This window comes from Massilia alkalitolerans DSM 17462 (assembly GCF_000427785.1).
Classification (GTDB): Bacteria; Pseudomonadota; Gammaproteobacteria; order Burkholderiales; family Burkholderiaceae_D; genus Telluria; species Telluria alkalitolerans.
In genome coordinates this window covers 1-57,671 of record NZ_ATYR01000007.1, presented here as the reverse complement: position 1 = coordinate 57,671, position 57,671 = coordinate 1, and the positions used below count along the sequence as shown (strand labels likewise).

The following is a 57,671-nucleotide window of genomic DNA, read 5'->3' as shown; positions in this document are numbered from 1 at the left end:
TCAGGCCCTGAAGCTGGCATCGACCCTGGCGCGCGAGCAAGGCGACCAGGCCCGGGCGGAGCGCTACGCCAAGTGGGCCGCCGCGCTGACCCGCGCCATCAACACCCGGCTCTGGCTGGACGATGCCGGCATGTACAGCAGCCTGACGGCCGGCCACCTCGACGGTGCGCCGCTGCACAAGTTCGACTGGCTCGGCCAGTCGCTCGCCATCATCAGCGGCGTCGCCAGCGAGGAGCGCGCGCGCTCGATCCTGGCGCGCTACCCGCACGGACCGATGGGCGCGCCGGTACTCTACCCGCAGCAGCCGGACATGCCGGTCTACCACAACCGCGCGCTGTGGCCCTTCGTCACGGGCTACGGGCTGCGGGCGGCCAGCCACGCGAAGAACGTGGCCGTGGCCGATGCGGCCTACGACTCGCTGATGCGCGGCGCGGCGCTCAACATGTCGAACATGGAGAACCTCGAATGGCTGTCCGGCCAGCCGCTGCTGCTCGACGAACGCAAGCCGAACCTGATCGGGCCGGTAATCAACTCGCGGCGCCAGCTGTGGTCCGTGGGAGCCTATCTGGGCATGGTGGTGGGCGAAGTGTTCGGGGTATCGCTCCAGGACGATGCCCTGGCCTTGCGCCCCTTCGTCACCGCCAAGCTGCGCCGCGAGACGTTCGCGGCATCGAACGAGATCGCCCTGCACGATCTGCGCCTGCACGGCAAGCGCGTCGACGTACGCCTGCGGCTGCCGGCGGCGAGCCGGGAAGACGGCTACTACCTGGTCGAACAGGTCCTGCTGAATGGCCAGGCAAGCGGCGACCGCATTCCCCTTGCGCGGCTCCAGGAGCGGAACCAGGTCGAAATCGTGCTCGGCCGGCTGGCGCCCGGACAGCAGGACATCCGCCGCGTGAAGGACGATCCGTATGCGGACGGCGGCGCCACCTTCGGCCCGCGCGAGCCGGCGATCACGGCATTGAAGCGCGACGCCAAGGGCGTGACGCTGCAGATCGCGGGCGCTCCGGGGGAACAGGACGTGAGCTACAGCGTGTACCGCGACGGCAAGCGCGTGGCCGAGGGCCTGCCCGCGGGCAGCTGGCTGGATCGATCCGCGGGCGCCTTCGGCTGCTATGCGGTGGAGGCACGCGCCACCGCCAGCGGCAACCGCAGCCACCACAGCGCCCCGCGCTGCGTCGATGCGGGCATCGAGGTCGGCGTCACCGACCCGCGCACCGTCTCCAACGTCAAGCTTGCCGCGCCGAACACGCGCTTCCCGGCTTCCCGCCTGGAAGCCTGGGGCCAGCCCGGGGACCGCTTCGCCGTCGAACGCATCGCCATTCCGGCCGCCGGCAACTACCAGGTACAAGTGCGTTACCACAACGCCGCCAACCAGGTGAACCTGGGGATCAGCGGCGGCGTGAAGTGGCTGGCCGTGAAGGACGGACGCGGCCGGATCGTGGCCCAGGGCGTGGTGCAGCTGCCGCATGCGCCGCTGGCGAAGGCGGATACGCCGACGGTGTATTCGACGCCGCTGGCTGCGCGCTTGGGACGCGGCAGCTACCGCGTCGAGATGAGCGACTTCTACAATATGAGCTATCTCGACAGCAACAGCAGCTTCAGCGCGGCGGGTGGCCTCACGGGACCGTCGAACCGCTTCGACATCTATGGGGTCCGCCTGCTCCGGACGAATTAGCGTAGGGTGCACGGCTCTGCCGTGCGCGCGTTCAGCTCCGCTATGCGCTGCGACGAAGCTTCCGGCGGTTGAACGCGCGGTCGGCAAAGCCGACCACCCTACGTGTCAAGCGGCTTCGGCCTCACCTGGAACCGGCCGCGCCTCCTTGCGCGACGGTCCCTGCGTCATCAGGAGCAGCCGCCCTTCCAGCACGCGGAACTCGAGCGGCATCGCCATTGTCTCCACTTCGCCGTCGGCCGCGACCTTCATGCGCTTGCGGCCGTAGACCGAGGGCGTGCGCACCAGCAGGCGCTTGAAGGCGAAGGCTTCGACCTCGTTGTCGTCGCCCAGGCGCCCCAGCATGCCGCGGACCAGCAGGCGCAGCAGGCCCAGCTTGCCCATGGGCCTGGGGGCGATGCCGACCAGCTGCCCGTCTTCCACCGCCTCGATCAGGCCGTCGCGCATCCCGACCTGCTCCAGCTGCAGGCGATTGTTCCCTACAAACAAGGTCGTGGTGCGCAGGCGCCGTTCCTTGCCGTCGAGCTCGAGAGTGATGCGCAGGTGGCGGTGCGGGCGCAGCGCGATCTTGATGGCCGAGAAGAAGGCGACGACACGGCTGCGCCCGTAATGGCGCTTGTCGTGCTCGCGCTCCTCGAGCAGTTTCGGGTACAGGCCGACGCTGGCATTGACGAGGAAAATCTTGTTGTTGAGCAGGCCTACCTGCACCGGCTGCAGCTTCGCCCGCAGCAGCGCGTACACGGCTTCGGCCAGGTCTTCGGGAATGCCGTGGGTGCGGCCGAAATAGTTGAATGTTCCTTGAGGCAAGACGCCGAAGGGGCAGCCTGCCAGCACCGCTTCGTGCGCCACCGTGTTGATGGTGCCGTCGCCGCCCGCCGCCACCAGGATGCCGCCTTCGGCCGTGGCGCGCGCCGCCATGCTGTGCGCCTTCGCGGTCAGCTCGGCCGGATCGTCGACCAGTTCCAGGGTGCAGCTGCGCCCGGCGGAGGCCAGCACGCTTTCGATGGTCGAGCGCCGCAGCTCGGTCTCGGAATGGCCGGATCCGGCGTTGAGGACGATGAAAAACGGCGCATCGGGACGTGGCTCGGTGATCGGCATCGGTGCTTCGCTTGATCGGTTGGTGGACGGATGTGCAGCGCAATCCTACCACCACCGCCCTGCCGCACAAGGTGCGCCAGCGCGCCTACAGGAGGTCCATGCCGTACAGGTTCAGTTCAGGCTCGCCCGCCACCACAACCCGCGTTCCCTGGAAGCACATTCCCAGTCTGAGCAGCAGCGCGATCGAGGCCGCATTGCCCGGTGTGGTGATGGCCACCAGCCGCGGGATGCCGAGCGCGCGCGCGTGCGCGACCACGGCCCGGGCGGCTTCGAAGGCATAGCCCTGGCCGCGGTAGCGCGGCAGGAAGGCGTAGCCGAGGTCGACGTCTTCCAGCGCGTCGCGCTTGATCAGGCCGGACAGGCCGACCGGCACGGCCGCGCCGTCCTCCCCGAACGCTTCGACCATGTACATGGAATGGCCTCGCGCGCGCTGCATCGCCACCGGCCCCTCCTCGATCGATTTCACCGCGGCCTCGAGGGTGCGCACGCCGCGGTCGCCGATATGCTCGATGAAGGCGGGGTCGTTGAACAGTTCCAGGAACACGGCGGCATCGCCCGGCGCCACCAGGCGCAGGCGCAGGCGTTCGGTGCGCAGGACCTCCAGAGGATGGCGGGTCACGCGTCCACCGTCGGCCAGTGGTCCGGGTCCTGCAGCAGCTGATACATGACGTAGGCGTCCACGTAGCCGAGGCGCTTGTGGCGGTAGGCCTTGGGCAGGGTGCCGACGATCGAGAAACCGAGCTTCTTCCACAGCCGGATGGCGGCGGTATTGGTGCTCACGACGTAGTTGAACTGCATGGCGAGGTAGCCCATGCGGCGCGCCTCCGCGAGGCTGTGCTCGCCGAGCAGGCGTCCGACGCCGGCCCCTTGCGCCGAGGGACTGACCATGTAGGACGCATTGGCCACGTGGTGGCCGCGCCCGGCCTGGTTCGGCACCAGGCGGTACATGCCGAGCACGCGCGCGCCGCTGGTCGCAACAAACGACGTCACCTCGGGGTCGAGCCAGTAGGCGTGGCCCGCCTCGCGCGAGATGGCGGTGGTGAAGGGATAGGTTTCGCCGGCCGCGACGTGGGCGCAGAAGATGCTCCACATCGCATCGAAATCTTGCTCGCCGGCGGGGCGGATCTGGATGTCTATCACGGCTGTCGGGAACAGGGTACCGAACTCGAAAGCGTTCTATTCTAGCCGCAAATTGTCATGGATTACACGAATCGTGCGCGGCTTTTTCTGGCTTATTTCGGGGCCTGCTGGGGCATCCTGAAATCCGTGGCGGCAGGCCGTCCGGGCAAGTGCAGGCTCACCCGGGCGGACGGCGCCTCCGCGACCACGGCGCCGCGCCGCACCACCAGCTTGCGCGCGGCGCGCAGGCGGATCGCCTCGATCGTGGAGCCGGCGTCCAGCAGCACCAGGTCGGCCCAGCAGCCCGGCGCCAGCCCGTAGCCCTCCAGGCCGAGGATGCGCGCCGGGGTCTCGGTCACCGCCAGGAAGCACTGGTGCATCGCCTCCACCCCGGTCATCTGCGCCACGTGCAGTCCCATGTGCGCGACTTCCAGCATGTCGCCGGAACCCATGCCGTACCAGGGGTCGAGCACGCAGTCGTGGCCGAAGGCGACGTCGACGCCGGCCGCCAGCAGTTCCGGCACCCGGGTCATGCCGCGCCGCTTCGGATAAGTGTCGTGGCGCCCCTGCAGGGTGATGTTGATGAGCGGGTTGGCGATCGCCGCGACGCCGCTTTCCGCGATCAGGGGCAGCAGCTTGCTCACGTAATAGTTGTCCATCGAGTGCATCGAGGTCAGGTGCGATCCAGCCACCAGGCCCTGCATGCCGAGGCGCCGGGTCTCGGCCGCCAGGGTTTCGATGTGACGCGACATCGGGTCGTCGGTCTCGTCGCAGTGCATGTCCACGCGCCGGTCCTGCTGCGCCGCGAACTCGCACAGCAGGCGGATCGATTCGGCCCCGTCGGCCATGGTGCGCTCGAAGTGCGGGATGCCGCCGACCACGTCGACGCCCATCGCGATCGCGCGTTTCAGGTTGTCGAAGGCGCCGGGGCTGCGCAGCAGGCCGTCCTGGGGGAAGGCCACCAGTTGCAGGTCGAGGTAGGGCGCCACCTGCTTTTTCACCTCCAACAGCGCCTCGACAGCCAGCAGGCGGTCGTCGCAGACGTCGACGTGGGTGCGGATCGCCAGCAGGCCGCGCGCCACTGCCCAGTCGCAGTAGCGCAAGGCACGCTCGACGATCGCATCCTGCGCCAGCTGGGGTTTCAGCTCTCCCCACAGGCGGATCCCTTCCAGCAGGGTGCCGCTGCGGTTCACCCGCGGCATGCCGTAACTGAGGGTCGAATCCATGTGGAAGTGCGCATCCACGAAGGGCGGGCTGACCAGGTCGCCGCCGGCGTCGATCTCGCGCGCGCCCTGCGCTCCCAGGCGCTTTTCCACTGCCACGATGCGTTCGCCGTTGATGCCGATGTCGATGCCGCGGCTGCCGTCCGGCAGGGTGGCGTTGCGAATCACGAGATCCATGCGCTCCTCCTTTTGTCCCTCCGATTGTAACGATTTCCTGGAAGACTGGACGGTCAAGCAAAATCCACAAGACCTGATAATGCTGCAGCGCAAGATTTCTATAACTAAAGAATAAAATAAGTGGTTTGCAACACCGGCCATTCATGGCTACACTAGTTATATTGCAGTGCGCCATAAAATGACTGACAAGGAAATCTCATGACTTCAATCAGCGACCAGTTTTCCGCAGTACGCAAGGCCCAGTTCGACGCGCAGTTCGATTTTTTCAATGCCATCGCCAGCCAGACCCTCGAGAGCGCCAGCCGCGTGGCCGCCCTCAATATGGCGGTCTCGCGTGACGCCGTCCAGCGTTCGCTCGGCGCCTCTTTCGCACTGCTGGCCTCGCGCGATCCGCGCGACGTGCTCAGCCTTGGCGGCCAGGCCGAGGAAGGTTTCCGCAGCCTGTTCTCCTATGGCCGCGAGCTGCTCGGCATCGCCGCCGGGGTACGCCCGTATGCCGTGCGTCCGCAGGGTTTGTCGGCGCCACAGGCCATCGAGACCGTGGAAGTGATTGAGCGCGGCGTCGCCGACGCCGAGGCCGCATCGGTCGCCGCCGTCGAATCCGTCGTCGAGGCTGCCGTAGAAGCTGCCCCTGCCGTGGAAGCTGCGCATCCGGTGGCGGCCTTCGCTCCCGTGAGCGAACCGGTCGTGGTGGCCGAGCCGGCAGCCGCGCCCGAGGCAGCCACGGAAGCGCTGGCCGCCGAGCCGGTCCCGGCGGCCGAACCGAAAGCCATCGCCAAGGCGGTCGGCAAAGGGGCCGCGCGCGCGGTCGCCGTTCCCCATCCTGCCGCGGCATCGATGGCCGAGCTCGCCAACAGCGAGGGCAGTGAAGCACCGAAGCTCGTCCCCGCGCCGGCGGTGTCCAAGCGCAAGAAATAAACTTGCAGCACGGACGCGGCTGCGCCAGATTGGCAAAGCGACTACACTAGCGGGCTTCGGCCCGCTAGTCGTTTTTACGCGCCTGGATAGCGCGGGCTGCACCAATCTCAAGGAACAACATGAGTCTCGCAAGGCTGATCGGCGGTTTCGTCCGCCGTCATTGGCATGCCTATGTCTCGTCGGCCTTCATGCTGGCCGGCGTCGCCATCTGCACGGTCTTGATTCCGCGCAAGGTCGGCGCCCTGGTCGACGGCCTGGCGGCGCAAAGCCTCGACCAGGACGCGCTGCTGCTCGGGCTGGCCCAGCTGCTCGGCCTGGGCGTGGCCATCTATGTGCTGCGGGTCGGCTGGCGCATCCGCCTGTATTCGGCCGCCTACAACCTGGGCGTCGAGCTGCGCACGCGCCTGTACGCGCGCCTGGCTGCGCAGGGCCCCGGCTTCTACCAGCGCCAGCGCACCGGCGACCTGATGGCGCTCGCCACCAACGACATCGACGCCATCGAGATGGCGGCCGGCGAGGCGATGCTGGCCGGCTTCGACGGCACCCTGACCCTGGTCATGGTGCTGGGCATCATGACGCTCGGCGTCGATGCGCGCCTGGCCGCCGTCGCCCTGCTGCCCTTCCCGCTGATGGCCTTCGCGTTCTGGCGCATCTCGCGCCAGGTGCACACGGCAGAAGCCGATGCGCTCAAGCGCTTCTCGGCGCTCAACGACCACGTGCAGGAATCGTTGTCGGGCGTGCGCACCCTGCGCGCCCTCGGCCTGGAAGCGCGCAGCGCCGACCAGTTCAGCGACCTGGCGGGCAAGGCTGCCGACGCCAGCCTGAATGCCCAGCGCTGGGAGGCGGCCTACGAACCGGCGGTCGGCCTGACCCTGACCGCGGCCACCGGCCTGACCCTGGGCCTGGGCGGCTACCTGGTCTGGAACGGCCAGCTCACCGTGGGCGCGCTCACCAGCTTCTCGATGTACCTGGGCCAGCTGATCTGGCCGATGTTCGCGGCCGGCTGGGTGCTGTCGCTGATCGAGCGCGGGCGCGCCGGCCTGGCGCGCCTGCAGCCGCTGCTGGACGCGCCGCTCACGGTGCAGGACAGCGGCACCTTCGAACAGGTGGGCCGGGGCCCCTTGGTACTCGAGGGTGTCGGCTTCGCCTACGGGGAGGCCGGGCGCCCTGCCCTCGACGACGTATCGGTGCGGGTGGAGCCGGGCCAGACCCTGGGCCTGGTGGGTCCGACCGGCGCCGGCAAGTCGACCCTGCTGCGGGTGCTGCTGCGCCAGGCCACGCCGCAGCGCGGCACGGTCACCTGGGCCGGCCACGCGCTGGAGGACTACCGGCTGGACGCCCTGCGCGCAGCCATGAGCTGGGTGCCGCAGGAATCCTTCCTGTTCTCGGCCACCATCGCCGAGAACATCGCGCTGGCCCGCCCCGGCGCCGCGCGCGCCGAGATCGAGGAAGCGGCCAAGATGGCCTCGATCCACGACGACATCCTGCGCTTCCCGTACGGCTACGACACGCCGGTGGGCGAGAAAGGCATCACCCTGTCCGGCGGCCAGCGCCAGCGCGTGGCGATTGCGCGCGCCCTGCTGGCCGACAGTGCCCTGCTGCTGCTCGACGACGCCCTGTCGGCGGTGGACACCGGCACCGAGACCCGCATCCTCGAGCATCTGGAAGAATTGCGCGCGGCCCGCCCGGAACGTGCGGCGATCATCGCCAGCCACCGCCTGTCGAGCGTGGCCGGGGCCGACCACATCATCGTGCTGCGCGAGGGCCGCGTCACGGAATCGGGCACCCACGACGAACTGCTGCTGCTCGACGGCTGGTATGCCAGCCAGTGGCGCTATCAACAACTGGAGGCCAGCATCGATGCAGAGTGATACCAACCAGGTCCCGATGCGCGCGCAGACCGCGCAGGCGGCCAGCCTGTTGCGCCGCGCCGCCGACCCCGACCGCCGCCACCTTTACTGGGCCACGTTCTGGCTGGTCATCGCCGCCGCCCTCGAAGTGCTCGGCCCCCTGCTCGGCAAGGCGCTGATCGACGACCACCTCCTGACCCGCAACCTGGACTGGACCCGCATGTCGCTGCTGCTCGGCGGCCTGGTGGTCACCGGCTGGGTCTCGTCCTGGATCCGCTACCTGCAGCTGATCCGCCTGTCGGGCCTGGCGATGCGCTCGGTGCGGCGCCTGCGCGAATGGGTCTACGGCCACGTGCTGCGCCTGCCGATGGCCTTCTTCGACCGCGCCATCACCGGCCAGCTGGTGAGCCGCGTGACCAACGACACCGAGGCGGTCAAGACCCTGTACATCCAGGTGCTGTTCGTGATGCTCGATTCGAGCATCGTGCTGGTCGGCACCTTGATCGCCATGGCCTGGCTCGACTGGCGCCTGATGCTGGTGGTACTGGCCCTGGTGCCGGCGGTGGTCGGCATCGTCTGGCTCTACCAGCGCCTGTCGGCGCCGGCCGTCACGCGCGCCCGCGCCCTGCGCAGCGACATCAACGGCCAGATGGCGGAATCGATCGGCGGCATGAGCGTCCTGCAGGCCAGCAATGCTCAGGGGCGCTTCGGCGAGCGCTTCCTGCACACCAACCGCTCGCACCGCAAGGCGCGCCTGGCCGAACTGAAGGCCAACGCCTTCCTGCTGCGCCCGGCCCTCGACCTGCTCAACGTGGTGCTGCTGACCATCGTGATCTACGGCTTCGGCCAGCGCCAGATGAACGCGGTGGAAGTGGGCGTGCTGTACGCCTTCATCAGCTACATCGCGCGGGTGGTCGAGCCGCTGATCCAGATCACCATGCAATTCAGCGGCCTGCAGCAGGCGGTGGTCGCCACCGCGCGCGTCTCCACCCTGCTCGACGAGGCCGGGGCGGCCGAACATGCGCAGGGGCGCGTCGGCAACGAGGCGGCGTTCGACGCGAAGGCGCCGGCGGTGCGGGTGCGCGACGTCAACTTCGCGTACGTGGAAGGCCAGCGCGTGCTGCACGAGCTCTCGCTCGACATCCCGCAGGGCGCCTTCTTCGGCATCGTCGGCCACACCGGCAGCGGCAAGTCGACCCTGCTCTCGCTGCTGCTGCGCTACTACACCGCGGACGAAGGCAGCATCGAGATCGGCGGCCTGCCGCTGGCCTCGATCGGCAACGAGCGCTTCCGCAACGAGGTGGGCCTGGTGCCGCAGGATCCCTTCATCCTGGCCGCCACCGCGCGCGAGAACATCGACATGGGACGCGGCCTGCCGCTCGCGCGCATCGAGCAAGCGGCGCGCGCCGCCCACGCGCACGGCTTCATCGCGGCGCTGGAACAGGGCTTTGATACCCAGCTGGGCGAAGGCGGCTCGCGCCTGTCCTCGGGGCAGAAGCAGCTGCTGGCGATCGCGCGCGCACTGGCGGGCGAGCCGCGCATCCTGCTGCTGGACGAGGCGACCTCGCGCATCGACAGCGCCACCGAGCAGATCGTGCAGGAAGCGCTGGAGGAACTGCGCGGCAAGGTGACCATCATCGCGATCGCGCACCGGCTGTCGACCATCCGCTCGGCCGACCGCATCATCGTGCTGAACCACGGCCGCATCACCGAAGCCGGCTCGCACGAGGACCTGATGCGGATCGAAGGCGGCCTGTATCAGCGCCTGTATTTGCTGCAACAGATCGCGATTTAATCCCTCGGCGCCGGCACCAGGCGCCGGGCGTCGCGGCGCCGGATCTCGTCCGCCACCTGGCTCGCCAGCCGGTCGAGCGCCGCGAAATGGGCGCCCAGTCCCTGCTGCAGGGCCGCGGGGACGCTGTCGGCGCACCAGCCGAGCATCATGCACAGTTCCAGGGTGCGCGGCGCCCCCGGCCCGCAATCGGCGCCCAGGCGGCAGGCGAGCAGCGCGCCCCCGAAGGGGACGCCGCGCGCGGTCGAATCCTGTTCGTCGCTGCTTGGTGTCCGCTCATGGAAGACCGGGGACACCAGCGAGGCGATCACGTCCGGGTTGCCCTGCTCGAAGGCCGCCAGCAGCATCCGCGCCCGCCCCTCCGGCCCATCCGCGGCCAGGTAGTCGAACATGCTGCCCAGGAGCGGATCGGTGTCCAGCCCGAGGTTGCGGGCGGCGCCCAGCTCGCGCTCGGCGTCTTCCATGCCCTCCGGGGTGAAGTCGCAGCGCCGCAGCAGTTCCTCGGCGGCGGCGCGGCGCGGCGCCGGCAACGCCGGCAGGGTCTGTTCGAGGGCGCGGCGGCAGGTTTCCAGCACGTTCGACGCATAGAAATAGGCGCCGCTGCCGGGTTTGCGCATGGCTTCGTAGAAGAACACGCGCAGGTTGGGGGCCTGCACGAACCTGGCGTGCAGCTCGCGCCACGAGGCCGGCGGCTGCTGCGCCGGCGCAGCCGGCGTCATGGGGGCGGTCACCGCAGGGGGCGCCGGCCTGGCGGCAGGCGCCGGCATGGCGTGTGGGCGAGGGACGGCGACGCTGACTGGTTGCGGCGAAGGAAGGGTCAGCATCACCACGCCGGCCAGCAGGCCAGCCAGGCCGGCGCCGATGGCTAGTTCACGGATGCGCATAGCGCTGGCAAGGCATTCTTCATTGCCGGCATGGTAGCAGCATGGAGGCCGGCTAGACGCGGCTCCAGTTGAAGCAGCCCGCCGGCACGCCTGCCCCGCTCACCAGCAGCGCGCCGTGCCGGTAGAAACCCCAGCGCCGCTCCTCGGGCACCGCGACCACCACCACGCCCATCGCCCGGTCGCTCCACACCAGGCGCGCATCGAGCGCGTCGAGCGCCGCGAACACCTCGCGCGGCCCGGCGCCGGGATGGAACACCACGGTGGCGAACCCGGTCTGCGCCGGCGGCACCAGGGCCCAGGCGCCGGCGCCCGAGGTCAGGGCCAGCAGCGCCAGCATCGCGGCCGTGCCTTGCAGGCCGGGGCCGCCGTGACGCCGCAGGCGCAGGCCGAGTGCGAGCGGCGCCAGGCCGAACAGCGCCAGCCACAGCAGGTCCCACAACAGCGGATCGTCGCTGTCGACGCGGATGCGGTGGATCTGCAGCAGCCAGTGGGACAGCAAGGTGTCGACCACGTGCCAGAGGCCGAAGCCGACCAGCACCGCTCCCACCAGCGGCCAGCCCCACTGCCCCGCGCCGCGGCGGTGCAGGCGCCACAGGCCGGCCAGACCAACGAGCGCGATCACATACATCAGCGCATGGAACCAGCCGTCCCACAGCACCTGCATGCGCAGGTCGTCGATGCCCGGCACCAGGCTGAGCAAATGGTGCCACTGCAGGATCTGGTGCAGCAGGATGCCGTCGAAGAAGCCGCCGAGCGCAAAGCCGAGCACGGCGCCCCAGCGGAACCACGGTGTTTTCCACATCGCATCACCTCGCGTCGAAACGGGACGGCCAAGTATAGCCCGTCCGTTTTCAGGCGCCTGCACCCTTCGCGAGGTCTAGCCGCGCCGGCTCCAGGCGACGCCTGCCGCCACCGCCGCCAGCCCGGCCGCGAGGAAACCGCCGGCCGACTGCAGGCTGGCGTCGCCATGGAATCCCACGGCATCCATCATGGCCATGCCCTTGGTCTGGATCATCACGTAGAAGCCGAACAGGAACAGGCCGAGGAACAGGCGCGGCGCGCGGCTCAGCTGCCCGAACAGGGCGGCGCAGCCGGACAGCGCCACCAGGCCGCCCAGCAGGGCGAAGGCGCGCACCGGCTCCACGGGGCTCCAGCGCAGCGCGATCAGCCCCATGAACAGGAGGCCGAGCAGCAGCGCGGCGGCCCACTGGCGCAGGAAGCGGCGGCGGATCCCGCCCGGCACGGCGGCGCTCAGGCTGTCGCAGCCGGCACTGGTGTCGCGCGTAGTGCTCTCGCTGCACAGGATGCCCCAGAACACCACGGCACCGGCCAGCAGGCCGGGCAGGACCACGCTTGGGAGCACCAGGCCGCCGATGAAGCAGACGGCGAGCGCCAGGATCGCGCTGGGCGCCGACACCAGCACCAGGGCGGCATCGGCCAGCACCTGCCCGCCCGGGCCAGGGGTGCGCGCGGCCAGGCGCATCAAGGGCGTCACCAGCCGCGCCAGCGGACGCAGCCAGCCGTCGAGCAGGGCCAGGGGCGAACGGCGCCGGCGCGCCCTGCCGGCCTTGACGCGGTCCGGCGAGAAGCGGTGGAACAGCAGGACCGCCGGCAGCAGCGGCAGCAGCGCCAGCGCAGCCGACAGGAAGCGGTCGCGCACCATGGCCGTGGTCCACATCCATTGCGGCAGGGTGTGCGGCGGCAGCGCCGCATCGAAATTCATCATGCCGATGCCCAGGAACTGCGTGTCGACCTGGCTGCGCAGGCCGGCCATGGCGTGCGCCAGGCCGGTGAAATCGAGCCAGGCCAGCGTGGACGCCGCGCTGCCCTCTTCCACCGCGGCGCCGAGCGACAGCATCGACATCCACACCACGAAATACAGCAGGTCGCCGGCCTTGCCCATGAGCGGGCTCCAGCTGTCGCACAGGACGGCGCAGCTGGCGCAGAAGAAGACCATGGGCAGCAGCAGCAAGCCATAGGTCTGCAGGTAGACCAGGAGGTGTATCGGGCCTTCGCCGCGCAGCAGGTGGCAGGCCAGGGTGGTGAGCATGAAGGCGCCGAGCAGCAGCACCAGCGAGCCGACCGCGCCCAGCCAGCGGCTGGCCACCAGCAGCGCGTCGCCGGCCGGGGTGGCGCCGATGACGCCGCCGATGCCGCTCCTCAGGTCTTCGCCGGTGCGCCCGCGCGCCAGGTAGAAGCCGGCAAGGCTGAACAGCAGGGCGCCCATGACGGCGCTGCCCAGCGCCAGCGCCGAGCTGGTGTACAGCACGCGCGCACCGTCCACCACCAGCAGGCTGCTGCCGGTGCGGACATCGCTGATCATGGCCCAGGTGACCGCCACCACCCCCAGCACCGCCGCCAGGGTGGACAGGCGGCGCAGGCGCAGGCGCACCTCGTTCGCCGCCAGCAGGAACAAAGGGTGCGAGCTCATGCCGCCTCCGCCTGCAGCGCATAGCGCTGCGCCATCAGGGCTTCTTCCAGGCTCGGTTCGGCATTGACCGCTCCCAGGCAGGGCAACACGGGGTGGGCGATACGCAGCAGCATGCGCCCTTCCTGGCGCTGGGCCTGCAGCACGTGCACGCGCTCGCGCAGCGCGGCATAGTCGGCGTCAGGCACGCTGGCGCTCCAGATCCGGCCGCGCGCATGCCGCAGGACCGCATCCGGCGTCTCGTGCGCCACCAGCCGCCCCGCGCGCATGATCGCCAGTTCGGTCGCGATGCTCTCCACGTCCGACACGATGTGGGTCGACAGGATCACCAGCTTGCCGAAGCCCAGCTCGGCGAGCAGGTTGCGAAAGCGTAGCCGCTCCTCGGGGTCGAGCCCGGCCGTGGGCTCGTCGACCACCAGGATGTCCGGGTCGTTCAGCAGGGCCTGGGCGATGCCCAGGCGGCGCTTCATGCCGCCGGAGAACGAGGCCGCGGGCCGGTGCGCCTGGTCGTGCAGGTTGACCAGTTCGAGCAGCCGGCGGATGCGCGCAGCGTCGCGCACGCCCTTGAGGGCGGCGAAGTACTGCATGAACTCGAGCGCGCTCAGGTTCGGATAGACGCCGAAATCCTGCGGCAGGTAGCCGAGGCGGCGCCGGATCGCGTCCGGCTTTTTCACGATGTCGCTGCCGTCGAACAGGATCTGGCCGCTGCTCGGGCGCGTCAATGTGGCGATCATCCCCATCAGGGTCGACTTGCCGGCGCCGTTATGGCCGATCAGGCCGACCACGCCCTGGCCCAGGGACAGCGAGACGCCGTCCACCGCTTTCACGTCCTTGCCGAATTGTTTGCTTACCGCGCGCAGTTCCAGCATGTCTCCCCCTTCGCATTGTTGTTGGGTCGACTATAGGAAAAGCCCGGTGCCGGCTCCAGCCATTTGCGACAGGCGGTCGAAAACAGAGGGTGAATGCCAGATGATCATACTTCTCGCTGGTGACAATTGTGTCGTTTTGGTGACAATTGAAGAGAAGTTGAATTACCCGTTTGCAACAGGAATATAATGATGTAACACAAACGCATGTACTGCCGGTGTTCCAAAACCTTCCCATGCTCTCCTTCTTCCCCCGCTCACTGACGCATTCGCGCAGCCTCGTGCTGGCGGCAGCGCTGTGCATTGCGTCCGGCGCGGCCGCCGGCACCGGCCTGGACAACTCCGCTCCCCTGGGGCAGCGCCTGGCGGAACTCCGTGAACTCAACAAGTACGTTCCCGAACGCGCCCTGCCGCTCCTGATCGCGATCGAGCGGGAAGGCCGTGCGGCGCCGCTGGAGGAGCGCGCCGAATTCCTGAACCAGCTGGCCAATGGCTACGACAGCCTCGGCAAGCTCGGCGAAGCCACCCCCATTGCCGACGAGCTGGTGGCGCTCGGCCGCCAGCACGGCAACAAGGTGGTGCTGGCCAAGGGCCTGCTGCGCAAGGGCTACATGGCTTACCGCCGCTCAGAACTGGCGGAATCGCACCGCCTCATCTGGGAAGCCGAGCGGCTGGCCCTGGCCACCGACGACATCGACCTGAAGGTGCGGGCGACCATCTCCTCGGGCGAGTCCTTCGCCGAGGAAGGCAACTTCCCGAAGGCGCTGGAGCGCCTGCAGGTAGCGGTGGCGCTGGCACGCAAGCATGGCGATCCGACCCAGATCGTCATGTCGCTCAATGCCCTGATCCGCCTGTACACGCAGATGCGCGCGTACGACAAGGGCTTCGAAGCGCTGGCCGAAGCCCTCGACGCGGCGGCGAAGACGAAGTCGCCGGGCCGCATGGCGACCGTGAGGCATGCCGAATACTTCCTCGCGGCCGCCACCGGCCAGTACGGGCGCGGCCTGAAGGCGCTGCTGGAGAGCCTGGCCATCGAGCGCAGCATCGGGGCCGATTCGATGGCCGCCTATTCGCTGGTGAACCTGTCGGACTGCTACCTGAAGCTGCGCGACTACCGCAATGCGGCGCTGTATGCCGAGCAGACCGTCAGCGCGGCGCGCGCGCTGAACGACGCCGGACTGGAGGCGACCGCGCGCCTGAACCTGGGCCAGGCCTACCTGGCCACCGGCCGCCTGGAGGAAGGCAAGCGCCACATCGAAGCCGGCATGACGGCCTACGAGAACCTGGGCGACCAGCCGCAGCTGCAGGCCGTGCTGGTGGAATACGGCCAGGCGCTGGAACGCGCCGGCGACCTGGCCGGCGCGCTGCGGGCCTACCATCGCGAACGCAGGATTTCGAACGAGCTGTTCGAGAAGCGCCGCCAGCGCGCCGTGCTCGACCTGCAGGAGAAATACGAGACCGAGAAGAAGCAGCGCGAGATCGAGCTGCTGCGCAGCGAGAACGAGGTCAGCCACCTGCAGCAGCGCGTCTGGTGGCTGCTGGCGGCGGTGTTCGCCCTGGCCTCGATCGTGGTCGGCCTGCTGTACCGCAAGGTGCGCCAGGCCAACGCCAAGCTCTACGAAAAGAACAAGGAGCTCAAGCAGCAGAGCGTGCGCGACCCGCTGACCGGGCTGTACAACCGCCGCCACTTCCTCGACTACATGCGCACGATGCCGCAGCCGGAGACGCCGGTGAAGGCCGCGGAGCCCGAACAGTGCGGTGCATTATTCCTGCTGGACGCCGACCACTTCAAGCACATCAACGACACCTGGGGCCATGCGGCCGGCGACGCGGTGCTGACGGCGATTTCCGCCAGCCTGCGCGAAATCCTGCGCGAGACCGACATGATCGTGCGCTGGGGCGGCGAGGAATTCCTGGCCTTCCTGCCGTCGATCCCGCGTGCGGGCCTGGACGAGGTGGCGCAGCGCATCCTGGCCGGCATATCGGCGGTGAGGATCGCGCACGGCGGCCAGACCCTGAGCGTGAACGTGTCGATCGGCTTCGCGCCCTTCCCGCTGAGCTGCGGCGGGGCGGTGCTGCCGTGGGAACGCGCGGTCAATCTGGTGGACATGGCGCTCTACCTGGCCAAGGCGCACGGACGTAACCGCGCCTATGGCCTGCAGGGCTTCAGCGATGCGTCGCAGGTATGCGTGGAAGAGGTCGAGCAGAACCTGGAACAGGCCTGGCGCAAGGGGCAGGTCAGGATGTCGACCGTGCTGGGGAGCCAGCAGGATTGTCGCGCCAGCGCGTGATCAAATCAAATATGCACGGACGCAACGCTTTTGAAGGCTGCAAGGTCTAGATATGCATTGCCGCAATACATCCGTTAGCTGAACGCGCGGCCGGCGGAGCCGGCCACCCTACGGTGTAGATGACACCGAGTCGGTCTAATCGACCACGTCCTGGATTTTCTCGCCCGCGTTCTCGACCTTCTTGCCGACTTCCTCGGTAGCCCGCTTCAGGCCGCCCTTGGCGTCGCGGGTGGCATCCGCGACCTTCTCGCGCGCCTCTTCGGTCGCGCGGTCGACCTTGGCGAGTTCCTGGTCCACCTGGCGCGACACCTTCGCACCGGCCGCGTCCAGCGCCTTGCCGGCGCGCTGGGCCGGCCCCATCGCTTCTTCGTCACGGCTGCAGCCTGCCAGCGCGGCAAGCAGCAGCAGCGTGCCCAACATGCTCGTCTTCATGGTTGACTCCAGCTGTCTGCTTGCCGGCCAGCATACACCGGCGCCGAAAAACGTGGCTGACGCTTGGCTCGGGTAGCCGCTCACTCGTTGCGCGAGGGATCGGCCAGCGGGTGTTCGCGCTCGTCGACGATCTCCAGCCGCAGGGCGCGAGTCTGGTCGTCCTCGCCCCAGCGCTTGGTGAACACGGCCAGCCTGGCCAGCGCCTTGTCGTAGGCGCGGGCGCGCCGCAGTTTCTTGATCGCGCCGGTGGCATCGATCCAGGCCCTGGCGCGCTGCTCGGCGCGCGTGCAGTCCGCGGCCGCCTTGTTGAGCGACTGCTGCACCTGGCGCAGCTGTTCGGGCGTGGCGCGGGTGCTGCGCAGGGCGATCAGTTCGTCCTGCGCGTCCCTTGCCTTGCACTCGACGGCCAGCGCCACCGCACGGTCCATGCGCCGCTCGATGCGGCTGCCCTCCGGGCGCACCATCACCCAGATCAGCCACAGCGCCGCCAACGCGGCGATCCACCAGCGCAGCCGGATCGGCGCGCGCCGCGGTGGCTGGGCCGGCGACGGGCTCGCTGCCGCACGGCCGACGCCGGGTGGCGGCGGAATGCCGCGTCCGGGCTGCGGCTGCGGTAGCGGCCGGGCCGGCCCTTGGGCCTGGGACTGTTGCGTCCCTGCTCCCATTGCCGCACCAAGGGCCGGGCCTGCGGCCGGGACCGGAGGCGGCGGCGTGGTCGGCGCCGGCGTCGGGGCGACCGTCGGCGCGGGCGTCGGTGCGGCAGTCGGCGCCGCCGCCGGCGCTTTCGTCAGCACCGGCGTCACCGGCTGGACGGCCTGTTGCGCCGTGCCGCACCATGGACAGAAATTCACCCGCCTCGGCATCAGGCGCCCGCAATGCGGGCCGATGCAGCGGTAGACCGCGTCGTCTTGCACCATGCCGTCCTTCATTCGGGATCCGGAATGCCGTCACCGGCGCCGCGCGGGACGTCGTCCGGGTCGGGGATCGCATCGCCCAGCACCGCCGCCAGTTCAGGCAGCGCAGCGACCGTGCTCCACTTGTCCAGCTTCGGGTTCCAGGCCATGTTCCAGGCGCGCGTCGCGCCGTCGATCTCGCCCCGCTCCGCCTGGCGCGCGATCTCGTCGATCGTGAAGGGGCCGCGCTGCGCGCCCTGCACGAACAGCTTGTAGCGCGGCCCGTCCGCCTGCCCCACGGCGCTCACGACCGGAGGGAGCTTGGCCAGCTCCACCGCCGCCGCGGCGCGTCCCTGCAGCACCGCCGCCGCATGCGCGTCGCTGTGCAGGTACTGCGGCAGGATCACGCGTTTGTCCACCGGCCGCTCGACTTCCCAGCTGTAGGCGTCGCTGGCGGAATCCGGCACCGCCTCGGTCCACCCCTGGATGCTGCTGAGCGCGGTCTCGATCTGGCTCGGCGACAGCGTCGGGTCGAGCGCGGCGGCACGCCGGATCCACCCGTCGTACAGGCGCCGCGCGGTGATGTTCGGCAGCGAAGGGGACGGCAGCTGGGCGCCGGTCTCGTCCACCTCCAGGCGCGGCTCGTAGACGCGCAGCTGGTAGTAGCGCATCAGGGCCGCCAGCAGCACCAGCTGGTGCGGCCCCACGTTGGCCAGGCGGTGGCGCACGGCGCCGATCACGCCGTCGCGGTAATACGGCGGCAGCCCGTTGGAGCGGATCGCAAATTCGTTGCCGATCTGGAGCCACTCGCCCGAACCCGGCTCGACCTCGAACAGGTACTGGCCGCGCGGCTGGAAGCTGGCCTCGCGGTCGCCCAGGTCGGCCTTGCGGCGGATGACGCCGAGGGCGATCGCCTGCAGGAACCATTCGTAGTCGTCGGCCAGGCGGTTGAGTTCATCCATCGAGGGCGACAGCGGATGGCGGAAGCGCGTGGCGTCGAAATGCAGGTGGGTCGGGATCTTCGGGTTCTCGATCTGGTACGAGGCGCGCCAGGTCGGCAGGCCGCGCAGCACGGTCATCGGGTAGCCCGACAGCTCGATGTAGCACACCGCCTTGCCGGAAATACCCGTGTTGACGACCGACAGCAGGTCGCCGTGGAAGTAGCCGGTGGGCACGGCGGCGCGCAGCTCGCCCTCCATCTTGCGCCAGGCGCTGACGTCGCCGACGCCGATGAAGCACTTGAACTGGTCGGCATTCGGCGTGAACTCGGCCGAGAAGCGCGCGTTCACCCAGGGCATGGCGCTGCGGATCCATTCGGCGAACACGCGCTGGCGTTCCTGGGGCGTCATGCTGTTCAGGCGCTCCAGCAGCGGGTCGACCGGCTCCGGCTGCTCCAGCTCCTGGGTCGACAGCTGCAGCTGGGCGCGGCGGAACAGCTTGAGCAGCAGGTCGGCGCGCAGGCGCTCGTCGCCCAGCTGCGGGAACAGGCGCGCCGAGCCGCCGAATTCCAGCAGCACTTCCTCGCTCCAGCTGCTCACGTCGCTGCTCAAGCGTACCGGCGGCGGCAGCGTGTCGCTGGCCAGCTTGATGTAGGTGGCGTGTTCCTGGCGCGCATCGGCGCGAAGCTGGCTGATGCGCTGATCGGCGGCCACCAGCATGGCCGCCACCATCCGCCGGCCTTCCTGGAATTCGCCGGCGACGCCGGTCCACTGGGCATTCCCGTGTTCGTCGGGCGCCTGCGGCTCGCCCAGCCAGGCCGACATATTGCGCATCACCTCGATCGACTGGTTGGCGGCGACCGCCAGCAGGTGGAAGCGCAGGTAGTCGGCGATGTCGCGCTTGAGGTGGTTCATGACTTCGCGCGCCTGCGGCTCCTTGCCGAACATGCGGCCGGCGGCCTGCGACAGGTTGTTCAGCGATTCCTCCACCTGGCGCGTGCGCAGCGCGTCGCGGATGTCGCGGTAGCGGCGCCCGTTGCGCTCGGCATTGGCGATGTCGCGCTGCGACAGGCGCGCCTTGACCTGTTCCAGCAGCGACAGCACGAATTCCAGGCCGCCCTGCTTGCGGTCGTCCAGCAGCGCGTACAGGCGCTCGCGCACGCGGGTCTTCTGGCGCGCCGTGACCTCGCTCGTATGGCGCTTGATGCGGTCTTCGCTGGTCTCGGCGGTGGCGCCGGCTTCGCGGATGGCGTCGCGTTCCAGCTGCGGCAGCAATTCCGCCACCTTCTCGCGCCACTGGCGGATGTCGTAGGAGGCCATGATGCGGTCGACCTCGAGCTGCACCTTGCTCTCGACGCGTTCGAGCAGCAGGCGCCCGTCCTTGTCGAGCAGCAGCGTGCCGGTGAGCGCATATTCCGGGAAGGGCGTCACGTCCACGGTGCCCTTGCGGAAATCGGGGAAGATGTCGAAGGGCCGCTCGGCCATGTCCATCTGCTCGCGCATGAAGCTGTCGCGTTCCTGGTCGCCGGCGCGGCGCGCATTGCCGTCGCTGCCGGCCAGGCCGAAGAAGGCCTTCACCATCAGCCCGGCCAGCTCGTAGGCGCGGATGTCGTCGCGCAGGCTCTGCTGGGTGTCGAGCACGGCCTGGCCGAAGGCCGAATACACCTTCGAATACGACAGGCGCATGTCGCCGAAGCGCTGCTCGGGCACGCGCGGGTTGTAGGGGCCGAGCTTGTGCTGCTGCTGGTTGACCGCCACCGAACGCTTGCGGTTGGCGAAATCGGCCGACGCGAAATCTTCGAACAGGGTGTCGGCCACCATCTGGTACACGTCCTTCACATCCAGGGTGGCCTTGTTGGCGAGGTTGGCGGTGTCGACGAAATACACGTCGTCGTAGGGCGCGCCGCGCCCGGTGATGCTGTCCGGGTCCATCCAGTGTACCTGCGCGTTCATGTCGCGCATGGCCGTCTCCAGCTCCATCAGGGTGGCGTAGGCATTGGCCTCGGTGCGTTCCTTGTTGGCCTTGGCGAAGCCGCCCGGCATCAGGAGCACCAGGTCGACCTGGCTGTCGGACACTTCCTGGCGCGCGATGGCTTTCGAGAGCCAGCCCAGGTCCAGCACGCTGCCGGCGCCGGTGCCGCCCGCGCAGGAGGCAATGACGACGATGCGGAACTTCGAGGTATCGACCTGCAGGCCGAGGCGCTGGTAGTTCTCCTTGCGTTCGATGCCGGCATTGCTGCCCAGGGAATTCAGGGCGCCCTTGATGCGTCCCCTCAGCTTGGGGTACTTGTCGAACAAATAGAGCCGCGCCAGGGCGCGGATCTGGCCCGCCCCTTTCGAGGGATCGATGCCGAGCGAACGCAGCTTTTTCGGACGCAGCGGCATCCAGCTTTCGATCAGCGGGAAGCGCGCCAGGCTGTCGTCGGACTCGTGGTACTGGGGCAGGTCGAGCGGCTCGACCAGGCGCTCCTCGTCGGTCAGCTTCACCAGTTCGTACCAGGGATCGGTGCGCTGCGACTTGCCCTCGTCGATGACGGCATTGTTGTCCAGGTCGAAGTGCAGGAAGCGCGCCACCGGGAAGTCGGCGATCGACTCCACGCGCGTGGGGTTGTGCCGGTTCCAGACCGCCGACAGGATGCGGCGGCGGATGCGCATCATGACTTCCATGCCGGTGCCGCCGGCGCCGATGAACAGCGTCGGGCGCAGGTCGACCTTTAACTCTGCCTTGGCGTTCAGGGCTGCTGGGTTGGGAAAATCTGCCATGTCGTTCTCTTTAAAGGATTACCGGCGGCCGATGAACAGGGCCGCGACCAGCGCCACCAGGCCCACCGCCACCAGGGGGCCGGTGACGGCGAAGGTCAGGAATTTGCTGGCGTTGATGATGGCCAGGACCGCGGCGGCCGACAGGAAGCCCAGGCCGACGAACAGCAGCCAGCCGGCGCTGCCCGCCGAGGAAGGCGCGACGCGCCGCACCACCAGGTGGTGCACGTAGGCGTTGCGCACGAAGAAGTACACCACCAGCAGGATCACGAATACCACCGCGCCGATCGCCAGGTCGCGCGTCGAGGTGTCGGTGGCCGGCACCGGCGCCGTGGTGGCTCCGGGCACCACTTCGACCGGGCGGCCGGCGGTGTCCGGCTGGGTCTGGGGCAGCGAGTCCTGGGGCGAAGCCGATTCTTCCGGCAGCTTGAAGCCGGGATCGGCGGGCGACGGGGCGCTGGGTGCTTGGGTGCCTTGCATGGTGGATCCTTTCTTCTTGTTTATTGTTAACAACGAGGGTTTCAGCGGCCGAGCCGGACCTGCGCTCCCTCACGCAGGTCGAGCAGCTGGTGGCCGAACAGGGTGGTCTTGAGCATCGCCACCTGGGCGCCGGCCTTGTCGTAGATCGGTTGCGTGGTGCCGGGACGGGCGCGCATGGTGCGCAGCTCGTCCTCGACGGTGACCTGGGCCACGCGCGGCCGGCCGTAGGCCCAGGCGGCTGCCCTGGCCGCGGCCAATAGCGCCGCTGCCAGGCCGCCCAGGGCCACCAGCGGCCCCATGCCGTAGTGGACTCGCACTTCGAGCGGCAGCACCGCGGTCGAGGCCTGCACGGTCGCCGGCGGCGTGAAGATGTCGGGCAGCGGGTCGCCCGGGAACAGGGCCGCCATGCGCTGGCGGAAGTCCTGCGACAAGGCGAGGCGCTGGTTCGCCAGGTGCAGCTCGATGCGGCCCGGCAGCACATAGGCCGAGCCGGCCGACTTGAGGGCCTCCATCGACCATTTGTCGGGCAGCTGCGCCACCGGCAGCTGCATCGTCGAGCCGAGCGGCAGCGGCTTGCCCGGCGCCAGGTTCTCCACCCGGCTGCTGGCCAGCTTGATCGGACGGTCCTCGCCGGCCAGCATCGAGCGCGCGCCGAGGGTGGCCGAGACGATGGTGTACGGGTACATCGCATTCTCCAGGTTCCAACGCACGCTGGCCCTGGGAGTGCGCGCATCCGGGTCGACGTCGGCGCGTAGCGCGCCTCCGGGCGCCTGCGAGAAGGACACGCCCGGCGCATCCTCCACCTGGGCTGGACTGAGTCTCACGGTGTCGCGGTCGAGCGGTTTCAGGCGCGCCGGCTGCTCGGTGATCACGCGGGCGATGCGGCCAGAAGCCAGCAGGCCATCGAGCGCCCGGCTGCCTTCCTTGCCGACCGCGAAGGCATACACCATCAGCCCGTTGGCCTGGTAGTGCTTGCCCTGGACCGGCATGCGCAGCGGGAAGGCCACCACCTTGTCGATGGCCTGACCCTTGTGGATCAGCTCATAGAATTCGCGGTTGCGCGCGGCTGTCGCCTGGTCGTTGTTCGGGCTGTTGCGGTTGTTGGTCACCAGCCAGACGATGCCCGGCTTGCCGCCGAGCGCCGTCGTGATGGCCGCCTGCACCGCTTCGCCGAGGTCGGTGTCGGCCAGCGCGCTGCTGTTCGGCTTGCGCGCGGTGTCCAGGTTCGCCAGCGCGCCGCCCACGCGGCTGCGCACCGATTTGTCGTCCGCTTTGATCGACAGCAGCGCCTTCGGTGACGGCGCGCCGGGCAGCGACTGGTTGAAGGCGGCCAGCACCAGCGCGTCGCCCGGCTGCACGACGGCGCCGGCCAGGGCGCCGACGAGCGGCTTGAACTGGCTCTTCGGGTCGCTGTAGAAGGGTTCCATCCAGCCCGAGTTCTGCACCAGGAAGACATGCGGCGTCGCCCACGCCCCCGCCATGGCGAACAGCGCCGCCAGCGCGGCAAGCAGGTGCTTGAAACGCGTCCTCATGCCGGCTCTTCCAGGCGCCAGCCGCGCATCGCATTCCAGTCCGGGTGGTGCAGCCACAGGCAGCCGTCGTAGACGAGGGGCACGCACTCGAGTGGACGCGACAGGCGCACCACTTCGTCGAGGATCACGTTGCGGCGGCCGATCCATTCGACCGTGGTGCGGGCGATCGTGCGCTCTTCCAGCGCATCCTCGGCGCGGCCGGTGACCTTGTGCATGCGCAGCACCAGGCCGCTCGGCTGGCTGCGGTTGTTGTTAAAGGCGCGCAGCAGCGGCAGCACCAGGGTTTCGTCCTGGTTCAGGTCTTCCACGTGTTCGCCCGACCAGGGCTCGTCGAGCACCGGGTGCCCGCGCCGGAACAGGAAGTTGGCGAAGCCCAGGCGTGCGCCGTCGATCGACGCCGTCTCCGGCCGCTCGCTGCCGAGTTCGAGGAAGGAGTAGCCCTGGCCGTCATGGCCGATGTGCCACAGGCGGCCGTCGCGGCTCTGGGTCGGCCCGCCGAAGGCCAGGCGCGGCTGCCAGCCCGGCGGCCAGGGCGTGAACAGCGGCGGCTCGCCCGGACGCCAGGCCAGTTGCCCCTGCTCGTGCAGCCAGAACAGGCGGCCGTCGTAGCCGATCGGACGCGACCAGCCGCTTGCGGGAACGTCGGGACAGGCGAATTCCTCGACCGCGTCGGCATCGATGCGCGCGCTCCACAGGCGCACCTGGCGACCGAACTGCGCTTCCGGCGCCACCAGGCAGGCGATGTGGCGGCGCATGGCGCCGGGCGCCGCGACCAGGGGCGCCTGCAGCACGGGCTCGAGGCGGTAGGTTTCGCTGACAGGATTGATCCACAGGCGTTGCAGGCCCGCGTTGGTCGGCACGATGGCGACTTCGCCGCGGCGCGGCTCCAGCACCGGCAGCCATGCATAGCTGGAGGCGGTGAAGGCCAGGCTGGCCGCGCCGTCGTCCGGCGCCATCACGTGCCACAGGCCGGCCACCGGGTCCCAGTACTGCAGCACGCCGCGGGTGTGCGCCAGCGCCAGCAGGCGCTGTTCGGGAAAGCCGTAATGGGCGGCGGCGAACACGCAGTAGGCGTTGGGCGGCGTCGGCATGCTCAGGTCGCAGCGGCCGACGTGCGGCGCGGCCGGACGTTCTTCCAGGCTGTCGCCGAGCGGCAGCGACGTGACCGGCAAGCCATGCGGCACATGGCGCGGCAGCATGGCATCGGCGCCCGGGCCCCACCAGCCGGGCTGGCGCGAAGGCGTGCCGGGGAGGCGTTGCAAGGGCTTGCCGCAGTTGGGGCAGAACACGAAACCTTCGGGGTAGATGGGCGCGCAGCCGCAGCTGGTCGGCAGCGAGGCGCCGAGCAGACGGGCAATATCGGGCAGACGCGCGGGCAGGCCGCCGGACGTGTGGGCCTGCCAGTCGATGCGGCCCAGCCCTTCGCTGGCCAGCAAGGCAAACTGCCCGCGCTCGTCCTCCTGCCAGACACTGGCAGGCGTTTCCCATCGGTATGTCATTCTCACCTTTTCGCCCAAATAATTGATCAACATCTAGCCAATGGAGGCTGTTGTTGTTGCTCAAATCATAGCGCCGGCCACTGCCGCGCGGCGCGCCGTACACGGGGTAGCACGCCCTGACACCTGAAGGATCAATAGACGGGACAAAAACGGGCTGAACCAGGGAACTTTTGGCCAACGTACGTATAATGGCGGCGATTTCGCATTCATTTCCCTCCAACATGCATACGCCAGTTTTGCCAGACCTCCCCTCGCACGCCATCGACGCCGCCACCGCGCACCTGCGCGACATCCTGGCGCTCGCGCTCGAATACGGCCCCGGGCAGCGGGCGCTGGTCGTCTATGACGAACGCACCCCCCTGGCGCGCGCCCTGACCGAGGGCTACCGCCGCAACCTGGGCGAGGCAAGCTTCCTCGACTTCGACAGCGCCACGCCCGAGGCGGTGCTGGCGGCCTTCCGCGCGATGGGGCCGAAGGACCTGGTGGTGCTGGTGCAGTCGACCAACTTCCGCCTCGACGGCTTCCGCATCCGGGTCGAGCTGTTCAAGCTGGGCCTGAAGGTGATCGAGCACGTGCACCTGTCGCGCATGCCGGGCCCGCAGTCGGAGCACTACATCGAAGCGCTGGCCTACGATCCGGCCTACTTCCGCGGCACCGGGCGTGCGCTCAAACGCCGCATCGACGCGGCGCCGCATGGGCGAGTCGAGGGCGGCGGCGAGACCCTGCATTTCAGTTCGGCCTTCGAGCCGGCCAAGCTGAACGTGGGCGACTACAGCGAGATGAACAACGTCGGCGGCCAGTTCCCGATCGGCGAAGTGTTCACCGAGGCGCTCGACCTGGAGGCGGTGCACGGCCGGGTGCAGGTGCACGTCTTCGGCGATACCAGTTACCGCTCCAACCGTCCGGACGTACCGGTGACCCTGGTCGTCGAGCGCGGGCGCGTGGTCGGCACCGAGAACGCGACCCCGGCCTTCCAGGAAGTGCTGGATAAAATCACCGCCGACGAAGGCGAGGTCTGGGTGCGCGAGCTGGGTTTCGGCCTGAACCGGGCCTTTACGCGCGAGCGCCGCGTGGACGACATCGGCACCTACGAGCGCATGTGCGGCATCCACCTGTCGCTCGGCGCCAAGCACGGCGTCTACCCGAAGCCGGGCTTCAAGCGCAAGGACGCGCGCTACCACATCGACGTGTTCGCGGTGACCGATGCGGTATACCTGGGCGACGAACGTGTTTACGCAAAAGAAGGCTGGATTTGTAACAACTAGTTTTTCTTCGCTTCACAAGTGCTACCATGGCCCGTTTGCAATCATTTCGTAGAGCGTTCCATGGCAGGAAACGTACCCTCTTGCGTCGACGAAATCCAGGCAATCGGCGCGGTACCGAAGATCCTGGAAACCGTCGCCGCCATGACCGGCCTGCGCTTCGTGTGCATCGCCCACGTCACCCAGGCCTCCTGGACCGCCTGCGCGGTGCTCGACAAGCTCGAATTCGGCCTCAAGCCGGGCGACCCGCTCGACGTCACCACCACCCTGTGCGAGGAAGTGCGCGATACCGGCGCCGCCGTGATCATCGACCACGTGCGCGAAAGCGCGCAGTACTGCGAGCACCACACCCCGCGCATCTACGGTTTCCAGAGCTACTTCTCGATTCCTGTCTTCAGGCCCGACGGCCAGTATTTCGGCACCCTGTGCGGACTCGACCCGGAGCCCGCCCGGCTCACCGATGCCGTCACCGTCTCGACCCTGCAGCTGTTCACCGAACTGATCGCCAAGCAGCTGGAGAGTGAGCGCTCGCTGGGCGAAGCGCGCGCCGCCCTGCTCGATGAGCGCGAGACGGCCGAGCTGCGCGAGCAGTTCATCGCCGTGCTCGGGCACGACCTGCGCACCCCGCTCGGTTCCGTGTTGTCGGCCAGTGAGATCCTGCTGCTCAAGCACCAGGACCCTTCCACCCGCCAGGTGGTCGAACGCATCCGCCGCAGCACCCGGCGCATGGCGGCCCTGGTCGAGGACGTGGTCGACTTCACGCGCGGCCGCATGGGCGGCGGCATCGCGCTCGACCTGCGCATGGTGAAGGGCGCCGACCTGCGCCTGTATGACGTGGTGGACGAACTGTCCGGCGTCTACCCGGAGCGCACCATCGACACCGCGATCCAGCCCGGCATGTCGCTGTATTGCGACCCGGAGCGGCTGGCGCAGCTGCTGTCCAACCTCTTGAAGAACGCCCTGGTGCACGGCAGCGAACACCATCCCGTGTTCGTGGTCGCGCACGTGCGCGAAGGCCGGTTCACGCTGCGCGTCACCAACGGCGGGCCGGACCTGAGCCCGGTCATCGTCGCCCAGCTCCTGAAGCCCTACTGGCGCGCCGCTTCGCGCGCTGGCAGCGAAGGCCTGGGACTCGGCCTGTATATCGTCGACCAGATCGCGCGCGGCCATGGCGGGGCGATCGAAGTCAGCTCGAGCGCCGGATCGACCTCGTTCACCTTCACGATGGCGGCGGAAGCCCTGGCTTGAGAAGGCGCTTGCGCCGCCTGCCGTATTTACCGATACTGTTGCTGATGAGGTAACTCGACAACAGTCAAGGGAGACGGCATGGACGCAAGGTGGATGGTGCGCGGATTCGCGGCAGTGGGTATGAGCATGCTGGCGTGCTTGCCTGCCCAAGCACAGGACGCGGACTCCATCGCGCGCATCGAACGCGGCCTGCGTCCCGCCGTGGCGATCCAGGGCGCGAAACTCGAGACCCGTACGCTGGCCGCCGAGATGGCGCGCCTGAACGTGCCGGGCGTGAGCGTCGCCGTCATCCGCGGCGGCAAGATCGCCTGGGCCAAGGGCTATGGCGTGACCTACGCGAACGGCGCCCCGGTTACCCCGCAGACCCTGTTCCAGGCCGCCTCGATCAGTAAACCAGTGGCCGCCATGGGCGCCCTGAAGATGGTCGAAGCGGGCCAGCTCGAGCTCGACGCCGACATCAACACCGTACTCACCAGCTGGAAGCTGCCGCCGGGACCGGCCAAGCGCCCGGCTAGCTTGCGCCAGCTGCTGTCGCATACCGCCGGCACCACGGTCTCGGGCTTCCGCGGCTATGCGGCCGGCGCGCAGGTGCCGACGCTGCAGCAGGTACTGGATGGCGCAGCGCCGGCGAACAGCGGGCCGGTACGCATCGATGGCATGCCTGGCGACGCCTGGAATTATTCGGGCGGCGGCTACACCGTGGTCCAGCAGGCCATGATCGACCGTTCCGGCCGGCCCTTCGACGCGCTGATGGAAGAGACAGTCCTCAAGCCGCTCGGCATGAGCGACAGCAGCTTCGCCCAGCCGCTGCCCGGCGCCTTGCTGGCCCGCGCCGCCCTGCCCCACTCCGAGAACGGCAAGCCCACCGTGGGTGGCGCCCACACCTATCCCGAGCTGGCGGCCGCCGGCATGTGGACGACACCGACCGACCTTGCGAAGTTCGCGCTTGCGCTGCAGCGCGGCGCGGGCGGCGCCGACGGCGTACTGTCCCCGACCATGACGCGCACGATGCTGCGCCCGGTGATGAACAACTATGCGCTCGGCCTGCAAATCGACGGCAAGGCGCCGCAGCACGCTTTTTCCCACGGCGGCAGCAACATGGGCTACCAGAACACGCTGTACGCCTACGTCGCGCGCGGCGACGGCGCGGTGGTGATGACCAATGGCGATGGCGGAGCCCAGCTGGCACAGTCCGTCATCCGCGCCATCGCGGCCGAGTACCGCTGGCCGAGCTACCAAACCGTGATGCGCAAGGCGATCGCGCTGCCGGCGGCCACCCGCGCCAAGCTCGCCGGGCGCTACGAGATCAAGGACCTGGGCGGCTTCGAGATCGCCGAGCGCGAGGGCAAGCTGATGGTGGCGCTGCGCGAGAACCAGTGGGAACCGCTGTATGCGGAATCGGCGCGCAAGCTGTTCGTGCTGTCGCGCGAGCTCGAGCTGCACATGGAAAACCAGGGTGGGCGCCTGGTGAGCGGCGCGTTCAACGTGGCGTTCAAGCGGGTTCGCTGAGCTTGTCCACGGCCGGATTGCGCAGCGGGCAGGCATCGAGCGGCTCGGCCAGGCGTTGCGCCAGCCCTGCGCGCAGTTCCGCCAGGCCAGCGATGCGCGCGTCGATGTCCGCCAGCTTGCGCGCCAAGGCAGCACGTAGTTCTGCGCCGGAGCTGGCCGGATCACTCAACAGGGGCATGCCCGCCTCGATCTCGGCCAGCGTGAAGCCGAGCGATTGCGCGGTGCGCAGGTAGCACAGCCACTCGACCGCTTCCGGCGGGTAGTCGCGGTAACCGTTACCCCGTCGGCGCGCCGTCAACAGGCCGCGTTGCTCGTAGAAGCGCAGCGCGTCGCGGCTCAGGCCGGTGGCTGCCGCCAGTTCTCCAATCTGCATGGCTCGTTCCCGAAAAATCGCTTGACCCTGGAGTGTACTCCAGGCTTGAGGATGGGGACTTCGTTATCCAAGGAGCCCTGCCATGCCGTTTTCCCTCGCCGCCAACCGCCGCATCGTGCGCGCCAGTGCCATCTACGACCTGCTTCTCACCGCCGCCTTTGCCACGCCGTGGACCTTCGCCCTCGCCCATGGCCAGATCTCGTCGCTGAACGCGACACTGGGCGGTGCTGCGCTGCCGGCCTTTGCACCCTTCCACCTGCTGTTCGCCTGCCTGATGGGCAGTGTGGTGCTGGTGTGGTCGACCCTGCGCATCCTCGAGCCGACGCAGCGTCTGGGGCGCTTCGACGGTGTCGCGCGTTTCCTGTTCTCGCTGTGGATGGCCTGGTGCCTGGCGCTGACCGGTGCGCCGGTGCTGTGGCTGTTCGTGGTGCCGGAGTTTGCCTGGGGTGTGGCGCAGTGGTGGCCGGTCCGTGGACAGGAAGACGGGCAGCGCTACAATGGCGTTTTGTCCCGAACTTCCCAAGCATGCTGACCACTGAACAGCGCAGCCAATACCAGCGCGACGGCTTCCTCGTCATCCCCGATTTCAAGAGCCTCGATGAGATCGCCGCCCTGCGCCGCCGTGCCGAGGAAATCGTCGACGCCTTCGACCCGGCCGAATCGCGCGCCATCTTCACGACGAAAGACCAGGCCCGCGCCAGCGATGCCTGGTTCCTCGGCTCGGACAACACGGTGCGCTGCTTCTTCGAAGAAGAAGCCTTCGGCCCCAACGGCCAGCTGCGCCAGGCCAAGGCGCTGTCGATCAACAAGATCGGCCACGCCATGCACGACCTCGATCCGGTCTTCGACGCCTTCACGCGCGACCCCAAGCTGGCCGCCGTGGCGCGCGGCCTGGGCCTCGAACAAGCGCAGGTCTGGCAGTCGATGTACATCTTCAAGCAGCCCGGCATCGGCGGCGAGGTGCGCTGGCACCAGGATGCCACCTTTTTCGACAGCGACCCGATCACCGTGACCACCTTCTGGTTCGCGCTGGAAGACGCGACCGTGGACAATGGCTGCCTGTGGGCCGAGCCGGGCGGCCACCGCGGTCCGTTGCGCGAGCGTTTCCTGCGCGATGGCGACACCATCACGATGGAAAAGCTGGACAGCACGCCCTGGCCGATTGATGGCACCGCCGTCCCGCTGGAAGCCAAGGCCGGCACCCTGGTCTGCTTCCACGGCCTGCTGCCGCACTACAGCGCGCCGAACCGGTCGCCGGTCTCGCGCCATGCATTCACCCTGCATGTCACCGATGCCCGGTCTGTTTACTCCCCGCGCAACTGGATCCAGCGCGGGGACGATTTCCCCGTGCGCGGCTTCGATCCGCACGAATAAGACACAGTTTCGGCCTGGGTGGGGATGCATATGCATCATGTATCAGCTTTTTTACAAATCCACTGAGCAATTGATAATTGGTAAAGCTAGAATAGTTTTTCCTATACCAATTAAAATTCCAGGGGAAATATGATACGTCTGCCCATCGGACTAGCCGCGCTGTGCCTCAGCGCCACGGTTTTCGCAGCACCGCCTTTCGACGACAAATTCCGCCAGCTCGACGAACTGCTGCCGACGCCGGGCGCCGTGCGCACCGCGTCAGGCGCGCCGGGCCACGCTTACTGGCAGCAGCGTGCCGACTACACGATGCGCGCCACGCTCGACGAGAACAAGCGTTCGCTCACCGGTTCGGGCACCATCACGTATCACAACAATTCCCCTGACACGCTGAAGTACCTCTGGCTGCAGCTGGACGAGAACATCTACAAGCCGGATTCGGCCGCCCGCAGCACCGCCACCCTGCCCTCGCGCGAAGCCTGGCAGGCGCGCGGCACCGACGGCGTGAAGTTCGACGCCCTGCGCACCCTGTTCACCGCGCGCGATTTCGACGGCGGCTTCAAGGTCGCCAACGTGCGCGACAGCGGCGGCCGTGCTCTGAAGCACACCATCAACGGCACCATGATGCGCATCGACCTGCCGCAGCCGCTCAAGCCGGGTTCGCGCGTGTCGTTCAGCCTCGACTGGAACTACAACATCAACGAACAGAAGGTGCTCGGCGGCCGTTCCGGCTACGAGAAGTTCGACGACGGCAACGACCTGTACGAGATCGCCCTTTGGTTCCCGCGCATGGCGGCCTACTACGATGTCTACGGCTGGCAGCACAAGCAGTTCCTGGGTTCGGGCGAGTTCACGCTGGAGTTCGGCGACTACGACGTGCGCATCACCGTCCCGGCCGACCACATCGTGGCCTCCACCGGCGAACTGCAGAACCCGAACGAGGTCCTGACCGCCACCCAGCGCCAGCGCCTGCAGCAGGCCAAGACCGCCAAGAAGCCGGTCATCATCGTGACCCAGGCCGAAGCCGAAGCCGCCGAGAAGGGCCGCGCTACCAACACCAAAACCTGGCACTTCAAGGCCAAGAACGTGCGCGACTTCGCCTTTGCCTCGAGCCGCAAGTTCATCTGGGACGCCCAGGGCATCAAGTCGGGCAACACCGACGTGATGGCCATGTCCTACTATCCGAAGGAAGGCAACCCGCTGTGGGAGCGCTACTCGACCCACGCGATCATCCACACCATCGAGCAGTACAACAAGTATTCCTTCGACTATCCGTACCCGGTCTCGATTTCCGTGAACGGCCCGGTGGGCGGCATGGAATACCCGATGATCACCTTCAACGGCCCGCGTCCGGTCAAGGACAAGAAGACCGGCGAGCTGACCTACTCGAAGCGCACCAAGTATGGCCTGATCGGCGTGATCATCCACGAAGTCGGCCACAACTACTTCCCGATGATCGTCAACTCGGACGAGCGCCAGTGGACCTGGATGGACGAGGGCATCAACTCCTTCGTGCAGTCGCTGGCCCAGGAAGCCTGGGAAGAAGAATGGGATGAGATGCGCGGCCATCCGCGCACGATCGTTCCCTACATGCGTTCCCAGAACCAGGTGCCGATCATGACCAACTCGGAGTCGCTCCTCCAGTTCGGCAACAACGCCTACGCCAAGCCGGCCGCCGCGCTGAACGTGCTGCGCGAGACCATCCTCGGCCGCGAGCTGTTCGACTTCGCCTTCAAGGAATACGCCGAGCGCTGGAAGTTCAAGCGCCCGACCCCGGCCGACTTCTTCCGTACCATGGAAGACGCTTCGGGTACGGACCTCGACTGGTTCTGGCGCGGCTGGTTCTACACCACCGACGCCGTGGACATCAGCGTGGACGGCATCACCGAGTACACCGTCAGCAGCAAGGATCCGGAAGTCGAGAAGGCCTGGGCGCGTGCGCGCAAGCAGGAAGAACCGATCTCGATCACCGACCAGCGCAACAAGGGCATGGAACGCCGCGTCGACCGCTTCCCGGAGCTGAAGGATTTCTATAACGAGAACGACGACTTCACCGTCACCAACAAGGACCGCAACAAGTTCAACGAGACCATGGCTGGCCTCGAGGACTGGGAAAAGGCCTTGCTCAAGGAAGGCAAGCGCCTGTACCTGGTGGACTTCTCGAACAAGGGTGGCCTGGTGATGCCGCTGATCGTGGAGATCACGACTAAGAGCGGCAAGAAATACATCGAGCGCATCCCGGCCGAAGTGTGGCGCCTCTCGCCGAAGAAGGTCACCAAGCTGTTCGTCACGGACGAAGAGATCGTGAGCCTGGTGCAGGACCCGTACTGGGAGACCGCGGATATCGACGTGAGCAACAATGCGTGGCCCGCCAAGGCAGTGCCGTCGCGCCTGGAGCTGTTCAAGTCCGAGCGTGAGCCGGCGAACAACCTGATGCGTGACTTCAACACCAAGCTGGCTCCGCCGAAGGCGGCAGGCCAAGAGGCGCCGAAGGCCGAGTAACACGCTTTCGACCCGTCATCACCGGCAGGGCTGCGCGCCCTGCCGTTTCTTTATTGAACAAGCAAATAGCATGAAAATCAAGCAACTGCAGGCGGTGATCGCCACCCTGTTCCTGGCCAGCGCCGCCCACGCCGCCCCGGCCTTCGACGACAAGTTCCGCCAGCTCGACGAGCTGCTGCCGACCGCCACCGACACCCGCACCGCCTCGGGCGCCCCGGGCCACCGCTACTGGCAGCAGCGCGCCGACTACCGCCTGCGCGCCACCCTCGACGAGGACAAGCGCGCCGTCACCGGTTCCGGCACCGTCACCTATTACAACAATTCGCCGGACACGCTGTCCTACCTGTGGGTGCAGCTGGACCAGAACATGTTCCGCGCCGATTCGGACAACCGCCGCATCTCGACCCTGCCCTCGCGCGAAGCCTGGCAGGCGCGCGGCAACGACGGCGTCAAGTTCGATACCTTGAGGGCCACCCTCGCACAGCGAGGCTTCGAGGGCGGCATCCAGGTCACCAGCCTGACCGGGAGCGACGGCCGCGCCTTGCGCCACACGGTCAACAAGACCATGATGCGGATCGACCTGCCGCAGCCGCTCAAGCCGGGCGCACGCGTGTCCTTCAACATGGCCTGGACCTTCAACATCCCCGAAGCGAACGTCGTCGGCCGCCGCACCGGCTTCGAGAAGTTCGACGACGGCAACGACATCTACCTGACTGCCCAGTGGTTCCCGCGCATGGCGGCCTATTACGACGTCAAGGGCTGGCAGAACAAGCAGTACATGGGCGACGGCGAATTCACGCTGGAATTCGGCGACTACGACGTGCAGCTGACCGTCCCGGCCGACCACGTGGTCGCCTCCACCGGCGAGCTGCAGAATGCCAACGCGGTCCTGAGCGCCGTCCAGCGCCAGCGCCTGGAACAGGCCCGCAGCGCCACGAAACCGGTCATCATCATCACCCAGGCGGAGGCCGAAGCCGCCGAGAAGGGCCGCTCGAAGGCCACCAAGACCTGGCACTTCAAGGCGAAGGACGTGCGCGACTTCGCCTTTGCCTCGAGCCGCAAGTTCATCTGGGATGCCCAGGCGATCAAGAGCGGCAACAAGGACGTGCTGGCGATGTCCTACTACCCGAAGGAAGGCAACCCGCTGTGGGAGCGCTACTCGACGGCCGCCGTGATCCACACCATCGAGCAGTACAACAAGTATTCCTTCGACTATCCCTACCCGACTGCGATCTCGGTGAACGGTTCGATCGGCGGCATGGAATACCCGATGATCTCGTTCAACGCCGGCCGCCCGGTGAAGGACAAGAAGACCGGCGAACTCACCTATGCGAAGAGCACCAAGTACGGCCTGATCAGCGTGATCATCCATGAAGTGGGGCACAACTACTTCCCGATGATCGTCAACTCGGACGAGCGCCAGTGGACCTGGATGGACGAGGGCATGAACAGCTTCCTGCAGTTCCTGGCCGAGGAAGCCTGGGAAGACAACTACCCCTCGCGCCGCGGCGAAGCGCGCAACATCGTCGACTACATGCGTAGCACCAACCAGGTGCCGATCATGACCAATGCCGAATCGACCATCCAGCGCGGTAACAACGCCTACGCCAAGCCGGCCGCCGCCCTGAACATCCTGCGCGAGACCATCCTGGGCCGCGAATTGTTCGACTTCGCCTTCAAGGAGTTCTCCGAGCGCTGGAAGTTCAAGCGCCCGACCCCGGCCGACTTCTTCCGCACGATGGAAGATGCCTCCGGCACCGACCTGGACTGGTTCTGGCGCGGCTGGTTCTACACCACCGACGCGGTGGACATCAGCGTCGACGGCGTCACCGAGTACACCATCAGCAGCAAGGATCCGGAAATCGAGAAGGCCTGGGCGCGTGCGCGCAAGCAGGCCGAGCCGATCTCGATCACCGACCAGCGCAACAAGGGCATGGAACGCCGCGTCGACCGCTTCCCGGAGCTGAAGGACTTCTATAACGAGAACGACGACTTCACCGTCACCAACAAGGACCGCAACAAGTTCAACGAGACCATGGCCGGCCTCGATGACTGGGAAAAAGCCCTGCTCAAGGAAGGCAAGCACCTGTACCTGGTGGACTTCTCGAACAAGGGTGGCCTGGTGATGCCGCTGATCGTGGAGATCACGACCCAGAGCGGCAAGAAGTACATCGAGCGCATCCCGGCCGAAGTGTGGCGCCTCTCGCCGAAGAAGGTCACCAAGCTGTTCGTCACGGACGAAGAGATCGTGAGCCTGGTGCAGGACCCGTACTGGGAGACCGCCGACATCGACGTGAGCAACAACGCGTGGCCTGCCAAGGCAGTGCCGTCGCGCCTGGAGCTGTTCAAGACCGAGCGCGATCCGGCAACGGGCAACCTGATGCGCGACGCGAAAACCAGGCTGGCGCCGGCCAGGACGCCTGACGCGGCGAAGAAAGCCGAGTAAGCATGATGTTTCGCCTGAAGCCCTCCTTCAAGGCGCTGTTCGCCGCCGCCCTGCTGTTTCTCAGCACGGCGGCGGGCGCACACCGCTTCCACATGGGGATCACCGAGGTCGCGTTCAATCCGCGCACCGGCAGCACGGAGATCGTCCATACCTACATGGCGCACGATGTCGAGGCGCTCCTGATGAACCTGTACGGCCGCCAGTTCGACCTGGGCGATCCGGACGACCAGGTGGTGCTGCGCAAGTATGTCGAAGAGCGCTTCTTCCTCAAAGGCGAGGACAAGGTGCGCCTGCCGGTGCGCTGGATCGGCATGACCGCCGATTCGCAGAGCGTGGTCATCTACCAGGAACTGGAGAACGCGCCGCTGTCGAAGACCGCCGCGATCCACCAGGGCGTGCTGATGGACTTCCTGCCCGACCAGGTCAATACCGTCAACCTCAATAACGCAGGCGCGATCCGCTCGCTGACTTTCACCCAGGCCGCCGTCGAGCAGCCAGCGCAAGAGAAACAACCCTGATGCTTCGTTCCAACCGTACTGCACTTGCCGGCGCCATCGCCGCACTGTTCCTCCATGTCCCGGCACTGGCCGACGACTTCGTCCTGCAGCGCGTCCTCGTCGAAGGCTCGCGCACCAGCCAGATCGGCATGACCGATTCGGCCAGCTCCGGCACCGTCGGCGCCAAGGACCTGGCCAACCGCACGGTGTACCGCCCCGGCGAGCTGCTGGAAGCGACGCCCGGCCTGATCGCCAGCCAGCACAGCGGCGAAGGCAAGGCCAACCAGTTCTACCTGCGCGGCTTCAACCTGGACCATGGCACCGACCTCGCCACCTGGGTGGACGGCATGCCGGTCAACCAGCGCAGCCACGCGCACGGCCAGGGCTGGACCGACCTGAATTTCCTGATCCCGGAAATCGTCACCCGCCTCGACTACCGCAAGGGTCCCTACTCGGCCACGGATGGCGACTTCGCCTCGGCCGGCAAGGCCTCGATCGCCTACGCCAACCGGCTGGTGTCGCCGCTGGCCGCCGTGACCGTCGGCCAGGACGCATACGCACGCACGGTGCTGGCCGCCTCGCCCGAGCTGGCGGGAGGCAACCTGCTGTACGCGCTGGAACTGATGAAGAACGACGGCCCATGGACGCGGCCGGACGGCTACCGCAAGATCAATGCGGTGCTGCGCTACAGTCGCGGCTATGCCAACAACGGCTGGACCGTCACCGCCATGCACTATCGCGGCCACTGGAACGCCACCGACCAGATCCCGCTGCGCGCCGTCACCAAGGGCCAGCTGGGACGTTTCGACACCATCGACCTGAGCGACGGCGGCGAGGCCGAGCGCAGCAGCCTGTCGGGCAGCTGGCGCCGCACCACCCAGGACACGGCCAGCAGCCTGAGCGCCTACGCGATCCGCAACAAGGGCGAGCTGTATTCGAACTTCACCTATTTCCTGAACGACCCGGTGAACGGCGACCAGTTCGCCCAGCCGGACCGCCGCGTGACCACGGGCCTGGACGGCAGCCACACCTGGCACGCCTACAAGCAGGGGGACATCGCCTCGGACATGACCGCCGGCTTCCAGCTCCAGAACGACAACATCTTCAACGGCTTGTACGACACCCGCGCGCGTCGGCGCATCGCGACCACGCGCGAAGACCACATCGTCGAGGGCAGCGCCGCCGTCTACCTGGAAAACGCCACGATGTGGAGCAAGGCGCTGCGCACCGTGGTCGGCGTGCGTGCCAATGCCTACCGCTTCAACGTCGACGGCGATCGCCCTGAAAATGCCGGCCGCGCCCGCGACAGGCTCGTCACGCCCACGCTGAGCGTGGCCTACGGGCCGTGGTCGCACACCGAGCTGTATTTCAACTATGGCCACGGCTTCCACAGCAACGACGCACGCGGCACCGTGGCGACCGTCGATCCGAAGACCCTGGATCCGGTCGACCGTACTCCGGGCCTGGTGCGCTCGCGCGGCGTGGAGCTGGGCCTGCGTACGGTGGCGATTCCGAAGACGGAAACCACGGTGTCGGTGTACCGCCTGGACTTCGATTCCGAGCTGACCTACATCGGCGACGCCGGCAATACCGAGGCGGGCGATCCGAGCCGCCGCTACGGCGTCGAGCTGTCGAACAGCGTGCGCGCCAACAAGTGGCTGACGCTGAACTTCGACGCGGCCTATGCGCGGGCGCGCTCGCGCGGCGGCAATCCGGACGGCGACAGGATCCCCGGCGCGGTGGAAGGCGTGGCCCAGGCCGGCCTAACCGTCGACCGTCTAGGTGCGTGGTCGGGCGCCCTGCGCCTGCGCTACTTCGGTCCGCGTCCGCTGATCGAGGACGACAGCGTGCGCTCGCGCCCCAGCCTGACGCTCAATGGCCGCGTGGGCTACCGTCTCGGCAAGGACATGCGCATCGAGCTGGAAGGCTTCAACCTCACCAACCGGCGCGATTCGGCGATCGACTACTACTACGCTTCGCGCCTGTCGAACGAGGCGGAAGCAGTCGACGACATCCACTTCCATCCGATCGAGCCGCGCTCCTTCCGACTCAGCTTCACGAAGAACTGGTAATTGCTCGTGGTCATGCTAGTCGCATTGAAACCTGCTACGCTAACTGGATGACGACACGTGAACTACCCTACACCGCTCCGCCGCAGCTGACGGAAGCCATCCGCAGCGAGGGCTATGCCCTCCTGCGTCCTCAAGATGTCGCGCGCCTGGCCGGCTGCTCGCTCGACGAGCTGCAGTCGCTGGTGCCGAGCTGGGACCGGCTCGAACTCGACAACTACCTCAAGGACGGCGGCCGCTACCGGCGCCGCCGCCATTCCTGCTTCATCGACGACAGCGACGACGCCGGCCACGCGCTGGTGCAGGTGCCGCACCGTCCGCACTGGCAGCCGGTCGAGTACAACGCCCTGCACGGCGGCATGCACCGCCTGTTCGAACCTGTCGAGACGGCGACCATCGCGAACCCGGCCTGGGGCCGCCTGCTGCGTGCCTTGGGCGACGTCTGCTCCAGCGTGCGCGGGCGCCAGACCTGGTACGTGGAAGCGCACCAGTTCCGCATCGATACCGCCGACGGCATCGGCCGCCCGACGCCGGAAGGCGCGCACCGGGACGGCGTCGATTTCGTCGCCGTCATTCTGATTAATCGCACCGGCATCAAGGGCGGGGAAACCCGGGTCTTCGAGGCTGATGGACCGGCAGGCAAGCGCTTCACGATGCTGGAGCCGTGGACCCTGCTGCTGCTCGACGATGCCGCCGTCATCCATGAGTCGACGCCGATCCAGCCGCTGGACGAGCATGGGCACCGCGATACGCTGGTGCTGACCTGGCGCGCCGGGTCCTTCCAGGGCGCGGACGTGGCGCAGACCGACTGAACGCGCAAAAAAAGCGCCCGCGAACCGTGAGGCTGGCGAGCGATAATCCAATTTTCGGAGAAAACTGGAGGAGACGGTTCCAATATAACGCGATTTATTGTGCAGTGCAATACCGTAGTATTACGTAATCAAAATTCGACGGGAAGCGTTTCCAGAAATAGACGCATTGCTCTATTTTGTTGCGCTGCGCAATACTCGCTTCCTGGTATCAATAACGTAGAAATTTCTGGTCGAGCAGGAGCGCTCGCAAGCGCTCGGGCTGCGCCGGCTGGGTGCGCGCCGCCGCCATCGCGGCGGCGGAGGGGGTCGGCGCCGCCATCAGCACCGGTCCTGGCTGGGCTACCGTTCCCAGCGGCGTCTCGCCGGCGACACCGGCACGCAGCGGCGGCGCCGACGATGCGTACTCGTGCGGCCGCACCGGCGCCATCGCCAGCGCCAGCCTCCCGGTTGCCAGGCGCTCCACGAATTCAGCACGGTCCGGATCCGACAGCGACGCGCGCACGAAGGCCACCAGGGGCGCCGCGTTGTCCACCGCCAGGCCGGCGGCCCGGACTGCCGAGGCCACGAAGCGGAACCCATCCTTCTCCTTGCTGTTCCACTGCGACGGCGCCAGGAATTCCGGACTGGTCAAGAGCTGGCGCAGCACGGCGCGCTGCTCTCCGCCCGTCGCCTCCCACACCCGCCATGTCGCCCCTTGCAGGCTGGCGGAGGGCGCGGAGACGATATGCCGCAGCAGCGCTTCCATCGCAGCCCGTTCGCTGTTCTTCCCGCGCGCAGACGCTCCGAGCGCCGCGCGCAGGTCGGCATAGCGGCCCAGCACCTGCGGACGCAGTGCCGCGCCTGCGGCCTCTTGTTTCTTGAAGTAGTCGAGCCAGAAGCGTACCAGCACTGCCTCCAGCTGGCGCGGGCTGGCGATGGCGCGCAGCAGCGCCGCTTCGGGCCCCGGCAGCGTGCCCAGGCGCGCCTCCAGGCGCGGCGGCATCGGCGGCGGCGCCAGCTGGCCGTCCACCCAGGCCTGCACACCGAGCGCACGCACCCGCGCCACCTCGCCCGGCGCCGGGCCGTAGCCCAGGCGGTTCAGCAGGTGCTGCGCCAGCCCGTCTTCGAGCGGAGCGGCAGGCTGCGCATGGGCCACGCCACCCAGGAGCAGGCAAACCAATAGGATGAGGAAGTGCATTCCGACTTTATATACCCACACAGGCTCCCTTGCGGCGCCGTTTGGTAAATCTTTGTAAGGATGAAAGCATACGAATCGGCCCGCACCGCATTGCACTTTTGCTACACTTAACAGCTTGAACCAAAGCCGATTGAAGAAGATGCCAACCCTCCGCCGTCTGCCCCAGAATATCCCCGTTCCGCTGCTGGCCATCGCCGGCGCAACGCTCTGTTTTGCCCTCGCGCTGGCCGTGCCGAAGCGCGCCACCGCGAAGGACGAGAAGCCGGCCACACCGACGCCCGCGCTCACCGTGACCACCGGCCAGCCGTCCACCACCACCCTGCCGGTGAGCTTCACCGCCAATGGCAGCGTCGCCGCCTGGCAGGAAGCCCTCATCGGCAGCGAATCGAACGGTCTGCGCCTGAGCGAAGTGCGGGTGAACGTCGGGGACGTGGTCAAGAAAGGCGAGACCCTGGCCGTGTTCGCCAGCGAGACCGTGCGCGCCGACGTCGAGCAGGCGCGCGCCGCGCTGCAGGAAGCCCAGGCCAACGCCAGCGCCGCCAAGCTCGATGCCGACCGGGCGCGCGCCCTGCGCAGCTCCGGCGCGCTGAGCGAACAGCAGGTCACCCAGCTCCTGACCGCCGACCGGACTGCCGCGGCGCGCGTGAGCGCCAGCCGGGCGACGCTGGCCCAGCAGGAGCTGCGCCTGCGCCAGGCCACCGTGGTCGCGCCGGACAGCGGCATCATCTCGAGCCGCAGCGCCACCGTCGGCGCCGTCACCGGCCCGGGCACCGAGCTGTTCCGCATGATCCGCCAGGGCCGCCTCGAGTGGCGCGCCGAAGTCACCTCGAATGACCTGGGCCGCATCAAGCCGGGCATGCGCGCGGCGGTGCGCGCCGCCAGCGGCAGCGAGATCGTCGGCAAGGTGCGCACCGTGGCCCCGACCGTCGATCCGCAGACCCGCCTGGCGCTGGTCTACGTCGACCTGCCGCCTTCGCTCTCGGCCAACGCGCCGCTCAAGGCCGGCATGTTCGCCAGCGGCCGCTTCGAACTGGGCGCCACCAGCGCCCTCACCGTGCCGCAGCAGGCGCTGGCGGTGCGCGACGGCTTCAGCTACGTGTTCCGCCTGAACGGGGACAGCCGCGTGAGCCAGTTGAAGGTCAGCACCGGCCGCCGCCTGGGCGACCGCGTCGAGATCGTGGGCGGGCTGGCCGCCGGCACCCCGATCGTCATCAGCGGCGCCGGTTTCCTGAATGACGGGGATCTGGTGCGCAATGTGCAGCCACCGGCCGCGCCGGCCAAGACCGCTCGCCAGACCGCGGCACGCTGAGCGGAGCATTCTCATGAATTTTTCCGCTCTATCGATCCGCAACCCGATCCCGGCGATCATGCTGTTCGTCCTGCTCACGGTGGCGGGGCTGCTGGCCTTCAAGGCCAGCAAGATCCAGGACTTCCCGGACATCGAACTGCCGATCGTGACCGTCGCCGCCACCCTGGAAGGCGCGGCCCCGGCCCAGCTCGAGACCGAGGTGGCGCGCAAGATCGAGGATTCGGTCGCCACCCTGCAGGGCGTCAAGAACATCTACACCAAGGTGCTGGACGGCGTGGCCACCGTCACCATCGAATTCATCCTGGAGAAGGACCTGTCCGACGCGGTCAACGACGTGCGCGACGCGGTGGCGCGGGTGCGCGCCGACCTGCCGCCCGAGATGCGCGAGCCGAGCGTGACCAAGGCGGCCACCGCCGGCCGCGTGGTCGCCACCTTCACCGTCGAGCGCAGCAAGACGGCCGGCAGCGCGATGGACGACCAGGAACTGAGCTGGTTCGTCGACAACGACGTGGCCAAGCGCCTGCTGAGCGTGCCGGGCCTGGGCGCGGTCAAGCGGGTCGGCGGCGTGACCCGCGAAGTACGGGTCGAACTCGACGACCAGCGCATGGCGGCGCTGCGCGTGTCGGCGCTGGACATCTCGCGCCAGCTGCGCAACGTGCAGCGTGAAGCGCCGGGCGGACGCGGCGACGTCAGCGGCGCCGAGCAGTCGGTGCGCACCATCGCCACCGTGCAGTCGGCGCAGGAACTGGCGCAGATGGACATCCCGCTGCCGGACGGCCGCCACGTGAAGCTCGGGCAGGTCGCCACGGTCCTTGATACCGTGGCCGAGCCGCGCTCGATCGCCGAGCAGGACGGCCGCAAGGTGGTCGGCTTCGAGGTGTTCCGCACCCGCGGCGCAGGCGAGGTGGACGTGGCCGAAGGCGCGCGCGCCGCGGTGGCCCAGCTGCAGAAGGAAAACCCGAGCGTGGTGCTGCGCGAGGTGATCGACAACTCGGGACCGGTGCAGGAAAACTTCGACGCCTCGATGGAGATGCTGTACGAAGGCGCGGTGCTGGCGGTGCTGGTGGTGTGGTGGTTCCTGCGCGACTGGCGCGCCACCCTGGTGGCCGCGGCCGCGCTGCCGCTGTCGGTCATCCCGGCCTTCCTCGGCCAGTACCTGTTCGGCTACACGCTCAATATGGTGACCCTGCTGTCGCTGGCGCTGGTCATCGGCGTGCTGGTGGACGATGCGATCGTCGAGATCGAGAACATCTCGCGCCACCTGCGCATGGGAAAAACCCCGATGCAGGCGGCGCTGGAAGCGGCCGACGAGATCGGCATGGCGGTGATCGCCACCACCTTCGCCCTGGTCGCGGTGTTCCTGCCGACCGCCTTCATGGGCGGCATTCCCGGTAAATTCTTCAAGCAGTTCGGCTGGACCGCGGTGATCGCGATCCTGGCCTCGCTGGTCGTGGCGCGCCTGCTCACGCCGATGATGGCGGCCTACATCCTCAAGCCGGCCAAGCACCATGGCGAAGAGAAGGATGGCCCGCTGATGCGGCGCTACATGACGGCCATGCAGTGGTGCCTGCGCCACCGCATGGCGACCGCGATCGGCGCCGCCGTATTCTTCTTCGGCTCGATCGCACTGGTGCCGCTGCTGCCGACCGGCTTCGTGCCGCCGGCCGACCGCTCGCAGACCATGGTGACGGTGGAACTGCCGCCTGGCTCGACCCTGGCCGAGACCCACGCCGTCGCCGAGCAGGCGCGCCTGGCGGCCATGCAGGTCGACGGCGTCAAGGGCGTCTTCAGCTCGATCGGCGGCGGTTCCAGCGGCGACGCCTTCGCCCCTGGCGCGGCGGCGGAAGCGCGCCGCGCGGTGCTGACCGTGACCACCGTCGACCGCGGCGACCGCGACGTGGGACTGTCCGAGATCGAGCGCGCACTGCGCGTCAGGATGTCGCAGATCCCGGGCGCGCGCTTCAACGTGGGCGCCCCCGACACCGGCACCAAGCTGCAGCTGGTGCTGCGCAGCGAAAACCCGGAGCTGCTGACCACGACCGCGCGCCAGGCCGAGCGTGAACTGCGCACCCTGCAAGGCATCGGCAACGTCAGTTCCAGCGCCTCGCTGGTGCGGCCCGAGATCATCGTGCGCCCCGACTTCGCGCGCGCCGCCGACCTCGGCGTGACGGCCGCCGCCATCGGCGAGACGGTGCGCGTGGCCACCGCCGGCGACTACGACATCTCGCTGTCCAAGATGAACCTGGACGAGCGCCAGGTGCCGATCCGCGTCAAGCTGCCGGACGCGGTGCGCGCCGACCTCGATGCGCTGGGGCGCCTGACCGTGCCCGGCTCGCGCGGACCGGTGCTGCTGGCCAACGTGGCGACCATCACGGTGGAAAGCGGCCCGGCCGAGATCAACCGCCTGAACCGCACCCGCAACGTGACCCTCGACGTCGAGCTGCAGGGCCGCTCGCTGGGCGAGGTCAATGCCGAGGCGCGCGCCCTGCCCGTGTTCCAGAAGCTGCCGCCGGGCGTGCAGATCGCGGAACTGGGCGACGCCCAGGAAATGCAGGCGCTGTTCGCCAGTTTCGGCGTGGCGATGCTGATCGGCGTGCTGTGCATCTACGGCGTGCTGGTGCTGCTGTTTAACGACTTCATGCAGCCGGTGACCATCCTGGCCGCGCTGCCGCTGTCGATCGGCGGCGCCTTCGTGGCCCTGCTCCTCACGCAGAACGCGCTGTCGATGCCGACCATGATCGGCCTGATCATGCTGATGGGGATCGTGACCAAGAACTCGATCCTGCTGGTGGATTATGCGATCCTGGCGCGCGAAGCGGGCATGAACCGCTTCGACGCCCTGGTCGACGCCTGCCACAAGCGTTCGCGCCCGATCGTGATGACCACCATCGCCATGGGCGCCGGCATGATGCCGCTGGCGCTGGGCCTGTCGGGCGACCCCAGCTTCCGCTCGCCGATGGCGGTCGCCGTGATCGGCGGCCTGATCACCTCGACCTTGCTGAGCCTGCTGGTGGTGCCGGCGGTGTTCACCTATGTGGATGACTTCGAGCACTTCATGAAGCGCCAAGTGGGACGGATGCGCCGCAAGCAGGTGGCGGCGCCGGTGAAGGAGCCGGCGTCGGATCCAGTGAAGTGAGGCAAGGCCGTAGGGTGGTCGGCTCTGCCGACCGCGCGTCCAGCTAGTGCCTGAACAGAAATACGGTCGAACGAAGCAAGCTCAGTTTGAACGAAAAAACCCCGGCAGGGCCGAAGCCCGCCGGGGTTTTTATTTGATGGCTTGCGCCGATCAGTCGCGGTAGTAGCGGTACTCTTTGCGCTCGGTGGTGTTGCTGCCGCCCAGCAGCTTGGCCAGCAGGAAGCCGACGCCAGCCGCGACCAGCAGGGCAGTGCCCGGGTTGGTCTTCACGTACTCGGTGCTCTTGGTCGAGTAGTTCTGGTAGGTCTCGCCCAGCTGGCCCTTGCGCTGGCCCAGGCTTTCCGAGGCGCCGCTCAGCATGCCGCTCAGGCGATCGACGCCGGCGTGTGCGGTGCTGACCAGGCGGTCGACCAGCGGTTGCGCGCCTTGTGCGAGCTGGTCGATTTTCTCGTGCGCCTTGTCCGGGGTGATGTTCGACATGGCAGCCTTGATGCCGCCCTGCGACTGGTCGCCGCCCGAGGTCGAACCCGACGATTGTGCGCTGGCGCCGCCCATGCTGCCGCTGCTGCCGGCGGTGGTGCCGGCGCTGCTGCCGGTGGTGCTGCCCGAGGTGCTGCCGCTCGAGCCCAGGGCGCTATTGCCGCCGGTCGAGCTGCCCAGGCTGCCGCTGCTGCCGGCGGCGCTGGAACCCGACGAGCCGCTCTGCTGGCTGCTGGAGCTGCCCAGGTTGCCCGAGCTATGCGAGCCGCTCTGCATGCTGCCCGCGTTGCTGGTGCCGCCGACGGCGCCGCTGCTGCTGCCGGTAGCCGGCTTGGCGCTGCTTGGCGAGGCGTTGGTGCTGCCGAGGCTGCCCGACGAACCGCTCTGGCTGCTGCCCGAAGCGTTGCTACCCTGGTTCAGGCCGGAAGTCTGGCTTTTACCAATGCTCGAACCTGCACCCTCGCGGCTTGCGTCGCTGCCTTTTCCCTCGGTAGATTTCTGATTATCCATGATGTATCCCTCGTAAAAATGTAGACCAACGCGATTAGACCGATACCCGACTATCACCACATTCTTCCTCGATTCCGCCTCAAACGGCGCGAGGGACGACGATTGACTGCGCTATCTCAAGACAGAACTTTGTTTCTTGCTCCAGGCCCATTCTCATGAATGGAGACCCGAAGCCAGCGCAAAAGTTCCGCTATTAGCGCAGACGTCCTCGTCGCTGCGTGAGCGGTCGCCTGTGGCGGTCCGAAAACGCGCGCAGTATCGGACACTGCGTCGCGATACAAAAAATACAACAGCCGCGCTCCCGGGACCGTGCGCTGCCTAACAGAGCCGTGCCATCCACGGGGAGGAGGCGAATCCGCTTGCCTTCCGCCTCATCTGCGTTATCATATGAATGATAATCATTCTCATTTACAGGAGAAAGCATGTGCGACAAACACGCTCCGCAGGCCGCCGATGCAGCGCAAGGCGGATCGCGCCGCCGGCGCGTCTGGGAACTCAGCCAGGCCAGCCATTGCCCGCTGGTCGGCGTCGCCCTGCCGCTGCCTGCCCTGCGCAAGCTGGTGGAACGGGTGACCGGCGGCCGGCTGCTGCACGACGATTACGACATCCACGTCGGCGCCGTCAGCGAGTGCGCCCTGCGCAATCCGCTGTCGGAAGCGCTGCAGAAGGAGCTGGAGCGGCGCTACGCCGCCGATGTTGCCCGCTTCCGCTCGGCCAGGAGCACGGAGGAAGTGGGCGCACTATGGGCGCAGGCGGTCGACGCCGGCAAGGTGCCGGGCGCGTTCTGGGCCGCCCTGAGCCATGCGCGCTGCACGCCCGCACTGGAACAGCAGATGTGCCGCGACATCCACATGGTGCAGCACCAGGCCGGCGCCTGCGCCCGTGCCGACATCGACAAGGTCAAGGCGCTGGCGGCCGAGCATGCCCGCCTGGTGCGTGAACTGGCCCGGACGCAGGGCCGCTGCCAGGCGCTGTTGCAGGAAAAGAGCGCGCAGGCCGAACGCTACGAGCAGCAGCTGATGGCCGGGCGCGCCGCGCTGATCGCAAAGGACACCGACATCCACCAGTTGCGCTCCGAACTGGCCCGGCTGCAGGCGGAAGTGCCGGAACTGGAGACGCGCAAGCGGCTCGCGAATCGCGTGGCGCAGATGGAGGAACGGGAAGCGGCGCTGCGGGCCCAGGTGGCCGCATTGAAAGCGGCACGCACTGCGCCCCGGGATGCACCGGCGCCGGCGGGCGAAGCGCCGGCGGACATGCCGACCGTGCCGACCGAAGTCCCGGTGCGGCTGGTGAACCGCAGCGTGCTGTGCGTGGGCGGGCGCAGCGGCAGCGTGCCGGTCTACCGCAACGTGATCGAGCGCGTCGGCGCCCAGTTCGCGCACCATGACGGCGGCCTGGAAGACAGCGCCGGCCAGCTCGATGCCAGCCTGGCGGCGGCCGACCTGGTGATCTGCCAGACCGGCTGCATCAGCCACCATGCCTACTGGCGGGTGAAGGACCATTGCAAGCGCACCGGCAAGCGCTGCATTTTTGTCGACAACCCGAGCGTGTCGAGCCTGGTGCGCGGGCTGCAGGAAGCGGCCCTCTGATCGGAACTACGGCGTTTGCTGGACGCCGACCGGCGCCACGGGCGCGGCCTTTGCCGGCGCCAGCGACAGTGGACGCTCCACCAGCAGGAACAGGGCCATCGACGGGATGAGCGTCAAGGCGAAGGCCAGCGGCAACAGGACCAGGAACATCTGGCCGGACGGCAGCACCATGAACGCCGCCTTGAGCGCCAGTCCATGGATCAGGTAATACGAATAGCTCATATTGCCCAGGCGCCGCATCGGCGTCCAGGTGAAGATCCGGGCCAGCCAGCCCTCCGGCTGCACGAAACAGTGCAGGCAGAACAGGTAGAAGCCGACGAACAGCACGAGGATTTCGACACTGCCCCCGACCGGCAGCATGGTCACCGCCAGGCCCAGGACCAGGGCCAGCGCCCCGACCACGCCACCGGGAGCGCTGCCGCGCTTGACCGCTTCGTGCAGCAGCATCCCCGACATGAACATGATCAGGCGCAGGTGGCCGCCGAACGCGACGCAATAGATGACGGTCAGGATCGCCATCGCCAGGATGACGGCAACGCGCCGGTTCGCCTCCAGCGGACGCAGGAACACGACCACCACCGGCATCACCAGGTAGTAGAACATCTCGTAGCTCAGGGACCAGGCCACCGTGATCATCGGTTCGATCGGCAGCATTCCCGGAAGGAGCAGCAGGTTCTGGAGCACGTACCAGAACGCTCCCTCCTGCGGGATCTTGCTCTGGTCGGGGAACACGAAGGACAGCACGCAGTAGGCGGCGAAGACGGCCAGGAAGGCGGGATAGATGCGCTGGATGCGCCGCCCCATATAAGGGAGGAACGCCTGCTTGCGCGCCATCAGGCTGCCGTAGATGAGGAAACCGCTCAGGACGAAGAACAGGTCCACCCCGGCATTTCCCATGCTGTGCAGCAGGCCAGAGAGCCACACCTCGCCGGCGGGATCGGCCAGGGTCGCGTAATGCACCAGAAAGACGAGGAATACGGCGAAGCCGCGCATGCCCTCCATCGAACGTAAATTATTGCCTGCTACTTTTCTCGAGAGTTCAAACTTGTTCATTGCTGCGCTTCCTGTCTATGCTCGCGCTTCCGGGCGTGCCTGTCTTGCCGCCCTGTCAAGCTCAACAGAAGTATAGATTATGCTTGGTTGATATTTCATGCGCGCAAAAAGAAAAAGGCCACATGCTGAAGCATGTGGCCTTATCTTGGATTGGTGCCGCTGACCGGAATCGAACTGGTGACCTTCGCATTACGAATGAGAAGTTCCTTGTATATCGATGTATTCAACAGTATCGCTACTCTCCTTAAAAATTTATATATTTCAATACCTTACAATATTTCTCATGGTACCTTGTGTTGATGGAGATTGGCAAATATACTCATGGCTGGGTTACAAAGCGGTTACACAACACTCAGCTATATGCCGAAAATCAAATTTACTGCCGCGCGCGTCGATGGCTTTACTTGCCCGCCCAACAGCAAACAAGCGTTCATGTGGGACGCCACCGCGCCATGCCTTGGCCTCCGCGTGGTCTCCAGCGGGACTAAGGCTTACGTCTTCCAGGCGAAGCTCAACAATCAAACCATCCGCATGACGATTGGCTCACCGTCGACATGGGATATCGCCAGTGCCCAAGCGGAGGCGCGCCGTCTCAAGGTGCTCATCGACAGCGGGCACGACCCGAGGGTGCAGAAAGCCGAGCTTGTTGCTGAGCAGGCAGCGAAGCGCGACGCTAGCCGCCGCGCCGAGACGCCCGCGCGCGAAGCGTGGGACGCCTACATGACGGCCCGGAAGACCCGGTGGAGCGCCCGTACCCTGCTAGACCACCAGAGACTGGTCGATCCGGGTGGCCGTCAAAAGACCCGTGGGCGCAAAAAGGGGGAAGGAGAAACCACCTTGCCCGGCGTGCTGGTCTCCGTGCTCGCCCGCCCTCTGCGTGACATCGATGCCGAATATGTGCGGAAATGGCTGAATGGTGAGACGCACAGGTCTACCGTGGCGATGAACGCTTTCGTGCGCTTGCGCGGGTTCCTGAACTGGTGCGCCATGCGAGCCGAGTACAAGACCGAAGTCAGCCCCCACGCATGCGCTTCAAGCGTGGCCAAGGATGAACTTCCCAAGCCTGCGGCGAAGTCGGATTGCCTCCAGCGCGAACAATTGGCCCCGTGGTTTAAACAAGTCCGGGAAATCCAGAACCCTGTCGCCAGCGCCTACCTGCAAGCCCTCTTGCTGACGGGCGCGCGCCGTGAGGAAATGGCTGGGCTGCGCTGGACAGATGTGGACTTCAAGTGGGGCACGATGGTCTTGCAGGACAAGGTGGAGGCAAACCGGACGATTCCGTTGACTCCCTACGTGTCCGCGCTGCTGGATGCCCTGCCGCGCACCAATGAGTGGGTATTCAGCAGCCGCACCGCTGCCAGCGGACGCATCCAGGAGCCGCGCAAGGCCCATAACAATGCACTGGAAGCGGCCGAGCTGCCGCATGTGTCAATTCACGGCCTGCGCCGCTCGTTTGGCACGTTGAGTGAGTGGGTGGAGTGCCCGGCCGGTGTCGTGGCGCAGATCATGGGACACAAGCCTAGCGCCATCGCGGAGAAGCATTACATCCGCCGCCCGATCGATCTGCTGCGGATGTGGCACACGAAAATTGAGGTGTGGATGTTGGGTCAGGCCGGCATTGAGGTGCAGGCCGCTGATGCTCGACTGAGTGCGTGATTAAAAGAAGACCCGCCGGCCCCGACGGTGCTTCTTCTTTTACTGGAAGGCTTCGGGGGTGGGGGTGTAGCGCCAGGAATCCTTTTGCGCCTGAGTGCGCGTCACGTTGCCCTGTCCTACCAACGCCTGCATGACATCCCTACGTTGGCTCAGAGTAGCATTCTTGTATGGACGGCAGCGGTCCACCAGAACTCCCTCAGTAACGCCACAGTTTTCCTCGATGAAGTATTTCTTGATGTAGTCCAGCACCTTCGTCTCCAGCTCCGCGAACTTGCTGTCGAACAGGTTCTTGCGGAGGTCGGTTGCGAACACGTCAGTGGCATAGTTCACGATATCGAGGGCGAGCTGGGTGTGCTCGACGCTGATCTCGACCGCATACGGGTCAGCCGCGAGCGCTAGGATCAGCGCAACCCGGGCGGCATTCTCGACGATACGCGACAGCATATTGTTCGCCAATTCGTCTACGCCGGAATTCCTGCGGTTGCAGATCGCCGACATGTAGGTCCTGCGCAGCTCTTGTGCTTCGATCGAGAACGGCACCAGGACCGGGCGATGTGACTTAGCGCGGAGCAGGTTGCCGACGGCATCCAGTTCTTTCTGATGCGCCACGATCCGCGATTTCACCACCTCCTGCCATTCGCAGACTGCTGCCGGCACCGGCTCCTTTTTCTGCTCCCAGTTGGGTTCGGGCACCACGTCAGGAGCGCGAAACGGCAGCATACGCGGTAAGAAGCCATTGTTGATCACGGCGGCGCTCATTGCAGCGTAGAAGGTGGACGGAGTGGTCGCACCAAAAATCGACGGGCATGGGCTGTCGATGTCGGCGCGCTTGCGGGCATCGCGGCCGGTTTGCTTTGCGTACTCGCGGCCCAAGTAGTCACTGCCGCCTTTGGTGTACAGGTCCATGAGAACCGTGCCAGTTGCTGCTTTGTAGCCCGCAGCCTTGGGATCGAAAACCCCTTTGAGGAATTCACCCAGCTCGTCGATGACATAGCAGCTCGCCGGGTTGCGATCCAGCGCGGCCAGTACGCCACCTTCACTGCTTGGCGCGCCAGCGCGTCGGGAATCGCCATAGGCAGCAACCGCGTCGTTGACGCATCCCAATGCAACCTCCTTGCCGGTCGCGGTTGGGGCGATCAGCACCCAGTACATGTTCGTAGAGGTATCGTTATCGCTCACGAAGTCACGTGCCAGGACAGCACCGCAGGAAGCCAGGGCGATCGGCAGCACGAAGGTCTCTTGGTACATGAACGCGCGCTTCTGATACCACGCAGCAACCGCCTGCATTACAGGCGGGAGTTGCTGGATGAAATTCACCAAGGGAGACTTTTTGGCTTTCACCAACAGGGTTGCATCCACTGCTGCGCGACGGGCTTGGTCGAGCGCTTCCTGCTGAGCCAGGCGCACCGCGCCCTGGCTGGACTTTTGCGCGCTACGCACGATCATTTGCACTTCAGCCAACTGCAACGGCTCGGCACATTTGATCTCATTTTCCTTGAGCAGAGCAGCAAGGATGCTTTGCTCTGCCATCCCGGCAGCGACCAGATCGCCAGCGAGCTTGAACAAGGTCAGGTTGCGCTCGCCTTCGACAACCATCTCGGTGGTTTTTGGCATTTCCGACTTCACGTTAGCGCAGGATGCGGTGGTACTGCCCCACACCTTCAGCAGCGCCTCCGGCAGGACCGGCAGCTTGGTGAAGTCACCTGCACCGGCCCACTTGTATTCAGCGCCCGTCTCCGGGTGGATAGTGGGCGGCAGCACATCCTGGCAGCCCGCGCCGTTGCTGCTCGCACAGCGAAACTCCAGGATCATTGCACCGTTATGCTTGATTTGCTTGGTGATGAGCGGCTGGAGCCCTTCCGGCAGGCGATAAATCAACTTCGCGCGATTCGAGCGGCCCGAGACAATTTGCACGGCGTCGTCGTCCCCGAGCAAGTTACGCAGCTCGATACCACGCACGCCGAGCCATGCCTCGGCGGCCTGGAGGTCGTCAATGTCGATCGCGCAGGTCCCCGAGCGCGCGTGGATCAGCCCGAGTCCGTGGTCACCGATCACGTTGAGGGTCAGGGGTTTGTTCTGCCATTCTTCCGACTTCGGGCCTTTGCTGCCCTTGGCGATTGCGCAGAGCTGGAAACCGCACTCCTCAATGTACTGCTTTGCAAACTGGCGAGTGCGTTGCATCCGCGCCGTTACCTCCGCCGCGATGCGTGCAATTTTGGACGCTGCCGTGGTAGCAGGGCGAGGCACCGCCTCGCCGATCGTCGTGCCGCTGCAGGTCATCGCACGGTCTTGCACCAACTCGTGCTCGTTCAAATCCGCCAGTGGGTTGGACGTGGTCAAGCCGCTCATTATGCGCACTCCATCTTGAGCAGGCGCACGATGCCTTCCACCGGCCAGGCCAGGCGCCCTTGGACACGGATCGGGCGGATCGGGCCATTCTCGAAGCATGCCCACGAGCGGAGCGTTTGCGGGGCCCGATTCAGCCAGAACGCTGCGCAGGCCGTGGGGACATGGGTACGGGTTTCTTTGAGGAGCTCCGGGTAGAAAGGCGTAGCTTGAGTATTTGCAGACATTGGTTCAGATCCAGGTTTCGTTTACGGAAACCCATTATTTGTCTGTCAAAAATAATTCGACTTCATTTATTTCCGTTGCTTCCTGTCGATTGTGCGGGGGGGGGGAGCCAAAGCCGCCCTCCCCTTCCGTATTCGCGTATAGGTCAACCCTCAAAAATTTTTCGCAGTTAATGCATAACTTGTAATAATTCGAATGACTGAGAGCGGTGACAATTGCTGCAAATACTCTTAGGCATAATAGCAGAAATATCAAAAATACAAGACTTTCACGCGCTCTTTGCTTAGGTGGTCCCGACCTGATCTAGACCACAGGGCCACACCAAACCTGAGATGCTCTTTTCGCTTCCTCAACGGCGCCTGGCGAACCTCCTGCACTAACCCATCACTCGAAGCGGAAAGATTGGCTGGTCAGACTGGGCAAAATCCTGCAGCCATTTGTGCCATGTACCTGATGGCCTTGAATGCGCCTCAATGTGAGGTCGGAAGTTGCCTACCACCCCGGAGGTAGTCCAAGGCACGACAAGCAGACATACACCCAACGTTTCTTTCGCTCGCCTGCTCACTCATCTGTTGACAATATGTCGAGCGGTTCTGTTAGGCGTTCTTACGCGCACATTGCGCCTAGATCCCACCGAAAGTTACAATGCGACAAGAACCTCAATCCGGTCGCACATTCCAAGGAGGGAAAGACAATGCGGGCAATGACTCGGGAACTCGCGCGTGCCGCGATCGGCATAACGCTCGTGGTGAGCTTCATCGGCAGTGCGGCTAGTGCGGAAAAAGGCATCGCGGCAGGCAAAATATTCGGGATTCAGATCGGCCACACGATCGAGCTGACCCCGGCAGAGCAGAAGATGGCCGACCGCGACTATCTTGGAACTTTTGTTCGCCACAAGGCAGAGAAGCCGGCCGATGTGCAATTCCTCCAAGTGTTCGCGACCCCGATCACGAGGGTGGTGACCGGCGTGGACGGCGCCACCGAGTTTCGCACCCGTCAGCAGGCGCAGGCCTTCATCAAAAAATATGTGACGCTGTTTCCGCAAATGCTGTCTAATTTCACGGCAACGTACGACGCGGATCCCCAAACGCCACTTCGCTTGACGTCGGCAGATTGGATGCTGACCATGACCTTCTACGATATGAAGAAGGATTTTGACAGGCCTGGTGGCTACACGGTGCGCATCAACCTAAGGCCTGCTTTTGGCAGTGCGCTCGATCGTCTCGCCTCAAAGTCCTATGAGGAACGCAAGCAGCTGGTCCAGCGTGATCAGCGCAAGTCACTGGAAGAAGCCAAGCGGCGGGGCGAGCTCAAGGGCCTGCTTTGATTGGAGCAGTGGAAAGTGCGCACGAACCTCTTGTTTGCTTTGGTGGCATAGACTGCTTGGAGCTATTCCATCTGCCCGCAAATTGCGAAAACCGGCATCGGACCTTGGTCATCTATACTGCCCAATGATAGATCAACCAGCAGCGACTCATCGACTTCCTGCACCTACCCTTTCGCGGTCATATCATACAAACTTACTGGTTTTCAATGACATACAAATTACGGTCGCTATTCGCTTCAGTTATATTTATTTGCGGGATCACCCAAGCGCACGCGGATGCCGTTGACGACCCCATGGCCCGAGTCCGGCTGGAGGCAAGTGTCGCGTTTGACGCCAAATGGTTGGCCTTGAAAGATAAATGTAAGAGCCCAGCGGCTTCCGTTAGCGAAGATCGATTACATAGCAGCTGGCGTGAGGCGAACCCGAGTGGATTGCAGCAGCTCGATGACATTATCGTACGTGAGCAGATTCGAAAGGGCATGGGTCAAGCCGAGGCTCGCTACCCATTAAAGCCGCCAAAAGCTGTCTGCGCAATGGCCGACGAGTTGTCGAGCATGAAGAGAGCCGACAGTAGCGACGCAACAAGCAAGCGCGGAACGGGCGAGACCTTCGGTACGGTGTACCGCTGCGATGCAGATGGAACCATCGTGTTCAGCGATATCAAATACAAGTCGATGCCCTGCAAGGCACTCGACCTGCCTGGTTATGCGCCTTCGGAGAAGGCAAGACCCGCGAAAGTTCTCTCGATCGCCGAAGCAAAGCAAATCGCGGCCCGCAACCTTCTCGACCCGGAAGCAACTCGCTTTCGCGACCTATTCGTGAGTAAATCGGGGAACGTGTGCGGCGAACTGAATTCTAAAAACGTGTACGGCGCTTATACCGGATACACGCAGTTTTTCGTACATGCAGCGACGAGGCGCGCACAGATCGACGGGGGAAGCAAATCCGCTGCGGTCGGGTTTGCCTACCGCGAGTCGTGCGCAAGGTAGTCGACCAAACTAAACAAACGTGCTCACCACTAGCCGAGCCTCAGGTCTAATCGACTACCCTAAAATTCCCGAGAAATGTTGGCGCTCTCAGATGGGGGACGCCAGCGAGCCAACGATTGTTCCTAACGCTGCCATGGGCTACGGCCGAGTTGCGCCCCGACAGTTTAGCATGCTCGTCTCGCCCTACCGCGGCCTGGTCGCGTCACCAGTGTCTGCTACGGGTCGGTTCCAGTTGCTCGTGATAGTTTGTGAATTTCGGGAGATGGCGACATGCTATGCTGTTCGATTACCGGGTTGAGCTAGCATTGGATGTTGCGAGGAGAAATCGTTGACTAATTATGAGTTTGCCCAAGCGGCACACCCGCATAGTTGGCTGTTAGTGGCTGACAATCTCTACGAGCAGTCGATAGCGCTTCATCATCGATTTCCTTCTGGAAGAATTACATATCGAGATGCCAGTGGAACTGTCTTAGGGGAGTGGCCAAGTAGTAGCCGTTCAACGTTCCTGCTTGCGGGCTTCGCGCTGGAAAACGCAATAAAAGCGTTTTTGGTGTACGAGCATCCTCAATGGGTTTCGAATGGCGTGCTGGCGCGCTCACTTCGGTCTCATGATCTTGTTACATTGTCCAAGAAGTCCACGATCATCCCATGGCAGCGCCGCGGGCCGAGAATCCTCTGCCGTTTTCAGCACGGTCTGGAATCTTGGGCGCGATATCCTTGCGCGCTCAACGCCAATGAAACCAATGCCGAGCAGAATTTGTCTCCCGCCTTATGGACGGGATATTTAGGTCTGATGCGCGCTTACGGAAAGGCGCTCATGCTGCTGCTGCAACAAGGCTGGGATGGTCCCCATGGTGCTAGCGGCCACTTTGAGTTCCAAGGCGGCGGCTACCTAGGTGCCCAACCGAACAGCTTATCGAGACCGAAGCGGTTCGAACCGAAAGGCGTCCGCTAGCGGCCGCTTATAAACGGCAGCAGTTGGGCTAAGTAGACATTCGTGCAAACAGATCTAACGCCGCGCGCGCGTCGACGCTAAGAATTGTTGTCAAAGACATTCACTCATGCCGCAAGTGCTATCAACCCTTCTGTGGTCTTCAGCGCGTCAAAGTAGCAGCCTGATTAATCATCCGATGGAGTCCAGACGTATAACGCCCAAAAAATGACATAGAGGTTTAATGTGAGAAACGCACGCTTCCAACGTTCGACAAAAGCAGCCATGAGGCCTTCTAGGACTGACGGCCATGTCTATTATGTGCGCCTGAAAACTCCCCTCGGCCTCTTTTATAAACTTGGCTTTACCTCGCTCGGTTCCGTCGAAGAGCGACTGGCGTTTCAGGGAACCGGTGACGAAGATCTGGTCGACAAGGTGCTGTTGTTCGTGTACCTCAAGGATGGATACGACGTTGAAGCTGCCTTGCACCAGTACTTCCTGCCGAGGAAGGCATTTAGCAATGTGCAAAGCGATCCCAACCTGCCGTTGCACCGCAATGGCCAGTCGGAGCTTTATATCGATGACATACTGGATTACGACAGCAACTACCATATCGATCAAGCCCATGCGACCTGATCTTGCCCCGCTTTTCCCGGACACAGCCTGATGCTTAGTTAGCGTCAGTTTCCAGAGCCTGACGGCGTCGCTCTTTCCTAAACATCCGCGGCGATTTGTAGCCGAGCGCTGAATGCGGATGCACCTCGTTGAAATGCTTGAATGCGTCGGGCAACTGAGTCAGCACGACAGCGCCGCTGCTGCGGTCCATGCCGCCGACGTAATCTCGTTTAAACGTGTTCACGAAGCTCTCTGCCATGCCGTTCGACTGCGGGCTGTTCACTGGCGTATGCACCGGCCTGATGCCCAGTTGATGGGCCAAAGCGTGCGTTTCGATAGCCCGGAAAGCGCCGCCATTGTCGCTCAAGAATTCCACTGTGATCGCCCGCTCGTCGGTGCTGCCGAAACGTGCTTCCACGGCCTCAATCATCATGTCGCGCACCGGCTCACCGGGCAGGCCACGTCCGATCCAGGCACGCCAGGCGATAATCTCGCGGTCGCAGCAGTCCTTCATGAACACGCCAGTCACCACCTCGCCGTTGTCGCAGGCGATCTCGAAGCCATCCGAGCACCAGCGCTGGTTCGACTCTTCGACCATCACTTTGCCGTCGTGAGGGCGGCCGCTGTCACTACGCCTAGGCGATTTCGGCAGCAGCAAACCCTGCTCCTTCATCACGCGGTACATGCGCTTGTGGTTCACTGGACGCAGGCCCATCAGGCTTCGCGTACGGTTCACCAGGGCGCCAGCACGACGGTAACCATAGGTCGGCAGCGCCGTGATCTCGGCGCGTACCGCGTCGGCAATCATCGCGTCGGCGACCGGGTCGAGCCTGGCCACGGTGCGCTTGTCGACCCAGTCCGCGGGTCGGGCAAGAAGGTCAATCACGTGCGAGCGCGCTACACCAAGGACAACGCAGACAGGCTTTACTGCCCGTCCTTGTCCAATAAGGGTGAGCGCGCAATCCACTTTTTTTCGCGAGCCAGCTCGACCGCTTCGCGCAGGATCTCCGCCTCCATCGTCTTCTTGCCCAGCATGCGCTGCAGTTGCGCGATCTGGGCGCGCGCCGCCGCCAACTCACTCGCTGGCACGACCGATTCACCTGATTGCACCGCCACCAGGGCGCCTTCCCGCTCGAGCTTGCGCCAGTTGAACAGCTGGCTGGCACTGATGCCGTGCTTGCGGGCCACCAGCGACACGCTCATGCCCGGCTCGTACGTTTCCTTAACCAGCGCAGCCTTTTCCTGCACTGACCAACGGCGGCGTCGCTCTTCGGACACCGTCACGACTTCGATGGTTTGGTTGTTTCTAGTCATACTCACAGTCTTATTCCTATCCGTAAGGATACAGCATTGACTGTGTCTGGTACTTCAAGGGGCTATCTCA

At 66.1% G+C, this 57,671-nt stretch carries 43 protein-coding genes (1 of these 43 running past the window's edge); 23 read left to right on the top strand and 20 right to left on the bottom strand.

Annotation, left to right across the window (positions count from 1 at the left end; translation table 11 throughout):
- On the top strand, window positions 1-1,678 hold the 3' portion of the coding sequence (locus YWC_RS0109350) for an MGH1-like glycoside hydrolase domain-containing protein (RefSeq protein WP_027865122.1). The gene continues 1,226 nt to the left of window position 1, outside the view; the window shows 1,678 of its 2,904 coding nt (coding positions 1,227-2,904); its start codon lies off the left edge, out of view; it ends in the stop codon at window positions 1,676-1,678.
- 105 nt (window positions 1,679-1,783) lie between these two features.
- On the opposite strand, the gene YWC_RS28910 is transcribed toward YWC_RS0109350, so the two are convergent.
- The 4 genes from YWC_RS28910 to YWC_RS0109330 all read right to left on the bottom strand — a co-directional run bounded on the left by YWC_RS28910 (window position 1,784) and on the right by YWC_RS0109330 (window position 5,292).
- Window positions 1,784-2,773: a diacylglycerol/lipid kinase family protein gene (locus tag YWC_RS28910; protein ID WP_036213901.1), complete on the bottom strand. Its 990-nt coding sequence runs from the start codon at window positions 2,771-2,773 to the stop codon at window positions 1,784-1,786.
- An 85-nt stretch (window positions 2,774-2,858) separates the two neighbouring features.
- Window positions 2,859-3,392 (bottom strand): GNAT family N-acetyltransferase, encoded by a 534-nt coding sequence (locus YWC_RS0109340; RefSeq protein WP_229413062.1) that lies wholly within the window; start codon window positions 3,390-3,392, stop codon window positions 2,859-2,861.
- Window positions 3,389-3,913, bottom strand: coding sequence for a GNAT family N-acetyltransferase (locus tag YWC_RS0109335; protein WP_036213898.1), 525 nt, complete (start codon window positions 3,911-3,913; stop codon window positions 3,389-3,391). The genes YWC_RS0109340 and YWC_RS0109335 overlap by 4 nt, the downstream gene beginning before the upstream one ends.
- Window positions 3,914-4,005: 92 nt before the next feature.
- Window positions 4,006-5,292, bottom strand: a complete 1,287-nt coding sequence (locus YWC_RS0109330) for an amidohydrolase family protein (protein ID WP_027865119.1) — start codon at window positions 5,290-5,292, stop codon at window positions 4,006-4,008.
- 198 nt (window positions 5,293-5,490) lie between these two features.
- Here YWC_RS0109330 and YWC_RS28905 point away from each other — a divergent pair, with 198 nt between their 5' ends.
- From YWC_RS28905 to YWC_RS0109315, 3 genes are all read left to right on the top strand, one after another.
- On the top strand, window positions 5,491-6,210 hold the full coding sequence (locus YWC_RS28905) for a phasin family protein (RefSeq protein ID WP_051306354.1): 720 nt from the start codon (window positions 5,491-5,493) through the stop codon (window positions 6,208-6,210).
- A 119-nt stretch (window positions 6,211-6,329) separates the two neighbouring features.
- Window positions 6,330-8,081: an ABC transporter ATP-binding protein gene (locus YWC_RS0109320; RefSeq protein ID WP_027865118.1), complete on the top strand. Its 1,752-nt coding sequence runs from the start codon at window positions 6,330-6,332 to the stop codon at window positions 8,079-8,081.
- On the top strand, window positions 8,071-9,855 hold the full coding sequence (locus YWC_RS0109315; protein ID WP_027865117.1) for an ABC transporter ATP-binding protein: 1,785 nt from the start codon (window positions 8,071-8,073) through the stop codon (window positions 9,853-9,855). Before YWC_RS0109320 ends, YWC_RS0109315 begins: the two co-directional genes overlap by 11 nt.
- Here YWC_RS0109315 and YWC_RS0109310 read toward each other — a convergent pair.
- From YWC_RS0109310 to YWC_RS28895, 4 genes are all read right to left on the bottom strand, one after another.
- Window positions 9,852-10,736 carry a hypothetical protein gene (locus tag YWC_RS0109310; protein WP_027865116.1) on the bottom strand — a complete coding sequence of 295 codons (885 nt, stop codon included), beginning with the start codon at window positions 10,734-10,736 and terminating at the stop codon, window positions 9,852-9,854. The two genes, YWC_RS0109315 and YWC_RS0109310, sit on opposite strands and share 4 nt — an antisense overlap.
- A 52-nt stretch (window positions 10,737-10,788) precedes the next feature.
- Window positions 10,789-11,538, bottom strand: a complete 750-nt coding sequence (locus YWC_RS0109305) for a DUF2243 domain-containing protein (protein WP_027865115.1) — start codon at window positions 11,536-11,538, stop codon at window positions 10,789-10,791.
- A 75-nt stretch (window positions 11,539-11,613) separates the two neighbouring features.
- Window positions 11,614-13,167 (bottom strand): hypothetical protein, encoded by a 1,554-nt coding sequence (locus tag YWC_RS28900; RefSeq protein WP_036213895.1) that lies wholly within the window; start codon window positions 13,165-13,167, stop codon window positions 11,614-11,616.
- Window positions 13,164-14,033: an ABC transporter ATP-binding protein gene (locus YWC_RS28895; RefSeq protein ID WP_036213892.1), complete on the bottom strand. Its 870-nt coding sequence runs from the start codon at window positions 14,031-14,033 to the stop codon at window positions 13,164-13,166. Before YWC_RS28895 ends, YWC_RS28900 begins: the two co-directional genes overlap by 4 nt.
- Window positions 14,034-14,266: 233 nt before the next feature.
- On the opposite strand from YWC_RS28895, the gene YWC_RS0109290 reads away from it, so the two are divergent.
- Entirely contained in the window at window positions 14,267-16,321 is a 2,055-nt protein-coding gene (locus YWC_RS0109290; protein ID WP_027865114.1) for a GGDEF domain-containing protein, read from the top strand.
- A gap of 135 nt (window positions 16,322-16,456) precedes the next feature.
- On the opposite strand, the gene YWC_RS0109285 is transcribed toward YWC_RS0109290, so the two are convergent.
- From YWC_RS0109285 to YWC_RS0109255, 6 genes are all read right to left on the bottom strand, one after another.
- Window positions 16,457-16,753 carry a hypothetical protein gene (locus YWC_RS0109285; protein WP_027865113.1) on the bottom strand — a complete coding sequence of 99 codons (297 nt, stop codon included), beginning with the start codon at window positions 16,751-16,753 and terminating at the stop codon, window positions 16,457-16,459.
- A gap of 80 nt (window positions 16,754-16,833) precedes the next feature.
- On the bottom strand, window positions 16,834-17,682 hold the full coding sequence (locus YWC_RS33515) for a zinc ribbon domain-containing protein (protein WP_036213889.1): 849 nt from the start codon (window positions 17,680-17,682) through the stop codon (window positions 16,834-16,836).
- On the bottom strand, window positions 17,679-21,347 hold the full coding sequence (locus tag YWC_RS0109270; protein ID WP_027865110.1) for a tubulin-like doman-containing protein: 3,669 nt from the start codon (window positions 21,345-21,347) through the stop codon (window positions 17,679-17,681). The genes YWC_RS33515 and YWC_RS0109270 overlap by 4 nt, the downstream gene beginning before the upstream one ends.
- Before the next feature lie 18 nt (window positions 21,348-21,365).
- The gene (locus YWC_RS0109265) at window positions 21,366-21,824 is read right to left on the bottom strand and encodes a hypothetical protein (RefSeq protein ID WP_027865109.1); all 459 of its coding nucleotides are present in this window, start codon (window positions 21,822-21,824) and stop codon (window positions 21,366-21,368) included.
- A 41-nt stretch (window positions 21,825-21,865) separates the two neighbouring features.
- Window positions 21,866-23,356, bottom strand: a complete 1,491-nt coding sequence (locus tag YWC_RS0109260; protein ID WP_027865108.1) for a hypothetical protein — start codon at window positions 23,354-23,356, stop codon at window positions 21,866-21,868.
- Window positions 23,353-24,855, bottom strand: a complete 1,503-nt coding sequence (locus YWC_RS0109255) for a hypothetical protein (protein ID WP_027865107.1) — start codon at window positions 24,853-24,855, stop codon at window positions 23,353-23,355. Before YWC_RS0109255 ends, YWC_RS0109260 begins: the two co-directional genes overlap by 4 nt.
- A 221-nt stretch (window positions 24,856-25,076) precedes the next feature.
- Between YWC_RS0109255 and YWC_RS0109250 the strand changes: the two genes are divergently transcribed.
- The 3 genes from YWC_RS0109250 to YWC_RS28885 all read left to right on the top strand — a co-directional run bounded on the left by YWC_RS0109250 (window position 25,077) and on the right by YWC_RS28885 (window position 28,874).
- Window positions 25,077-26,120, top strand: coding sequence for a hypothetical protein (locus tag YWC_RS0109250; protein ID WP_036213886.1), 1,044 nt, complete (start codon window positions 25,077-25,079; stop codon window positions 26,118-26,120).
- A 60-nt stretch (window positions 26,121-26,180) separates the two neighbouring features.
- Complete coding sequence (locus YWC_RS0109245) at window positions 26,181-27,365, top strand: GAF domain-containing sensor histidine kinase (RefSeq protein WP_027865105.1); 1,185 nt, start codon at window positions 26,181-26,183, stop codon at window positions 27,363-27,365.
- 78 nt (window positions 27,366-27,443) lie between these two features.
- Entirely contained in the window at window positions 27,444-28,874 is a 1,431-nt protein-coding gene (locus tag YWC_RS28885; protein WP_084416371.1) for a serine hydrolase domain-containing protein, read from the top strand.
- On the opposite strand, the gene YWC_RS0109235 is transcribed toward YWC_RS28885, so the two are convergent.
- Window positions 28,858-29,247 (bottom strand): MerR family transcriptional regulator, encoded by a 390-nt coding sequence (locus tag YWC_RS0109235; protein WP_027865104.1) that lies wholly within the window; start codon window positions 29,245-29,247, stop codon window positions 28,858-28,860. The genes YWC_RS28885 and YWC_RS0109235 overlap by 17 nt on opposite strands.
- An 82-nt stretch (window positions 29,248-29,329) precedes the next feature.
- On the opposite strand from YWC_RS0109235, the gene YWC_RS28880 reads away from it, so the two are divergent.
- The 7 genes from YWC_RS28880 (at window position 29,330) to YWC_RS0109200 (ending at window position 38,944) form a co-directional block, all read left to right on the top strand.
- The gene (locus YWC_RS28880; RefSeq protein ID WP_051306353.1) at window positions 29,330-29,779 is read left to right on the top strand and encodes a hypothetical protein; all 450 of its coding nucleotides are present in this window, start codon (window positions 29,330-29,332) and stop codon (window positions 29,777-29,779) included.
- Window positions 29,773-30,621 (top strand): phytanoyl-CoA dioxygenase family protein, encoded by an 849-nt coding sequence (locus YWC_RS0109225; RefSeq protein WP_027865103.1) that lies wholly within the window; start codon window positions 29,773-29,775, stop codon window positions 30,619-30,621. The genes YWC_RS28880 and YWC_RS0109225 overlap by 7 nt, the downstream gene beginning before the upstream one ends.
- A gap of 129 nt (window positions 30,622-30,750) precedes the next feature.
- A complete protein-coding gene (locus YWC_RS0109220) occupies window positions 30,751-33,120 on the top strand; it encodes a M1 family metallopeptidase (protein WP_036213881.1) in 2,370 nt (789 codons plus the stop codon).
- 70 nt (window positions 33,121-33,190) lie between these two features.
- Window positions 33,191-35,566 (top strand): M1 family metallopeptidase, encoded by a 2,376-nt coding sequence (locus YWC_RS0109215; protein ID WP_036213878.1) that lies wholly within the window; start codon window positions 33,191-33,193, stop codon window positions 35,564-35,566.
- A gap of 2 nt (window positions 35,567-35,568) precedes the next feature.
- Window positions 35,569-36,084, top strand: a complete 516-nt coding sequence (locus YWC_RS0109210) for a DUF6702 family protein (protein WP_027865100.1) — start codon at window positions 35,569-35,571, stop codon at window positions 36,082-36,084.
- A complete protein-coding gene (locus YWC_RS0109205; protein WP_036213876.1) occupies window positions 36,084-38,135 on the top strand; it encodes a TonB-dependent receptor in 2,052 nt (683 codons plus the stop codon). The genes YWC_RS0109210 and YWC_RS0109205 overlap by 1 nt, the downstream gene beginning before the upstream one ends.
- Window positions 38,136-38,182: 47 nt before the next feature.
- The gene (locus YWC_RS0109200) at window positions 38,183-38,944 is read left to right on the top strand and encodes a 2OG-Fe dioxygenase family protein (RefSeq protein ID WP_027865098.1); all 762 of its coding nucleotides are present in this window, start codon (window positions 38,183-38,185) and stop codon (window positions 38,942-38,944) included.
- Window positions 38,945-39,152: 208 nt separating this feature from the next.
- Here the strand turns inward: YWC_RS0109200 and YWC_RS0109195 are convergent, their stop codons facing one another.
- Window positions 39,153-40,121, bottom strand: a complete 969-nt coding sequence (locus tag YWC_RS0109195; RefSeq protein ID WP_027865097.1) for a DUF1800 family protein — start codon at window positions 40,119-40,121, stop codon at window positions 39,153-39,155.
- Window positions 40,122-40,260: 139 nt separating this feature from the next.
- Between YWC_RS0109195 and YWC_RS0109190 the strand changes: the two genes are divergently transcribed.
- Window positions 40,261-41,430, top strand: a complete 1,170-nt coding sequence (locus YWC_RS0109190; protein ID WP_027865096.1) for an efflux RND transporter periplasmic adaptor subunit — start codon at window positions 40,261-40,263, stop codon at window positions 41,428-41,430.
- 13 nt (window positions 41,431-41,443) lie between these two features.
- Window positions 41,444-44,566, top strand: a complete 3,123-nt coding sequence (locus YWC_RS0109185) for an efflux RND transporter permease subunit (RefSeq protein ID WP_027865095.1) — start codon at window positions 41,444-41,446, stop codon at window positions 44,564-44,566.
- A 150-nt stretch (window positions 44,567-44,716) separates the two neighbouring features.
- On the opposite strand, the gene YWC_RS0109180 is transcribed toward YWC_RS0109185, so the two are convergent.
- Window positions 44,717-45,556, bottom strand: a complete 840-nt coding sequence (locus YWC_RS0109180) for an ElaB/YgaM/YqjD family protein (protein WP_027865094.1) — start codon at window positions 45,554-45,556, stop codon at window positions 44,717-44,719.
- A gap of 422 nt (window positions 45,557-45,978) precedes the next feature.
- Here YWC_RS0109180 and YWC_RS0109175 point away from each other — a divergent pair, with 422 nt between their 5' ends.
- On the top strand, window positions 45,979-47,145 hold the full coding sequence (locus tag YWC_RS0109175; RefSeq protein WP_027865093.1) for a DUF2325 domain-containing protein: 1,167 nt from the start codon (window positions 45,979-45,981) through the stop codon (window positions 47,143-47,145).
- A gap of 6 nt (window positions 47,146-47,151) precedes the next feature.
- Here YWC_RS0109175 and YWC_RS0109170 read toward each other — a convergent pair whose 3' ends face one another.
- The gene (locus tag YWC_RS0109170; protein ID WP_027865092.1) at window positions 47,152-48,198 is read right to left on the bottom strand and encodes an acyltransferase family protein; all 1,047 of its coding nucleotides are present in this window, start codon (window positions 48,196-48,198) and stop codon (window positions 47,152-47,154) included.
- A 321-nt stretch (window positions 48,199-48,519) separates the two neighbouring features.
- Between YWC_RS0109170 and YWC_RS0109165 the strand changes: the two genes are divergently transcribed.
- Window positions 48,520-49,854: a tyrosine-type recombinase/integrase gene (locus YWC_RS0109165; protein WP_229413061.1), complete on the top strand. Its 1,335-nt coding sequence runs from the start codon at window positions 48,520-48,522 to the stop codon at window positions 49,852-49,854.
- Between the two features lie 39 nt (window positions 49,855-49,893).
- On the opposite strand, the gene YWC_RS0109160 is transcribed toward YWC_RS0109165, so the two are convergent.
- Window positions 49,894-52,203 carry a DUF3987 domain-containing protein gene (locus tag YWC_RS0109160; protein ID WP_027865090.1) on the bottom strand — a complete coding sequence of 770 codons (2,310 nt, stop codon included), beginning with the start codon at window positions 52,201-52,203 and terminating at the stop codon, window positions 49,894-49,896.
- A gap of 916 nt (window positions 52,204-53,119) precedes the next feature.
- Here YWC_RS0109160 and YWC_RS0109150 point away from each other — a divergent pair.
- The 4 genes from YWC_RS0109150 to YWC_RS0109140 all read left to right on the top strand — a co-directional run bounded on the left by YWC_RS0109150 (window position 53,120) and on the right by YWC_RS0109140 (window position 56,308).
- Window positions 53,120-53,752 (top strand): hypothetical protein, encoded by a 633-nt coding sequence (locus YWC_RS0109150; RefSeq protein ID WP_027865088.1) that lies wholly within the window; start codon window positions 53,120-53,122, stop codon window positions 53,750-53,752.
- Window positions 53,753-54,045: 293 nt separating this feature from the next.
- On the top strand, window positions 54,046-54,741 hold the full coding sequence (locus tag YWC_RS31540) for a hypothetical protein (RefSeq protein ID WP_156923584.1): 696 nt from the start codon (window positions 54,046-54,048) through the stop codon (window positions 54,739-54,741).
- A gap of 328 nt (window positions 54,742-55,069) precedes the next feature.
- Complete coding sequence (locus YWC_RS32010; protein ID WP_211238958.1) at window positions 55,070-55,696, top strand: hypothetical protein; 627 nt, start codon at window positions 55,070-55,072, stop codon at window positions 55,694-55,696.
- A gap of 222 nt (window positions 55,697-55,918) precedes the next feature.
- Entirely contained in the window at window positions 55,919-56,308 is a 390-nt protein-coding gene (locus YWC_RS0109140) for a hypothetical protein (protein WP_156923582.1), read from the top strand.
- A gap of 34 nt (window positions 56,309-56,342) precedes the next feature.
- Here YWC_RS0109140 and YWC_RS0109135 read toward each other — a convergent pair.
- A protein-coding gene (locus tag YWC_RS0109135) for an IS3 family transposase (RefSeq protein ID WP_229413060.1) occupies window positions 56,343-57,601 on the bottom strand; the annotation gives its coding sequence in 2 pieces (ribosomal slippage) (window positions 56,343-57,271 and window positions 57,271-57,601; 1,260 coding nt in all).
- Window positions 57,602-57,671: the final 70 nt, after the last annotated feature.

Coding starts and splice junctions, on each gene's coding strand:
- YWC_RS28910 (WP_036213901.1), bottom strand. CDS start 2,773: ATGCCGATCACCGAGCCACGTCCCGATGCGCCGTTTTTCATCGTCCTC.
- YWC_RS0109330 (WP_027865119.1), bottom strand. CDS start 5,292: ATGGATCTCGTGATTCGCAACGCCACCCTGCCGGACGGCAGCCGCGGC.
- YWC_RS28905 (WP_051306354.1), top strand. CDS start 5,491: ATGACTTCAATCAGCGACCAGTTTTCCGCAGTACGCAAGGCCCAGTTC.
- YWC_RS0109320 (WP_027865118.1), top strand. CDS start 6,330: ATGAGTCTCGCAAGGCTGATCGGCGGTTTCGTCCGCCGTCATTGGCAT.
- YWC_RS0109315 (WP_027865117.1), top strand. CDS start 8,071: ATGCAGAGTGATACCAACCAGGTCCCGATGCGCGCGCAGACCGCGCAG.
- YWC_RS0109310 (WP_027865116.1), bottom strand. CDS start 10,736: ATGCGCATCCGTGAACTAGCCATCGGCGCCGGCCTGGCTGGCCTGCTG.
- YWC_RS0109305 (WP_027865115.1), bottom strand. CDS start 11,538: ATGTGGAAAACACCGTGGTTCCGCTGGGGCGCCGTGCTCGGCTTTGCG.
- YWC_RS28900 (WP_036213895.1), bottom strand. CDS start 13,167: ATGAGCTCGCACCCTTTGTTCCTGCTGGCGGCGAACGAGGTGCGCCTG.
- YWC_RS28895 (WP_036213892.1), bottom strand. CDS start 14,033: ATGCTGGAACTGCGCGCGGTAAGCAAACAATTCGGCAAGGACGTGAAA.
- YWC_RS0109290 (WP_027865114.1), top strand. CDS start 14,267: ATGCTCTCCTTCTTCCCCCGCTCACTGACGCATTCGCGCAGCCTCGTG.
- YWC_RS0109285 (WP_027865113.1), bottom strand. CDS start 16,753: ATGAAGACGAGCATGTTGGGCACGCTGCTGCTGCTTGCCGCGCTGGCA.
- YWC_RS33515 (WP_036213889.1), bottom strand. CDS start 17,682: ATGAAGGACGGCATGGTGCAAGACGACGCGGTCTACCGCTGCATCGGC.
- YWC_RS0109270 (WP_027865110.1), bottom strand. CDS start 21,347: ATGGCAGATTTTCCCAACCCAGCAGCCCTGAACGCCAAGGCAGAGTTA.
- YWC_RS0109265 (WP_027865109.1), bottom strand. CDS start 21,824: ATGCAAGGCACCCAAGCACCCAGCGCCCCGTCGCCCGCCGATCCCGGC.
- YWC_RS0109260 (WP_027865108.1), bottom strand. CDS start 23,356: ATGAGGACGCGTTTCAAGCACCTGCTTGCCGCGCTGGCGGCGCTGTTC.
- YWC_RS0109255 (WP_027865107.1), bottom strand. CDS start 24,855: ATGACATACCGATGGGAAACGCCTGCCAGTGTCTGGCAGGAGGACGAG.
- YWC_RS0109250 (WP_036213886.1), top strand. CDS start 25,077: ATGCATACGCCAGTTTTGCCAGACCTCCCCTCGCACGCCATCGACGCC.
- YWC_RS0109245 (WP_027865105.1), top strand. CDS start 26,181: ATGGCAGGAAACGTACCCTCTTGCGTCGACGAAATCCAGGCAATCGGC.
- YWC_RS28885 (WP_084416371.1), top strand. CDS start 27,444: ATGGACGCAAGGTGGATGGTGCGCGGATTCGCGGCAGTGGGTATGAGC.
- YWC_RS0109235 (WP_027865104.1), bottom strand. CDS start 29,247: ATGCAGATTGGAGAACTGGCGGCAGCCACCGGCCTGAGCCGCGACGCG.
- YWC_RS28880 (WP_051306353.1), top strand. CDS start 29,330: ATGCCGTTTTCCCTCGCCGCCAACCGCCGCATCGTGCGCGCCAGTGCC.
- YWC_RS0109225 (WP_027865103.1), top strand. CDS start 29,773: ATGCTGACCACTGAACAGCGCAGCCAATACCAGCGCGACGGCTTCCTC.
- YWC_RS0109220 (WP_036213881.1), top strand. CDS start 30,751: ATGATACGTCTGCCCATCGGACTAGCCGCGCTGTGCCTCAGCGCCACG.
- YWC_RS0109215 (WP_036213878.1), top strand. CDS start 33,191: ATGAAAATCAAGCAACTGCAGGCGGTGATCGCCACCCTGTTCCTGGCC.
- YWC_RS0109210 (WP_027865100.1), top strand. CDS start 35,569: ATGATGTTTCGCCTGAAGCCCTCCTTCAAGGCGCTGTTCGCCGCCGCC.
- YWC_RS0109205 (WP_036213876.1), top strand. CDS start 36,084: ATGCTTCGTTCCAACCGTACTGCACTTGCCGGCGCCATCGCCGCACTG.
- YWC_RS0109200 (WP_027865098.1), top strand. CDS start 38,183: ATGACGACACGTGAACTACCCTACACCGCTCCGCCGCAGCTGACGGAA.
- YWC_RS0109195 (WP_027865097.1), bottom strand. CDS start 40,121: ATGCACTTCCTCATCCTATTGGTTTGCCTGCTCCTGGGTGGCGTGGCC.
- YWC_RS0109190 (WP_027865096.1), top strand. CDS start 40,261: ATGCCAACCCTCCGCCGTCTGCCCCAGAATATCCCCGTTCCGCTGCTG.
- YWC_RS0109185 (WP_027865095.1), top strand. CDS start 41,444: ATGAATTTTTCCGCTCTATCGATCCGCAACCCGATCCCGGCGATCATG.
- YWC_RS0109180 (WP_027865094.1), bottom strand. CDS start 45,556: ATGGATAATCAGAAATCTACCGAGGGAAAAGGCAGCGACGCAAGCCGC.
- YWC_RS0109175 (WP_027865093.1), top strand. CDS start 45,979: ATGTGCGACAAACACGCTCCGCAGGCCGCCGATGCAGCGCAAGGCGGA.
- YWC_RS0109170 (WP_027865092.1), bottom strand. CDS start 48,198: ATGAACAAGTTTGAACTCTCGAGAAAAGTAGCAGGCAATAATTTACGT.
- YWC_RS0109165 (WP_229413061.1), top strand. CDS start 48,520: ATGGCTGGGTTACAAAGCGGTTACACAACACTCAGCTATATGCCGAAA.
- YWC_RS0109160 (WP_027865090.1), bottom strand. CDS start 52,203: ATGAGCGGCTTGACCACGTCCAACCCACTGGCGGATTTGAACGAGCAC.
- YWC_RS0109150 (WP_027865088.1), top strand. CDS start 53,120: ATGCGGGCAATGACTCGGGAACTCGCGCGTGCCGCGATCGGCATAACG.
- YWC_RS31540 (WP_156923584.1), top strand. CDS start 54,046: ATGGCCCGAGTCCGGCTGGAGGCAAGTGTCGCGTTTGACGCCAAATGG.